Genomic DNA, 57540 nt, shown 5'->3' with positions numbered 1-57540 from the left:
ATGCTGCCCAGCGGCAGCATCGAACCGCCGCCGGCGTTCACGAACAGCACGTCCAGGCGCGCCTGTTCTTCCTTGATTTGCGCATACAGCGCGTCGAGTTCATCGAGCTTCGTGGAATCCGAACGCACGCCGGTCGCGTTGCCGCCGGCTGCGCGAATCCCTTCCACGGCGGCATCGAGCTCGGCCTGCCGGCGGCCCGTGAGATAGACGTGCGCACCGTCAGCCGCGAAGCGTTGGGCGGTGGCCAGGCCGATGCCGCTGGTTGCGCCGGTGACGAGTGCGATCTTGTTGTCGAGTTTGCGTGCCATGGTATTGCTCCTTTCGTTCGATCAATGTGTTTCGGTTGGGTGTGACGTGCTGCGATGTGAAGAGAATATCGACGGCCCAATCTTTTCGAAATAGAATCAATCGCAAACAAACGTTGCATAAATGCAAAGATGAGGAGAAATGGCGCAGCTACCTGATTTCGAAGGGCTCGCGATGTTCGCGAAGGTGGCGGAGCACGGATCGTTCGCCGCCGCGGCGCGCGCGACCGGCGTGTCGGTCGCCACTGTCTCGCGCGGTGTGGCGCGTCTGGAGGACCGGCTCGGTGCGCGGCTGTTCAACCGCACGTCGCGCCAGCTGTCGCTGACCGAGTTCGGCCGGACGATCAGCGAGCAAGCCGGCGAGATCTACCGCCAGGCGGAGGAGGCGGAAAGCTCGGCGCGCGAAATGTCGGTGCAGCCGCGCGGACTGGTGCGTCTGGCCGTGCCGATGTCGTTCGGGCTGCGCTGGGTCGCGCCGCTGCTGCCGGGCTTCTTTCGCGCGTATCCGGCGGTATCGATCGACCTGCATTTATCGGATGCGTCGGTCGATCTGATTGCCGATGGATTCGACGCCGCGTTGCGCATCGCCGCGCTGCCGGATTCGTCGCTGGTCGCGCGTCGGCTGTGCGCGGTCACGCAATTCGTGGTGGCGTCGCCGGAATATTTGCGGCGCGAAGGGCGCCCCACGCATCCGAGCGAGCTGGCGGATCGCCCGTGCCTGTCGTACGCGTATCGCGCGCGCAGTGCCGTATGGCGCTTCACGAACGACGCGGGCGACGAGGAATCGGTGATGCCGACGGGCCCGCTACGCGTGACCAACGCCGATGCGCTGTTGCCGACGCTGCTCGATGGTCTTGCTATCGCCGAGTTGCCGGAGTTCATTGCGTACGAATATCTGGCCGATGGCCGTCTCGAAGCGATCCTCACCGACTGGTCGCTGACGAAGGGCGGTCTTTATTTCGTTACGCCGTCGGCGCGAGCGCGACCCGCGAAGGTGACGGCGTTGTCCGACTACTTCGCCGAACATCTGGGCAATCCCGTGTGGCGATGGCCAAAGTGACGTGCTGGTGGGTGGTCGAGTCGAGCACCGCTGCCCCATCACTACCCTGTCACCTGATGCCGGGCACGTCCGACGCCCGAACGGCAACGCGCGGGCATGCCCTCTCGCGGCCGGGCGCCGACCTATCCTGCCTGCGAGACGGCCGGATCGATCTCGCGCGCCGTCAGCCCGAACCTCGCCATGCGAGCGCGATGGTCGGGCGAGCCGAGATAGCGACGAAGTTGCCGATCAAACGCGTCGAGAAGACCGCGGTTTTCCCGGCTGAACGAAAACGCGCCGAGCGGCGGCGTCCGCTGTCTGCCGTCGACATCCGGCTCGTGCGCGACGGCCTCGATCAGCGCGCTGCCTATCCGGCCCGCCACGATTCGATTCCCCAACGCGGTGCTCGCATAGGCGTCGATCACGCCGGAGAGCACGGCCGCGATCGCGTCGGCCTGCTGCTCGAAGACGACGATTTGCCGCCGGCTCACGCCCGACGCCATCGCGGAATCGTGCTGGACCTGCCCGGCAATGATGCCGAGGCGCGCATCGGGACGTTGGGCGATCGACGCATAACTCGTGAGCGCCTTCGGGTTGCCGGGCCGAACCAGAAAACCGTCTTCGATGCCCCACACCGGTGCGCTGAACGCAACGGTATCGGCCCGCTGCGGCGTCACGAAGAGCGGCACGTTCATGTCCCAGTGACCTGATGCGACGCCGGGCAGCAATTCGCTGAACGTCGTCGCGCAATACTCGATCCGGGTGACGCCAATCTGCCGGAGGATCATCGCCGCGAGTTCGAGATCGGCGCCGGTAGCGGTGCCCTCCGCTTCGGTCCAGCCGAATGGCGGTTCTTCGATGTACGCAATGCTCACCTTCATCGCTTTCTCTCGCAAGCCGAAGAATCGATCAGGAATTCATCAGCTTACCGTGGGAAGTCGACGTTCACTAAGCGTGGACAAAATTAATCCGGGTGTAAGCCAGTCGACGTCATCATTTGGGTGCAAGCGTCAGTGAAGTCGTCAATTTGAGCCCCGATATCCGGCACGAGACATGGATCGACGCGTGACGGCATGAATTGGCTCCGCGCTATTCGACGTTATCCGCAACATCCGTCATCCGGATCATGTGCGGCTTGATGCCGTCGTCTTCCGCCGTCGGGGCTTCCTTCGGATGAATCAGCGCTTCGAGCCGCGCCTTCGTCGCGATGAACGCGGGCGTATTGACCTGCGAATAATCGCGCGGCCGCGGCACCGGCACCTCGATCAGCTCCTGCACCCCGCCCGGATTCGCCTTCAGCACCAGGATCCGGTCAGCCAGAAAAATCGCCTCGTCGAGGTCGTGCGTGATGAACAGGATCGTCACGTCGATGTTGCGCCAGATGTCGAGCAGGTGCGTCTGCATCCTCGCACGCGTCTGTGCGTCCAGCGCGCCGAACGGTTCGTCCATCAGCAGGATGCGCGGACGGTTCGCGAGCGCGCGCGCAATCGCCACGCGCTGCTTCATGCCGCCCGACAGCTGGTGCGGATACACGTCGGCGAAACGCGTCAGCCCGACGAGATCGAGCCACTGCAACGCCTCGCGCTCGGCCACGCCGCTGCTGCTGCCGTTCATTCGCAGACCGAACATCACGTTCTTCTTCACCGTGAGCCACGGAAACAGCGTGTATCCCTGGAACACCATCCCGCGATCGGCGCCCGGCCCGTCGACCGGTTTGCCGTCCAGCAGCACCTCGCCGCTCGTCTGCGCGTCGAGCCCGGCGAGGATACGGATCAACGTCGACTTGCCGCAGCCGGACGGACCAATCACGCACACGAACTCGCGCCGGTGCGTACGGAAACTGATGTCGTCGAGCGCGACGCAGTCGCCCTGCGGCGTCGCGAAACGCTTGCCGACGTGTCGTACGTCGAGTATCACGTCGCGGGCCTTCAGCCGCGCGAAGCGCTCGCGCACCGCGTCGGATTGGACCAGGTAATCGGGAACGGCTTGCGGATTCTGCATGATGCCCTCTGCGGAAATCGGTCGATGGGTACGGGCGGGCAGCGCTCACGCTTTCAGCGTGCGGTCCCACGGAAAGAGCCGGCGGCCGAGCAACCCGAGCACGATGTCGGTGCCGAGGCCGATGATCCCGATCATCAGGATCGCCGCATACACGTTGTCGAAATGCTGGTAGCGCGCCTGCTGGCTGATGTACCACGTGATGCCCGAACTCGTGCCGACCAGCTCGGCGACGATCAGGTAAGTCCATGCCCAGCCGAGCAGGATCCGCTGATCGCGATACAGGTCCGGCAGCACGCCCGGAATCACGACGTGCGTGAGCAGCTTCAGCTTCTTCGTGCCGAGCGTCATCGCGGCCTCGAACAGCCCGTATTCGAGCTTGCGCGTGGTGTTCGCGACGATCAGCACCTGCTGGAATAGCGTGCCGATCACGATGATCGCGATCTTCGGTGCGTCGTAGATGCCGAGAATCGCGACCATCAGCGCGCCGAACGCGGGCGCCGGCAGATAGCGGAAGAACTCCAGGAACGGCTCCTGCAGCCGCGCGAGCGCGCTGAAGGTGCCGCAGACGATGCCGAGCGGCACGCCGATCGCGGACGAAATCACGAAGCCCCAGAAGATGATGCGGATGCTGTGCCACAGGCTTTCGTGCAGCCACACGCCGTCGCGCGACGCGGGCGGCGTCGTGAACGCCGTATAGAACGCGCGCAAGACCTGGTGCGGCGCCGGCAGGTAGACCGGATTCGCGCGCACGCCTTCGGGCACCGCCGCGTGCGTCGCGCGTGCATGCGCGAGCTCGTCGTCGAACACGTCGCGGTCGATCTGCATGCCGGTCTGGAAATAATCGACGCTGCCCGGGTTCGTGATGCGCATCTGCGGATGCCAGACGAACGGGACATAGCTGATCAGGCACCAGACGGCGAACGGCAGCAGGAAGGACGCCAGCCCGAGCGTCCATTTGCCGCGCGTGGTGAGCTCGCGGCGCACCGCGAGCCAGCCGGTCGTGTTGCGGGTCGTTGTCATCGGAATCTCCATCTCGTTTCGGGTGCCGGTCGCGCGGATGCCGCGGCATCGCGCGACCGTGCGTTCATTGCGGTGCGCCGCGCGCCGCCTGTGCGCGGTAAGCGCGCCAGCCGCCGAAGCGCGTGATGTCCTGCGCATCGTCGAGCGCCGCGCTTTCGCACAGGAAGCCCTGCACGCGCGCACCGTCGGCGAGTGTCAGCGTGCCGATGCCGAGCGGCGCCGCGATGCCGGCGACGAAACTGCCGTACGCGTCGACCGGCATCTCCCAGACCTCGACCGCGATCGGCGCGCCGCCGTCCGGCACGCGCACGAGGCCCGGTTTGGCGACACCGCCGCTTGCATCGGCGGACAGCGCATAGAGGCGATAGGCCGGCGCGGTCGTGGTCGCGGCGACGAAGCGCGCGCCACGCTGCGTGAGCTGCCCGTTCAACGGTTCGCCGCGAAGATGCGCGCCGACGACGGCCACCCGCACGACACCCGCGGCTGCGGCACGCGCCGACATCGCGGCCGCAGGCGGCCGAACGTCGTCGACGGCGGCAGCGCCATCGCCCCACGCGTGCGCGAGATCGAGCAGCCGCGCATCGTCGTGCGCACGCCCGACGAACGTGATCCCGAACGGCAAGCCCGCATGCGGCCCGGTCGCGCACGTGCCCGCCGGCACCGCGATCGCCGACAGGTCGAGCAGGTTCACGAAGTTCGTGTAGTAGCCGAAGCGCGAATTGATCGAGATCGGATCGGCTTCGAGCGCGTCGACGGTCGCGGTCGTCGCCGAGGTCGGCATCACGATCGCGTCGAGGCCGTCCCACGCGCGGGCCGCATCGACGCGCAGCGCCGCGAGCCGGTCGAATGCGGCGAACGCATCGGCGGCGCTGAAGCGCGCCGCGCCGCCAACGATTTCGCGGATCACCGGATGCAGCGCGTCGGGCTCGCGCGCGGCGAACGCGCCGATCGCGGCGAGCCGCTCGGCGACCCACGGGCCGTCGTACAGCAGCCGCGCGGCGGCCAGAAACGGTGCGAAGTCGATCTCGACGATCCACGCGCCGCTCGCGCGCAGCCGGTCGAGCGCCGCGCCCCACGCCGCGCGATACGATGCGTCGCCGAAGAATTCGAGCTGATCGGCGCGCGGCGTGCCGAACCGCAATTGTGCGAGCGGCCGCGCCGGGTCCGCGCGCAATCCGTCCCCGCCCAACAGCGGCTGCCATGCGCGCCCGTACGGGTCGCCTTCCGTCACGCCGTGCGCGGCGGCGAACACGGTGCGCGCGTCGTCCGCCGAACGCGCGAACACCGACACGCAATCGAGCGACCGGCAGGCCGGCACCACGCCGAGCGTGCTCAGCACGCCCCGTGTCGGCTTGAGCCCGACGAGCCCGTGGAAGGCGGCCGGCACGCGCCCGGAGCCGGCCGTGTCGGTGCCGAGCGAGAACGTCGCGACGCCGAGCGCGACCGCCACCGCCGACCCGGAACTCGAGCCGCCCGACGCATAGCGCGGATCGAGCGCATTGCGGCACGCGCCGTAAGGCGAGCGCTGCCCGGAGAGCCCGGTCGCGAACTGGTCGAGATTGGTCTTGCCGACGGGAATCGCGCCGGCCGCGATCAATCGCTCGACCACCGGTGCGCTGCGTGCCGGCGTGTACGCATAGGCCGGGCAACCGGCTGTCGTCGGTATGCCGGCGAGGTCGATGTTGTCCTTGATCGCGAACGGCACGCCGTACAACGGCAACGACGCGATGTCGCGCCCGGCCAGCGCGTCGGCATACGGCATCATCTCGTCGCGCGTCAGCGGCCGGATCCACGCATGGTGCGGGTCGCCCGCGTCGAAGTGCGCGGCGATCGCGTCGACGAGCGCATGCGGCGTCAGGCCGCCCGCCGCGTAGCGCGCGCGCAGCGCGGCAATCGAGTGCAGCCCGGGCAGGATCGAGCGTTCCGTCGTGCTCATGCGACCTCCTCGGCGGCGCCCGTCTTCATCACCATCAGCCGCTGGCCGGCCACCACTGCCGCGCCAGGCGCGCAATCGATCGTCTCGATCGTGCCGTCTTCCGTTGCCGTCACCGCCACCTCCATCTTCATCGACTCGACGATCGCGACGACCTGCCCTTCGGTCACGCGCTCGCCGGCTTCCACCAGCACTTTCCACACGCTGCCCGACACGTCCGCGGCGATCGCGCGCTGCGTGTCGTCGAGCGCGCCCGCTACGCGGTCCGCTTGCGCATCGCCCAGTTCCCCGTCGCCGACGTATTCCGCGTGGCCCGCCGCGCGCCACCGCTCGCGCTCCGCGTCGAACGCGGCCTGCTGCGTCGCCTTGAACGCGGCGATCGACTCCGCCTCGTCGTGCAGGAAACGGTTGTAGGCGCGCAGATCGAACACGGATTCCTCGATCTTCAGCGTCGCGCGGCCCGCGATGAAATCCGCGCGCAGCGCAGCCAGTTCGGCCTCGCTGACTTCGTAGAAGCGGATCTCGTCGAAGAAGCGCAGCAGCCACGGCTTGCCGGCCTCGAATTCACGCGTGGTGCGGTGGCGATTCCACATCTGCACGGTACGGCCGACGAACTGATAGCCGCCCGGCCCTTCCATTCCGTACACGCACAGATACGCGCCGCCGATGCCGACCGCGTTCTCCGGCGTCCAGGTGCGCGCGGGGTTGTACTTCGTCGTCACGAGCCGGTGCCGCGGATCGAGTGGCGTCGCGACGGGCGCACCGAGGTAGACGTCGCCGAGGCCCATCACCAAATAGCGCGCGTCGAACACGATCCGCTTCACGTCGTCGATGCTCGCCAGCCCGTTGATGCGCCGAATGAACTCGATATTGCTCGGGCACCACGGCGCATCGGGCCGCACCGACTGCATGTAGCGCTCGATCGCGACGCGCGTCGACGGGTCGTCCCACGACAGCGGCAGATGCACGATGCGGTTCGGCACGCGCAGGTCCGCCACGTCGGCCAGTTCGCGCTCGGCGGCCTGCAGATGCGCGAGCAGCGCGTCCAGCGGCAGCGTCCGTGAATCGAACTGCACCTGGAGCGAGCGGATACCCGGCGTCAGGTCGAGCATGCCGGGCAGCCGGTGCGCGTCGAGCCAGCCCATCAGCGCGTGCACGCGAAAGCGCAGGTTCAGGTCGAGCACGGGCGGCCCGTATTCAACCAGCACGTTGCGGTCGCCCGAGCGCCGGTAGACGACGCCGATACCGCCGCCGGCCGACGGGTCGCGGTGCAGCACGCAATCGTCGGATGAGGCGGATGCAGCAGCAACAGCAGCAACGTCATCCGTCGCATTCACGATCGCCGCAGCCGATATCCCGACCGACACGTTCGCCCGCACGAACTGCACGGTATCGCCCGGCCGCAACTGCCCAAGCTTCCACAGCTCGTCGCGCACGACCGTCACCGGACACACGAAGCCGCCGAGGCTCGGCCCGTCCGGGCCGAGAATCACCGGCATGTCGCCGGTGAAATCGACGGCGCCGATCGCATACGCGTTGTCGTGAATATTCGACGGATGCAGCCCCGCCTCGCCACCGTCCGCGCGCGCCCATTGCGGCTTCGGGCCGATCAGCCGCACGCCGGTGCGGCTGGAGTTGTAATGGACGGTCCACTGCGTGCCGTAGAGCATCGCGATGTCGTCCGGCGTAAAGAAATCCGGCGCGCCATGCGGACCGTCGAGCACGCCGAGCGTCCACGCATGCGTCAGCGCGGGAATATCGGCCGCGGCCAGCGTCGCACCGGCGTCACCGCGCCCGGCGTCCGCGTGCAGATGCAGCACGTCGCCCTTGCGCAGCGCTCGGCCCGCATGGCCGCCGAACTGGCCGAGCGTGAAGGTCGCCTTGCTGCCGAGATAGTCGGGCACCTGCAGCCCGCCCTTGACGGCGAGACACGCGCGCACGCCCGCGCCGGTCACACCGCCAAGCTTGAGCACCGCACCCGGTCGTGCGCGCACGACCTGCCAGAACGGCACCGCATCGCCGTCGAGCGTGGCCGCGAGCGGCGCGCCGCCGAGCACGAACAGCGTCGCGGTATTGAAGCGCAGCGTCGCGCCGACCATCGTGAATTCCAGCCCGGCCGCGTCGCGCGCGTTGCCGAGCAGCGCGTTCGCGAGGTCGAACGCGCGATCGTCCATCGGCCCCGACGGCGGCACGCCGACGCTCCAGTAGCCGACCCGCCCGGGCGCCTGCTGCACGGTGGTCTGCACGCCGCCGTCCAGCACGTCGATCGTGTGCGGCGCGAACGCGAAGCGCGACAGGAACGCGGTCGTCGGCGCGCCGCGCGCGAACGTGTCGGAGCCGACGACGGCGCGCAGGTAGTCGAGGTTGGTCTCGATCCCGTACAGCTCGGTCCGGCCGAGCGCGGCGCGCAGCGCGGCCAGCGCGTCGCGCCGCGTGTCGCCGTGCACGATCAGCTTCGCGAGCAGCGGATCGTAATGCGCGCTGATCTCCGTGCCTGCGTCGATCCAGCCGTCGACCCGCACGTCGTCGGGAAACGCGACGTGCGTGAGCAACCCGGCGCTCGGCTGAAACTGCTTGTTCGGATCCTCCGCATAGAGCCGCACCTGGATGCTCGCGCCGCGCGGCGCGACGGCGAGCGTGTCGAGCGGCGGCAGGCCGCCTTCGGCCTGCAGGATCATCCATTCGACGAGATCGACGCCCGTCACGGCCTCGGTCACGCAATGCTCGACCTGCAGCCGCGTGTTCACCTCGAGGAAATAGAACTGCCGCGTGCTCGCGTCGAACACGAATTCGACCGTGCCGGCCGATGCGTAGCCCACCGCGCGCGCGAGCCGCACCGCGCTCGCGTGCAGCGCGTCGCGCTCGGCGTCGGTCAGGTCGGGCGCGGGCGTTTCCTCGATCACCTTCTGGTTGCGGCGCTGCACCGAGCAATCGCGTTCGCCGAGCGCGATTGCACCGCCGCAGCCGTCGCCGAAGATCTGCACTTCGATGTGCCGCGCCTGTTCGACGAACTTCTCGAGATAGACGCCCGCATGCGCGAAGTTCGCGGCGCCGAGCCGCACGACCGATTCGAACGCCGCGCCGAGCTGCCCGGCATCGCGGCACAGCGACATGCCGATGCCTCCGCCGCCCGCGGTGCTTTTCAGCATCACCGGATAGCCGATCGCGTCGGCTTCGGCGAGCGCCGTCGTTACATCGTCAAGCAATCCGGTGCCGGGCAGCAGCGCGACGCCGTGCGCCGCCGCGAGTTCGCGCGCGGTGTGCTTGAGGCCGAACGCGCGCATGTGATCGCCGCGCGGCCCGATGAAGCGCAGGCCCGCCGCTTCGCAGGCATCGGCGAAGCCCGCGTGCTCGGACAGGAAGCCGTAGCCGGGGTGCACGGCCTGCGCGCCGGTCTCGCGTGCGGCGTCGAGGATCGCCGCGACATTCAGATAGCTGTCGGCCGCCGGTGCAGGCCCGACACGCACGGCTTCGTCGGCGAGCGCCACGTGGCGCGCGTCGCGATCGGCGTCCGAATAGATCGCGACCGATGTGATGCCGAGGCGCTTCAGCGTGCGGATCACGCGGCACGCAATTTCGCCGCGGTTCGCGACGAGGACTTTGGCGAATCTCATGTTGCCTCCTGCCGGGCCGCCCCAAATGAGGCAACCGCCCCCTTGGGGGGCAGCGAACGTGTCGGCCCGGAGTAGCGCTTCAGCGCGTACTCCGGCCCCATGCAAAGCAAGTGAGCGTGGGGGTAGTTCATTCCGCCTCCTGCCGGGCCGCCCCAAGGGGCGTAGCGGGGAATTCGCGGAGCGTCGCTCCGCGCCCGCGCAGCCGGCCGGCTTTGCAAAGCCGGCCGTGGACGGCAACCGCCCCCTTGGGGGGCAGCGAACGTGTCGGCCCGGAGTAGCGCTGCAGCGCGTACTCCGGCCCCATGCAAAGCAAGTGAGCGTGGGGGTAGTTCATTGCGCCTCCCAGATCATGAGGCGCACGGGCGTCGGGTTGTAACCGTTGCACGGATTGTTGAGTTGCGGGCAGTTCGAGATCAGCACCGTGACGTCCATCTCCGCGCGCATCTCGACGTACTTGCCGGGCGCGGAGATGCCGTCCTCGAACGTGAGGCCGCCGAGCGGCGTGACCGGCACGTTCATGAAGAAGTTGACGTTGCCGACCAGGTCGCGCTTGGTCAGCCGCGCGCCGGCGCCGCACGTGCAGTGCGCGATCGCGTTGAGGAAGCTGTCGCGGCAGTTGTGCATGTAACGCTTGTCGAGCGCATAGCGCACCGTGTTGCTCTCGGCCGCGCACGCGCCGCCGAGCGTATCGTGACGGCCGCACGTGTCCGCGACGATCGTCGCCATCGGGTTGCCGCGGCTCGACACGAGCACGCTGCCCGCGCTCAGGTACAGGTTGCGCTGCGCGCGGATCGTGTCCTGCGCGCTGTAGCGTTCCTCGGGATCGTCGGTGCTATAGAACAGCGTGTCGACGGCCTGGTTGCCGTCGAGATCGAGAATGCGGAAGGTCTGCCCGCGCTTCAGGTCGTGCAGCCACGGGTCGCCCGCGTTCAGCGTGGTGTCGTGGATCGCGTCGCGCGGGTCGAGTCGGCTTTCGATGATCGGCATGGTCTCGCTCCTCATGCGAACAGACGGTCGGTGTTGGCGAAGCCGCGCGTGTTCTCCGCGCATGCACGCCGGCAAGGGTCATCCTCGGGCGCCGCGCCATCAACCGGATACGCGCGGTACGCGATCAGCTTCACGGCTTTCGGCGCGTAGTCCGGACGCGGATCGAGCGGATGCGGCGCGGTCGAGAACGCCGCGAGCGTATTCATCTCGAAGCGCAGGTCGAACGCGCTGCCGGCCGGCGAATGGCCGGCGACGAAATCGAGTGCGCCGTCGTCGCGCGTATCCAGCTTGCTGAAGAAGTTGACGTTCGCGGCGAGGTCGCGCGCCGACAGCCCGTATTTCGCGAGCTCGAGCACGAGGCTGTCGCGGCCGTTGCGGATCATCGCGTTGCGATCGATCTGATACGACGACGTGCCGTACTTGTGCGCGAACAGCCGCGCATCGCCGACGCCGCCGAGCGGGTCGTGCCAGCCGAGCGTGTCGGCCGTGATCGATGCGATCACGCGCCCCATGTCCGTATACAGCGCATGGCCGCGCGTGAGATGCGCGGTGTGCTGCGCCTTCAGCGTATCGGCCATGTTGTAGCGTTCGAGCAGGTCTTCCTGACGATGGAAGACGGCGGACAGGTTCGCGCCGCCGTCGATATCGACGATGCGCAGCGCGAGACCGCGGCGGAGGATGCCGGACCAGTGGGTTCCGGCGGGAATCAGCGTTTCCCACGCGACGTGTGGCGGCGGGGCAAGAATGGCTTGGGGGCTCGGCGACATGGCGGCTCCGGGGTCGGTTGGACAAAAGGCGTGAGAGGGCGACCGAACGACATCGCGACCTCCCGGGCTTTTATCCCTCCGTGGAGCCTCGCCGTTTCCTCTCGTCGAGGCGAAGGCAAGACCGGATTGCTCTCGGACCAGACATCGCGCGGCGCACGCCGCACGACCGGAACCCTAGCGATCCTGAAGATGATGCAAATTGCTTCGCACCTCTCGGGCATCGAATAAGCGAGTTGCATGCCAGCCGCAGCCCGTTGGCCGTACGACGCGGCCCGGCGGCGCGATGGCGCGCGGCAAGCGAATGGCGCACGCATGAGCTTGCCCTCGCGGCGGGCGTGCGGCGCACCATGCGCACGCAACCGCGCACCGGTGCAGTGCGCGTCGCGTGCTCTCGCACCGTGCGATCCGCGATGGCATGGGCATTGCTGAATTCACGCACCGCCACCTCATCCCCTCTCCTTCATGAACAAGCTCGACCTGCTCCGACGCGCGCTGCACGCGCTGTTCGCCGCCCGCTTCATCGAACTTCAGCGCACCCTGCGCCGCCGTTGAATCGCATTGCCGCGCGCCGTTGGCACGCTTCTCGCTCGGCATGACGCCGAGAGGTGCGGAGGCGTCGCATCTTAGGGGTGCTAGGGTTCCGGTTCATCGAACGTCTGGTCCGAGAGCAGCCCGGCGCGGGTTCATCCGATCGCGAGACCGGATGCACGCGTGCTACACGGCGGGACAAAAGCCCGGGAGATCGGCGATGGCAACGGCCGTCGCGCCTCTCCGTGGCCGCTTCGTTCGTTCCGCATCCGCAGGAACCGGTCACGCAGCCGGAACGTGTGTTCGCGCACGATCCGTATCGACGATCCCGATCCCGGTCTCCTGGAGAACAACGATGACCCGTCCCGCCCCGGCGTTCCGCCGCCTGTCGTCCTTCCGTTTCATCCGTCATGCATTGGGCGCCGCCGCCACGGCCGCCGCGCTATGGGTGGCGCCTACCGCGCACGCGGCCGCACCGCTGAAGATCGGCTACAGCGACTGGCCCGGCTGGGTCGCGTTCCAGGTCGCGCTCGACAAGGGCTGGTTCAAGGAGGCCGGCGTCGACGTCGATTTCGAGTGGTTCGATTATTCGGCGTCGCTCGACGCGTTTTCCGCAGGCAAGCTGGACGCGGTCGCGGCGACCAACGGCGATGCGCTCGTGACGGGCGCATCCGGCGCGAAGAACGTGATGATCCTGCTGACCGACTATTCGGCCGGCAACGACATGATCGTCGCGAAGCCGCCGCTGCGCACCGTCGAGGCGCTGAAGGGCAAGAAGGTCGGCGTCGAGCTCGGCCTCGTCGACCACCTGCTGCTCGAAACCGCACTGCAGAAGCATGGGCTCAAGGACAGCGACGTCACGCTCGTGAATGCGAAAACCAACGAGCTGCCGCAGGTGCTCGGTTCGTCGGCCGACATCGCGGCGGTAGCGGCGTGGCAACCGAATGCCGGCGAGGCGTTGAAGCGCGCGCCGGGCGCACGCGCGATCTTCACGTCGGCGGATGCGCCGGGGCTGATCTACGATGCGATCACGGTCGCGCCGGCGAGCCTCGCCGCGCGCCGCGCCGATTGGGCGAAGGTGGTCAAGGTCTGGTATCGCTGCGTCGCGTACATCAACGATCCGAAGACGCAAGCCGATGCGGTCAAGATCATGTCGGCGCGCGTCGGGCTCGCACCGGCGCAATACCTTCCGTTGCTGAAGGGCACGCACCTGCTCGACGAAGCGGCCGCGAAGCGTGCGTTCCGCAAGGGAGACGGGCTCGATTCGATCTACGGCTCGACGCGAAATGCGAATGCATTCAACGTGCGTAACGCCGTGTACAAGCAGTCGCAGGACGTCGATGCGTATATCGATTCGCGGTTTATTGACGTGCATTGACGGCAGCATGCCCGCCGGCGCAGCGATGTACCGCGTCGCGTCGGTGGGCAACGCGCGTCGGCCGCATGCTTCGTACAGGAGTGACGTTCCGCCATGTGCCCGGTTGAATGGCTGCGACGCTGAATGACTATTGCGGCGAGGTGCGAACGGTAGCTTACGAGCCGTTGCCGACGCGGAAAGAAGGCGGCGTCGATGACCGCTGCCGACCCGAAGCGGACTTTCGCATTGCCGCTAGTGCAACGACTGCTTTCACGATGAAACTGCCGTCCGCACCATCAAGCGGGTAGGCGAGTCATCGATGCTTTTCGACCATTCGCTTTTAGCGAAACAGTCACTTAAAAACTCCCGATTCATCGGTTGACAATCCTGTTTGTCTACCTAATATGAATCGAGCGCGGCACGCTCGTGATCGCTGATTCGATAAAGACTCAGATTGTCGATTGGCCAACTGAGTCGTGTGAACCGAAGACTTCGATCGATTATCCGAAGTAGATTGCGAATTGCTCGGGATGCGCATTCAATGTGCGTATCGAGTGAAGCGACACGATGTGCATTGAAAGGACGGGGGCGTTTGAGTCGTTCGCAAACGCATAGTCAACGAAGCGTGGCCTACTGATGTCGGCGAAGAAAAATGAATACGCCTGGTCAGCCGTGGATGTTGGTGAAACACATTCTCGTTGGTGATCGAGAGCTCGGCGCCGCGCGTGCATATTGCCAGTCTCTGCTCGACGCGCCCGTGCATCGCCTGCCGCTGATCGCGTATCGGGAGGATAGTGCCCAAGGCCGGCGTCTCGTACGTATCGAGCGCTTTGTGGAAGATTTCGCCGAGCGGACCGGGATCGATCTGCATGCGCGCTGCAATGCGCTCGCGCGAGCGCTGTTCGAGCGTCCCTGCCTGCTATTCAAGGACAAGATCAATTTCCGCTACCCGGCCTCGCCAGGCTTTAGGGCGCATCAGGACGCCGCCGCGGGCTGGAATCGCTATGCGTCGCACTACGCGACCGTTGCTGTGCTGATTGAGGCGTCGCAGCCTGACAGCGGTGGCTTTGAATTCGCGACCGGGGCGTCGCCCGGCTTTCTTTATCCGAATCTGAACGGTCAACTCGACGACGCATTCTTCGCGTCGCTTTGCCCGCAATCACTCGATGTAGACGCAGGCGACGGACTGCTATTTGACGGCTATGCGGCGCATCGGACATATGCAAACCGAACGGGACATGTTGTCCCACATCTTTTTCTCACGTTCAATTGCGCCGACGAGGGCGATTTTCGCGACCGCTATTACGCGGAAAAGATCGCGGGCATGGCATCGCACGGCGACGGCTACGCGTTCCGACTGTTCGATTTCGGTCCCGAAGGAGCCATGCGATGACACGCTTCGTCGGCAACATCAGGGTCGAGTTTCTTGACCCCGCGCAACGGTCGGACGTTGTCTACCGGGGCCTCGAAACCGCGCTGTCGGCGAAGGATTCCCGACGTTTTCAGCGTGTGATGCTGGTGTCCCCCGGGGCGATCCTGTACCGTGGCGACCTGCCTCGCTGCACCTATCCATTGGGACTGGGCTATCTCGGTGCGATGCTCGAGCGCAATGGCTATGACGTACGGCTGCTAGACTGCCTGGTTGAGGGCTACGATCAGATTGAACCCGTCGACAACGCGGGCGAGTTCGTTCGCTACGGTCTCGGTGCCCGGTCGATCCGCGACGCGTTGCGCCGGTGGGAGCCGGACGTGATCGGCGTGTCCAGCATTTTCTCGAACCAGTCCGACATCATCGAGGAAATCTTCCGTATCGCGCGCGATACGGTTCCCGACGCGCTTCTGATCACGGGGGGTGCCCACGCACGGTATTTTCCGGAGCAGTATCTCGAGTCGCTTGACGCCGACGCGGTTTTTCTCGGCGAATCGGAAAACACGATCGTGGAATTCCTCGACTGGGCGAACGGCGCACGACCACTCGAGAGCCTGCAAGGCATCGTCGTGCGGCAGCGCAGCGTCAACCGGATCTTCTCGAACAAGTCGATGCCGCTCATCAAGGTTGCGCGAGCATGTTCGAGCGACCCGATCGCCGACCTCGACGTCATTCCCTATCCGGCCTGGCACCTATACAACATGGAGCGTTACTTCGAAATCGGCGCCTATCAGTCGCCCTATACGGTCGGATCGCGTGTGGCTCAGCTCTACACTAGCCGAGGATGTACCGCGAAATGCTCGTTCTGCACGACGACCAACTTCTGGGGCGGCAAGCTGCGCCGTCGCAGTCCGGAGAACGTGACGAATGAAATCCGTTCGCTCGTCGAGCACTACGGAATTGACGAATATCACATACAGGACGACAACATCACGAACGACAAAGAGCATGCGCGCATGTTGTTTCGTGCGCTGGCCGACATCAAGCTTCCGTGGTGCACGCCGCAAGGAACCGCGCTTTGGCGCATGGATGAAGGCCTGCTCGATCTGATGCGCGACGCGGGATGTTACCAAATCACGTTCGCGATCGAAAGCGGCGTGCAGCGCGTGCTGACCGAGCTGATCCGTAAGCCGCTCGATCTCGCGCGCACGCGTCATCTCGTGAGATACGCACGAGATATCGGGCTCGACGTACATGGCTTCTTCATCATCGGCATGCCGCCGATGTTCGGTTGCGATGGCGAAACGATCGACGAAATGCGCGAAACCTATCGCTTCGCATGCAACGCGGGCTTCACCAGCGCATCGTTTTTCACGGCAACGCCGATAGTCGGTTCGGAACTGCTGACGGAATGCTTGCGCCAAGGATTCGTTGCCCCGGACACACCGCTTTATAGAATGTCGTACAAGCAGGGGTTGATCGAAGTTCCCGGACTTTGGACCGGCACCGAGATCGCCGCACTCGCACACGAATTCAACACGTTGTTCAACAGAGGGAGTGTCAAGCATGGACGCCGATTCTGGAGCGAGCAGCAATACTGAATGTAATGGCGAAGGTACGCGGCCGCGGCCGGTCGTCTATGTCGCGATGTGCGCGGACGTGTTCCATGATGGTCACGTGAACGTGCTGCATCATGCGTCGACTTACGGCGACGTGATCGTGGGATTGATGACCGACGAGGCAATTGCGAGCTACAAGCGGATGCCGCTCTTCTCGTTCGAGCAGCGGCGTGCGGTCGTCGCGAGCAGTGTCTGGGTCAAGGATGTCGTGCCGCAGACGACACTCGACTTCCGCCCCAATCTACGCGAGCTTCGGCCCGAATTCGTTGTACATGGCGATGACTGGCGAGAAGGCGCACAGCGCGATACGCGTGCACAAGTTGTCGAGGTGTTGCGTGAGTGGAGCGGCACACTGATCGAAATACCCTATACGCACGGCGTATCGTCGACCTATGCCCAGCAACGCATCCGCCGAAACGGTATTGCACCGAGCGCGCGGCAAGCGCGTTTGCGCCACGCACTGCGCGTACGCCCGTTGATTCGCGTGCTCGAGGCCCATAGTCCGCTCGCTGCGCTGATCGTCGAGCGCGCGCAGGTTCGAGACGGTGGAGGCGTTCGCGAATTCGACGCGATCTGGTCGAGTAGCCTGACGGACTCGACAGTGCGCGGCAAGCCGGACATCGAAGTCGTGGATCTGTCGATGCGGTTGCAAACGATCAACGAAATGTTTGACGTGACGACGAAGCCACTCGTTTATGATGCGGACAGCGGAGGTCTGCCCGAGCATTTCGTGTTCACGGTGCGTGCGCTCGAGCGTGTCGGCGTGTCGGCCGTCGTGATCGAAGACAAGGTTGGCCTCAAGCGCAATTCCTTGTCGTCCGGCGTATCCGCCCAGAGCCAGAGCGACATCGCGGAATTTTGCGAGAAGATTGCCGCCGGCAAGGATGCGCAGGTTGACGACGCGTTCATGATCGTGGCACGGATCGAAAGCTTCATCCTGGGCGCGGGGATTGATGATGCACTTCAACGCGCGCATGCGTATGCGCAGGCGGGCGCCGACGCGGTATTGATCCACAGCCGCAACCACCAACCCGTCGAGGTACTGGACTTCTGTCGTGCGTTCCGGCTCGCCGATGCGCGGACGCCGATCTTTGCGATCCCGTCAACTTATGACATCGTCAGCGAGCACGACCTCGAGGTTGCCGGCGTAAACGGCGTGATTTACGCCAATCACCTGCTGCGCGCTGCGTATCCAGCAATGACGGCCGCCGCCGAGTCCATATTGCGCCATGGACGCGCGCACGAATGCGCGCGTGCGGGCGCGAGCCTGCACGACATTTTGTCCGTGGTGGCCGGCAATGTGGCCGATGCCGGCGCGCGGGCCGATGCGACGCCAAGAACCGGCGAAACCGTGTAAAGAGGTGGAACGACATGTCCGTACACCTGTCGCTCGTATTCCCGGGCGCCGCCGCGCACGTTCCGCAGCTTGTTCGCGAACTTGTCGCACGGCGGATCGCGGTGCTTCGCGGCCCTCGCTCGTTCGATCTGAGCGATGCGCAGGCATTGCTGCATCTCGGGGCCATGACGTGCGATCGCGTCGACTACGTCGTCGCCGACGCTTCCCCCACGCTGGAATCGATCGAGATGGCCGGCGCGTTCTTTGCGGCGAGCGGCGCGGACGCGATTCTTGCGATAGGCGGCGGGGCTGTCATCGATACGGCGAAAGGTGTCAGACGGATCGCCGCATGTCCGCACTTGTGCGCCGCCGATGCGCTACGTATGCGCGGCGGGTCTACCCGACGGCTTCCTGCTTGCATCGCGGTGCCAACCACGGCCGGGACGGGAAGCGAAGTCACGCCATTCGCGACGTTCTATGTCGGAGGCATCAAGCATTCGGTCGACCATCAGGACGCCATGCCGGACCGCGCCGTGGTCGATGCGCGATTGACGGGAAGCCTCGACGCACGCCAGACGGCCTGCTCCGGTGTCGACGCAATCTGCCACGGCATCGAGTCGATGTGGTCGAACGCGGCGACGGCGGAAAGCATCACGTATGCGAGCGATGCGCTGACGCTCTGTGGCAGGCATCTAGGCGACGCGATTCGCAAGGGAGACGCCAACGCACGTGCCGCCGTCATGTACGCTGCGCATCTGTCCGGCCGCGCGATCGCGATCACCCGCACAACCGCGGCACATGCGTTGTCGTACGCTCTGACGGCGCGGTTCGGTATCCCCCACGGTCATGCGGTCGGCCTGTTCATGGGGCCGGTGCTCGCCGAACACGCGCGTGCGGTTCATCGCGGCAAGGGCATTGCCGAATATCAGGAGACGATCCTGGCACGCCTCGCGTTGCCGAATGCACGCACGCCACGGCAGCGATGGGAGGCGCAGTTGCGTGAATGGGCGCTGCCCGCGACGCTCGCAGAGGCCGGCGTCCCGCGCTCGGCATACGCGGAACTCGTTGCGGAGGTGAATCTCGAACGGCTCGCCAATCATCCGGTACGCCTCGATCTGCAACATTTGCTCGATGCGTTGTAAGTACGGACCGCTGATCGATTTCAATCCAGATAATCGGCCCGCAACGCGGCATTTGCCCCCGACGCGTTGATCAGCGGACCACTTTACGGGGGCATGGAGAGCAAGTGATGAGCAAGCAACCCGAAGTGGTACATGCGAATTTCGATTTGTTCCAGAAGGAGGCGTCGACCCTGATCGGGTCGTTCTCGGAGGCGATCGCGCGCGTCGGCAGGGGGCCCGCGCCCAATCAGGCAGTGCTCAAGCAGGTGCTCGAGGCCTCGCTCGCGAACACACTGGCGTCACTCGCGGCGTCATTGGCGACGTCGATCTCCCACGTGTCGCGTGCCGATTCGTTCGCGAACAACGTAGGCCGTTTGCGTGAGCGTGTGCAGTCGCAAAGCAATTTGTTGATCAAGGCAAGCGAGATCAAGTGAAAGATGCGGCCTGGTTGAAACTAGGCCGCACTTGTGAGAGCACGCTCATCATGACCTCCGATTCGGGCACTTTTCAGGCGTTCTTGCGTCAGCAGATCGAACGGGAGCAGGCGCCCGTCTACAAGCCGATTCGCAGGCTGTCGACGCGCCTGTCGTGGCGCCTCGCGAAAGCGAACGTCCACCCCAACCTGCTGACGTTTCTCGGGGCGCTCGCGGCGCTCGCCGCCGCGACCCTGATGTCGTACGGGCAGCGTGGCGCGATGATGGCGGCAGCGGCGCTTATCGCGGTCGCGTATCTGTTCGACTGCATGGATGGTGAGGTTGCGCGAGCCGGCGGCCGGGCGTCCGCGTTCGGCGGACAGCTCGATCAGCTTTCGAATTGGGTGACGCTCGTCGCACTGCAGATCGGGCTGGCACTCGGCGCCTCCGTGCAGTCCGGCAACCCGTCGATGGCGACGTGGGGAATGTTTGCCTTGGCCGGCTGGTGCACGTTCTACTACCTGTACCTGCAACTCGCGAGCTGGGTGCCAGGCGACGGCCCGTTTGCGCTGCTGCGCAAGTTGTCGCGCATTCTCTTCGCGGCGATGCCGCTCGACGAGAATCTCGTGCTGCTTGCGGCGATCACGGGCCATGCGAAGATCGGTATCGTGGTATCGGCGATGCTGTCGCTGGCGCTGTCGGCGGTAGTTTGCGCGACTTACATCGCAGGCATGATCGCATCGATGCGCGAGACGCGCCAGGCGGATGCGGCATCAACGGCCCCCCCCTCCTGACGCGGCAATCCGGGCGACAGAAGGGATTTCCGGGATCGGCATCGACGTGGCAGGTTCACCGCACATGATTACCCGCATCTTGTGCCTACTACCCGTTCGCAACGGCGCGGAGCACCTGCAGGCATACTTCGATAACGTGCGGCGCTTCGCGTCCGGCATCGTCGCGCTGGACGATGGAAGTACGGACCAGACGCTCGACCTGCTGCGCCGGGAGGCACTTGTTCTTCAGGTGCTGCGCAATCCGCGACGATGGTCCTGTGCAGGATGGAACGACGCAGAGAACCGTCAAAGGTTGCTAGACGCTAGCGCCGTCCACGCACCCGACTGGATCGTCTGGCTCGACGCCGATGAACTCATCGCGGAACCCGACCTGCCTCTTCTGCGAACGCTGATCTCCGAAATCGCAAATCCGGGGCACGCTTATGCGTTCGAGGTTCTCAGAATGATCGGGGACTTGGCTCATTTCGACCAGCACCGACTTTGGGTGTATCGAATGTTCGGCTTCCGGGCCGGACAGCGTTTGCCTGCGGCGCGCCTGCACTTCCAGCCGATTCCGGACGACATCTCCCGGGAGCACATGCACCGGACCATCATTCGCATTCTGCACAAGGGCGGCATGACCCCGCAGGCAAGGCGCGCCAGATTTCTGAAATATCGAGAGGCCGATCCCGGGAAACTCTGGCAGGCGACGTATGCCAATCTCCTAGCAGGTCCGGGACATCTGTGGAGCCTGCGCGCGCATCCGAAAGACGCAGACATCGTCATCGAATGATCCCGCCTCTGGATTGCATCGATTTCCGTGACGGACCTAGCGAACGCTGCGGGACGCGACGATCGTTTCCGCGACCACATCCAGCGTATCCATCAACGGCTCCAGTTCTGCCGTCAACGCCGGGGTAATCATCAGTTGCTGTCCATCGGGTGAAAGCACAGCGAAGATACCTCGCTCGAGCAGTGACTGGATGATTTTTTTTGGTCGGGACGCGTGCGCAAATTCGGGATCGCCTCCCCCGAGGTTGACCGCCATCGATAGCCCTACGCCATGGATGTCGAAGTGCCCCCCCAATTTTCGGCCGTTGGATTCGAATATCGCGGTCACGGCACTCGCCAGTTCGAGCGCACGGCTACCCAGGTCGGCGGCCTGGTGGAATGCAAGGGTCGACAACGCCGCTGCACAGCCCGCCGGCGACCCACCGTAAGTGGAAGCGAAAGAAGCTTCGTCCAAAAAGGATCGCAAATCGTTTGCCACGAGCGCGAGAGATAACGGGTAGAGCCCGTTTGTGAGTGCCTTTCCGCAAGTAATGACGTGCGGGCGAATGGGGCGGCCTTGGAATGACCATGGATGCCCCGTTCTGTTCATACCCGTCCCGATTTCATCACAGACCAACAGAAAGCCAAATTCGTCCGAAAGGCGCTGAAGCAGATTCAGGAATGCGTCCGGTACGACACGGCACCCGGCGTTGGTGAGGACGGTTTCGAACACGACCGCTCCTATGCTGTCTTCTCGCGTGAGTAACGCTTCGATCGTTGCAAGGTCCGCGTCCGAAACAGGAGCGGGCAGCGCGAAACGTCGATTATCGAGCCCCAGCGCATCAATGTGGTCGACAGGATATCCCGCGGCGAGCGCCGCGCCGAGCGTGCTTCCGTGATAGGCGTCGCCGACGCACGCGACTCCCCCTCTGCCGGTTATGACGCGGGCGACCTTGAGCGCGTTGTCGATCGCCTCACTGCCGCTGCATGACAGGATCGGAATGTATCCGGGAAAGATGCTGCCGAGCTGTTCCTTGAACCGCTCCTGGTTCGGATCCGTGCACCACGAGGGTCTGAAAGGGAGGGCTCTGGCGGCCTCGATCCAGTCCGTGAAGATCGCTTCGTTGTTCCAGCCGGCATTGGTGACGTTCCAACCGGAAGTCAGGTCGTAGTAGACACGCCCGTCGATGCCGATCAGTCGATCGTTCTTCGCGCCATGGAGCGCCAGCAGTTGTTCTCGGCCCATCTTTCGTCCTCGCTCACCATCGCCATTAGTCGTCTATCGCGCCCTCGGTCTTGTAGCAGTTGCGGCAGTGCGGCACGACCCGGCGCCCTGACGAGACGAGACTGGACCGGAACGCCTGACCTCGGCGCAGGATGTCGTCGACCTCTTCGCTGAAAATGTTTCCAATGACGCCACTCCGATCGAACGAGAGCATGCAGACATGCACATCGCCGGTTACCGTGATGCACATCGCGTTGCCTGCCCAGAAACAGGCTCCTTGAGGAAGGACGTCGGCCGCAAAGGGTATTTCCCGTCCTTCTCTGTCAATAGGGCAGACTCTGGTCCATGCGTCGCACCTGCGGGACAGGACGACAAGCTCACGATCGTAGATCGCGCCGCGCAGATAGGTGATCTCGTAGATTCCGACGCTCAAATGCGGCTCGCCTGCGGCATCTCGCGCATCCAGCAGCCTTTCCAAGCCGCGCAGCGTTGGTAACCACGTGCCGGGCCCCCGGTTGGCTTCGTGCAGGACTCGTCCACCCCCGTCTATGGACACGTATGCGAGATCTCCTTCGCGTGTTTGCCGAACAATCTCGGCACACGTGTCGTGCGAAAGCAGGAGCCCGTTAGTGTGGAACTCGAGTGGAACGCCAGGAGCGGTCGTATTGCGGATGCGAAGAAATTCGCCAAATCGCTTGTTTGTCAGCGGTTCACCGCGCCAGTTCAGATGGAGTTTCTCGATCGTGACGCCGGCGGCATTCAATTTTTCGAGCACGAGCGCGAAGTGATCCGTCGAGAGCAGGCGCGATGTATGGACATGCTTGGTATAGCAGTCGCGGCACGCCAGATTGCATGCCGCGGACAGATCCATCCAGATCCATAGGGGAACGGATCCTCGTTCCATTATCGGATTGCCCCCAAGGCACGCCAGTCGACCATGCGCAGGGTACTTCGCCGCCCGTCCAGCGCCCCCTCAATTTCACGCCATTGACGGTCCCAAATCGAAGTCGATCGAGGATCGACCCGGATGACCTTGCCTGCCGACGTAGACGCCCAGATCCACGATCCGTCCGGCAGGCACGCCGCGGCATGTTCGTGGATTCCGTCTTCGTCCCAGTCGAAAAAAGCCAACAGGCAGCGCTGCGCCGATACCATCTCCGTGGCTTGTACAGTAACGCCTTGGCGGCCTCTCGCCATTTGATCCGCAGTCATCCATGGAAGCTGCGCAACCGTGAGCCGCAGGCTCTTGCGAATGGCACGCATCAACAGACTCGAACAATCGATGCCGGTCGGCCCGCGGCCGCCGAACTTGTACGGGGCGCCAACCGAAGCCGCCAACCAGTGAGCGAGTCGAATCTCGTACCTGGCAATCGAGGCGATCATTCGAACGGCTGAACGCCCGAAACAAGAATGATTTTGTGGGCGAGCCGTGGGCTTCTGAGCGACGACGACGCCCCCACGACCATCGTTCCTGTAATGAGATCGTGCTGGTATTTGACGCTCGGCCACCATGGCGGGATATAAAGGATGGCTTCCACGCCGTCCTGGACAAGCAACCCGTCAGCGCCGGCTTCGGTAATGCTGACGACAGCCGGACTGCCGGGCTTGATCTTGCCAGCAACCGCCAGGCTTTCGCCCCCGATGTGCAGCTCGCCGCCAATGCCGGTCCGATTAGCCGTTTGCACCACTAATTGTGCGTCGCCGACCCGTAGCGGCGTTGATTTGATGTCGTCGGTGTGAACCGACAATGACAGATACCACGTTCCCCGGATTCGGACTGCCGCCATCGTTGCCCCCTTATGCGATAAGTGTGGTGGCTACTCGATAGAAACACGCAAAGAGCGTATCCATGTAGCGTTGCGTTGTCTACTATTAGATGCACCATCAACTCCGACCTGAGCAGGTGATGCATGGCACCGCGACCCTGCGACTTGCGTCGACAGGAGTGCGTTCGATGAAATCCGTCTCATCTGGCCAGACCCCAAACGAGTTACATCGATTCACCGGGACGCCCTCCCACCCCCTCCTCTGGGCCGTTCGTTGCTCTGGCGAAGTCTTCCGTGTCACGGCGACGGGAAAAATCACCGAGTCGTCCCTTCCGAAGGGATGGCATGCCGAGGAGGTCACGGTTGCCGCGCAGGGTAGGACCTGGGTCATGGCACGAAACGAATGTCACGCGAGATGGGGAGTCTGGCTGCGCGTTGCTGGCGGGGCTTCCTGGAAGCTGGTGATCGAGTTGGAACAGCATGCTGCGATTGCTGCAGCAAGGTCAGGCGTATGGGTGCTGGCAGGACACCGGCTGGACTTGATTGGCGACGACGGTCGTATTCTGCAATCCAATGGTCTCGAATTCGACGCGGTTGGCGTCTGTGAAGGTCCCGATGAGTCGCTGTGGTTGTTGGGGGGCCTTGCACGCTTGGGGGGAAAGCCGATTCGGAGACGAGGCGCAGGGGCGACGTGTTGGCACGAGATGCCAGAACCCATCGCGGCGACACAAATTGCTTGCGCACCGGACGGATGCGCGTGGACGGTCAACTCGCGAGGAGACCTTTGGCGGCTTCACCCGGACGGCCCCGGTCACTTCGCCGAGTGCCGTCAATCGGCAAACTGCCGCAACTGCCTGAAATCGCCTCGCGCCGGCATGGTCATCCGCGTCTGTGTCGGAACCGACGGTCAGGTCTGGTGTTTGACCCCAAAAACGGTACCAGGAGGATATTGCATCGCCAGACTGGCGCCCGGAAGCCGCCGCATGACTGAACTTCCCGGCCAGGTTGGCGCGATCAGCATCGCCGCTGCCACCGGTTGGCCTGACGGCGAGTAAGTGTCCAAAGCAGCATATCGGCGTCGGGCCGATGTTCCGCACCAATGTCAGCCCGGAAGCAATTCAGCCGATGGCGCTCTAGTGAAGCGGACATGCGACCTGGTCGATTTTTGGCGGAGACGAGTTAATCCGCTTTGGGCGACCGCACGACGCGCATCATTGGTACGCGAGCGGCCGGTAAGTCCTTGAAAAGCCGACACCCGAATGTCAGATCCCCTTACGCGAAGAATGGCGCTTCCTCGCCGATAGCGGCCTCTCGCCACACCGCCAACCGCAAGCCCGGCGAATCATTCCCCTGCCCGCGCTCCCCGCCTCATATGCCCCTCGGCAACCGCACCGTAAAAACGGTTTCCGTCTGATCCGACCGCGCATCAATCCGGCCGCGATGCGCCTTGGCGATTTCGTTGGCGATAAACAACCCGAGCCCTAGACCGGCATCATCCCCCGTCCGTCGCGAACGATCAGCCTCCCCGCGCTCGAGCGGATCGAAAATACGGTCGAGCGTGCGCGGATCGATCGCCGGCCCGCTGTTGCCGACCTCGACGACCACGTCGGCGCCCGTCGTCGCGGCCACCACCCGCACCGGTGTATCGCGCGCACCGTACTTGACGGCATTGCTCACCAGATTGCTCAGCAACTGCTGCATGCGCTGGTCGTCCCACTCGCCCCGGAGATCCCCACGCATATCGACGGTGATTTCGCGATCCGGATGACCTGCCCGCAGCTCGTCCACCACATTGACGAGCACATGCGCGAGGTCGATAGGACGGGGAACGACGTTGATGCCCAGCCCGAGCTGGGTTCGATTGAAATCGCAGAGATCATCGAGAAGGCCCTGCATGCGACCACCGCTTCTGATCAGCCGAGCGGCGGCCTCCGATACCTCCTCACCCGCATTGAGCGCGGCAAGATACGACGCCGTGAGCTGGATCGTCTGCAGCGGCGTGCGCATGTCATGGCTCAGCATGCCGAGAAACAAGTTACGAGCCTGTTCGACCTGTTCGGTAAAAAACGAGACGGATTCCGCCAGCGCCTGATCGATCGCTTCGTTGAAGCGAATCATGTCGTCCATGTCGACCGGGCGCGGCTGACACGCGTCGATCCACAGGCGCAGCACGCTGGCACGCAGCGCCCGATACTCGGCCGCCAACTGGTTGATGTTGAAACCCCGCTGGGCGCGCAAAACGGCATGCGTCTGCGCGGCCGTCTCGCTGGCGTTCGCCGGCTCGGGTGCGCGCCCCAGCGATTTTTCGTGTTGCGCTTTCCTCGTCTGCGGGGTCGCGATGTCCTTGGCGACGGCGATCAGGATCTCGCGCGCGTGGTCGCGTAGTCCGTGCGAGGTCATGTGCCTCGCGGCCGGTAACAGCGTGGCAGCAAACGCTTCCCACTGCACCAGGATCGGTTCCATGTTCCGTACGATGAAATCGGAAAGACGCATGTCGCCCCTCACAACGGAATGAACGGTGGACGCTTCTGTCGAACCGCAAGATATCACGTGAATGACGGCGAGGCCCGAAGCGGGCTTCGATTCGCACGCCCGTCACGTCGGGCGGCCACTATCGTCGATAATCGATCCGCGTCATTCCGGTTCCGCAGGGCGCCACACCTTTCAATTGCCGCGACGCCGGCAGCACGAACCTTGCTTCGCGCCCGTTCGACCTCCATCCGACGGTGGGATCGGCCGCCGCTTCCTGTCACGGCCGGCCGCCGGCACGAGATTGCACATGCCCAGGAAAAAATCCAGCCTCTGGTTGCGGCATCTTGAACTGTTTTCCGCGGCGGCCGGTGGACGTCCGAAGAAGCGCGCCGGCAAGCCGCGGCCGGCCGCCAAAAAACCCGCCACCAAGCTCACTCAACGGCCCGCCAAGCCGGCGGCCCCCGCCCGCGCCGCCAAACGGACGGGCACCGCACGCGCCCCGTCGGCCCGGCCGCCCGGCACGTGGCTTCGCTCGTTTCATTCGGCCGGCCCGAGCGCCGGCCGGCTCGTGAACCATCTGGCGTACGCGCTGTATCTTCCCGCCGCACCGGCGGCAACCGCGGGCATGCCGGCCGTCGTCATGCTGCATGGCTGCAAGCAAACCGCCGAATCGTTCGCCGCGGGCACGCGCATCTGCCGTCTCGCGGAGCGCTCGGGGTTCGCCGTGCTGTTCCCCGAGCAGGCCAAGACGGCCCATGCGCACCGTTGCTGGCACTGGCATGGCGACGCGACCCAGTCGGAAGCCGCGTCCGTCGCGTCGCTGGTCGACGCCATCGCGCAGCGCCACGGCTTCGATCGCGACCGGATCTACGTGGCCGGCCTATCCGCCGGCGCCGGGCTCGCCGCGGCGCTGGCGCTCCGGTATCCCGACCGCTTCGCGGCCGTCGGCCTGCACTCCGGCCCGGCCATCGCGCCGCCGTCGTCGACGATGGCCGCGATGAGCCTGATGCGTCGCGGCCTCCGCGACGATCCGATCCACGCGCTCGACGCGTGCGCCGACGTCGCGGCCTATCCCGGCATGCCGGCCTTCATCGTCCATGGCCGGCTCGATACGGTCGTGACCGACCGGAACGCGACGCAGCTCGGCATCGCGTTCGCGCGGCTCAATCGGATCGTCGACGAACACGGTGCGATCCGCGTCGGCGAGCAACGCAGCTACGCGCAGGACGATGCGGACTACGTCGACTATCTGAAGGGTGGACGGCTGGTCGTCAGGGTGTGCATCGTCCGCGGGCTGCCGCATGCATGGAGCGGCGGCGATCCGGGCGAGCCGTTCCATTCCGCCACCGGCCCGGACGCGACCGCGATGTTCTGGCATTTCTTTCGTCGTCAGCGCCGCAAGCGACTGGCGTGACGCGCGACGCTCGCGCCCGTCGCCATCGCGTCGTCATGCCCGTTGCTCCAGCGCCGCCGCGTTCGCACGATCGCCGGCACGCCGAACCGGCAACCGTATCCGGAAGGTCGTGCCGCGTCCCGGCTCGCTGGTCACGTCGATGGTGCCGCGATGACGCTCGACGATGCCGTGCGATACCGACAGCCCGAGCCCCGTGCCCTGCCCGACCGGTTTCGTGGTGAAGAACGGATCGAAGATCCGCCGGACGACGTCGGGCGTCATGCCGGCGCCGGTGTCGCTGATCGCGATCGATACCTGGTCGCCATCGCTCGACGTGCGGATCGTGATCACGCCGCGCTCCGGAATCGCCTGCGCCGCGTTGACCAGCAGGTTCATGAAGACCTGGTTCAACTGCGACGGCAAGCATTCGACGTGCGGGACGTCGCCGTAATCGCGCACGATGTCGGCCTTGTACTTGAGCTCGTTGTGGACGACGTTGAGCGTGCTCTCGAGGCCCGCATGCAGATCGACCACGCTCCATTCGTCGCTGGCCGGGCGCGAGAAATCGCGCAAATCCTGCACGATGCGCCGCACGCGCAGCGCGCCGTCGATCGATTCGTCGATCAGCATCGCGATCTCGTCGCGGACGTAGTCGAGATCCGCGACACGGTGCACGGCCGTCAGCGCGTCACGGGTGGCCGGATCGAGCTGCGGCAGCGTGACCTCATGCGCCGCGACCACGTCGAGCAGGCTGCGCACCCACGTCTTCAGCGTATTGAGGTTCGCGCTGACGAAGCCGATCGGATTGTTGATCTCGTGCGCGACACCGGCCGCGAGCTGCCCGATCGACGCGAGCTTTTCCGACTGCAGCAATTGCTCGTGCGTTTCCTCGAGCGCATGCAGCAGGCGCCGCTGTTCGTCCTTCTCCTGTTCGAGCAGCGCGTGCGCGGCCTTGCGTTCGTCGATCTCGGTCGCCATGTTCTCGCGCGTACGTTGCAGCATCTGCGTCGTCTGCTCGTAGCGATGCAGTGCGCGTTCAAGTTCGCCGGTTCGCAACCGCACGAGTCGCTCCAGCGTGTCGGTCATCCCGCGCAGGAACGTTGTGCGCGCATCGAAACGGCACACCAGCAGCGTGACGACCAGCGTCGCCATCGTGAACAACGCGACCGTCGTCGCGAGCCACGGTGCGTCGACGTCGTTCGCGGCGCCGCACCGCGCATCCGGCGCGAAATGCGCGGCCGCCATCGCCGTGTAGTGCATGCCGGTAATCGCGATGCCCATGATGACGGCCGCGCCGATGCGCTGCGCGGTCGCGTAGCGTGCCTGCTGCATGCGCAACGCCTGCGCGATCCACAGCGCGGCCGTCGACGCGATCACCGCGATGCCGATCGACGCGGCGAACAGCAACGCATCGTAGCGAATGCCGGGCTCCATATGCATCGCGGCCATCCCCGTGTAGTGCATGCCGGCGATCCCGCCGCCCATCAGCACGCCGCCCGCGCACAGCCGCCGCCAGCCCAGCCGTGCGCGCGTGACGACGTTCAGCGCGAAATACGACACCAGCACCGCGATCGCCAGCGAGGCGCCGGTTTCCTGCCATGCATAGCCGAGCGGCACCGGCAACGAAAACGCGAGCATGCCGACGAAATGCATCGACCAGATGCCGGTGCCCATCGCCGCCGCGCCACCGCCCAGCCACGCGCGCTTGAGCTTCGGATTGTCGAGCAGCGAAATGAACGCGGCGAGGTCGAGCGTCGTATAGGAGGCCAGCGTCGCGATCGCGAGCGACAGCAGGACGAGCGGAACGTTGTAGATGCCATGCATGATCGGACGCCCGGAACGGGTTGATTGCATCGCCTCGGTGCGGGCGCTCGCGCGCACCGCGGCCATCAGGCCGCCGTTCGACGTCAGGCCGGCGGCGCGCCTGGGTGGGGGGCGTGCGCGTGCCCCGCCGGACGGGCCAGCACGAGAATGTCGAACGGCGTGCCCTCCCGCGTTTCGAAGCGGCGCACGAGTTCGATCTGGTGCGCGGACATCACGCTGCCCTTCGTCATCAACAACACGCCGCGATGCGTGCGCAGATCGTCGGCGAGTTCCATTCCTTCGCGCAGTTGAGCCGACCGGATTTCCGCGACGGACGCCGCGATGCCGAGGCTCGCCGGATCCCGCATCAACTCGACGAAGCGTGCGACCAGTTGCGGGTCGTAACGCACGCCTGCTTGCGAGTGCAACACGTCGATCGCCTGCTCGATCGAATGCGGCGCCCCGATTTCGCCGTGGCGCAGCCCTTCGAAATCGCGCGCGATCGCGACGATCCGCGACCCGACCGGGATCGCGTCGCCGACCAGCCCATCCGGCGTGCCGCGGCCGTTGAAGCGCTCGTACTGGTGCAGCACGATCGACGCGACCTTGTGCAACTGGGCGACCGGCGTCAGCACCATCTGCGCGCGCAGCGGATGCTCCTGGAACACCCGGTGCTCGTCCGTCGTCATCCGCGTGAGCGGCTTGTGCAGCAATTCGTCCGGCAGCGACAGCTTGCCGATGCCGTGCAACAGCCCCGCGAAATAGACGTCCTGCGCATGCAGCTCGCTCATCCCGTCGGCGAGCGCGAGCCGGCGCGCGATCTCGCCGACGCGCATCGCATGCCCGCTCGCGGCCCCGCAGCGCAGCTCGATCATGCTTGCGCACACCTGAACCATCGCCGTGAAGCTGCTTTTCAGGTCGCGCTGCGCCGCTTCGAGGAACATCACCGTCTGGCCGAGCTCCTCGGTGCGCGCGCGAACCTGCGTTTCGAGATCCGTGTTGAAACGGCGCAGCGCTTCGTTCTGCGCTTCCGTCAGCGCCGCCAGCCGGGCCGCTTCGCCGCGCAGACGGCGCTGCTCCAGCGCGTGCTCGATCGTCAGCAGCAGGTCGTGATCGTCCCACGGCTTGTTCAGGTAGCGATACACGCCGCCTTCGTTGACGGCCTGCATGACCGACGCGATCTCCGCATAGCCGGTGAGCAGAATGCGCATCGTGTCCGGGTACAGCGCCCGCGCGCGCGCCAGGAATTCCGCGCCGCTCATGTGCGGCATCCGCATGTCGGACACGATCAGGTCGATTTCCGTCGACGCCAAAATCCCGAGCGCGGCCTCGCCGCTGTCGGCGGTCACGATGTCGTAGCCGGTGGGCCGGAACACGCGCCTGAGCGCGGACAGCACGTTCGGTTCGTCGTCGACCAGCAGGATCGACGGTACGCGCGCCGCGTCGCCGGATGCCGCGGCGGTGTCGGACGTTTCGGGCGGCACGGCATTCACGCCGTTTGTTGCAGATGTCGTCATAATCGGCCTCGGATCAATTATTTACGCCCTCTCTGCAACATCGGCCGGTGCCGCGTTTTCCACATTGGTGAAAACGCTAATGCGTGCGTGTCGATTTCAACCGGAATGCATCACGCGAGTGCTACGTCGTTGCCGCGCCCGGTTCGCGGCGGTAGGTGATGTCCCATTCCGCTTCGTCGGTTCGCACGAAGCCGTGCCGTTCGTAGAAGCGGTTCGAATCGCTGCCGCGCAAAGCGCCGACGCGAACGGTCATTCGATGTTCGTCGGCGTCGGCCAGGATCGCGCGCAGCACGGCGGCGCCGATGCCTTTGCGCTGATGCGCGGGCACGGGCCACCGGGCATCGAGGACGCGTGATCGCTTCAGCGCGCCTCGATGCCTTGCGCTTGCATGAACTGACTCCGGACATCTTCGCTCAACACGGACTTCGGCGGCACACCTCTCGTCGATCGGCGAGCGCGAAGCAAGCGAGCGAGCCGATGCGATCGGCTCAAGGAATAAAAAACGCTGGCCAGTAAGCTGGCCAGCAAAAGGTTCTGGCGATCCGAGGTTGAGTGTGCCAGAACCGCATACATTGACCGGCGTACGTGTACAAACGGACGGAGACGACAAACGACCTGCCCCAAAGATCGGGACGCCCGGCTCGACCCCGCGCAACAATCTGTGATCGCAGTTTAGGCCAAGCTCACGGATGCTGCCACGCGAGCGTTCACGCCCGCAAGCTCCAACGCATCGTCGGCATTCGGCCCTTCCCATGTCGCGATCATCGCATCGGTCGGCAGATAGTCGGGATCGGCCGACGCGACGCCGGCCCACAGTCCTTGAGACACCTGTCTGCCATGGAGATAAAAGTGCAGTTCCCGGCCAGCGCGCTCGCAAGTACACCGGATTCTCTCCACCGATTGGCCCAGCCCTCTGATCTGTGCGACCTGGTTGCGATCCAGCTCGAACATGGCGCTCACCACCCCGTCGCAATCGACAATGCCGATCATGTTGCTGTCATCGGTGAATGTCCACGACGGATGCGGCGTGCCCAAACGCAGCATGAAAAAATCTGCGGATTCTGAACCAATCATCATGTTTCTCCTGCAACGATACGCCGTTCTACTAACTGTAACTCGATAAAGACACGCGCTCATCCAATGCCCTATCCTCGCCGTGCCTGGATGCGCGAGTGGCGGTACGCCAGCGCGTTGCAACAGGCGGGCGCAACATGGAAACGCGCACCGCCCGTCGCTTCCGGAGCCCCTACACGCTTGCCCGGCCCGCCACGGTTTCCGCGGCCGTACTCTCCGAACCGGAAAGCTTCACCGCCACGGCCGCGGCCGCCGTGCTCCCGTAGACGTTGAGCGCGGTTCTTCCCATGTCGAAAAACGCGTCGACGCCCAACAGCAGCAGCACCGCATCGGCCGGCAACCCGATCGACGTGAGAACGATGGTGATCGCGACGATCGCGCCGGACGGCACGTTGGCTGCTCCGTCGATGGTGACGATCGTCAAGATCAGAATCGTGATCACCAGCGGCCAGGACCAGACGAGGTGATAGGCGTCGGCCAGATACCCGACCGCGAGGGCCGTGTAGAGCACCGCGCCGTCGCGATTGAAAATATAGGCGAGCGGCAAGATCGTGGACGCCACGCCATAGGGCACGCCCAGTTCAACCAGCTTCTTCAGGTGCAACGGATAGGTAATTTCGGACGAACGCGTCGTGAACCCCAGGATCAGCGGCTCCTTCACCTTCCTGAGCACGGCGAGCGGCGACTGACCGGCGACGCGAATGACGATGGTCAGCACGACCGCCAGAATCGCCATGCCGAGATAGGCCACGCCCAGCAGCTCGATGAGCGAGTGCGCGCCCGTGAAGCCCTTGGCTGCCAACAACTGCGCGATCGCGGCGAAGATCGCGAGCGGCGACCATGCGATCACCCACTGGATCATCTTGAACAGCCCCGACAGCAGCGCCTCGAAAACGGCAATCGCAGGCTCGGCCCGCTCCGGGGCGGCCGACAATGCGGCGCCGAAAATGACGCCGAAAACGAGCACCGGGAGCGAATTCCCCGCAGCAAGCGCAGCGACGATGTTGGCGGGGATCAAATCGACGAGGAATTTCGTCCAGTCGATGCTGGAAGCAAGCGCGGCGGGCATCGATCCGGAGTGAGTCAGGCTCGCGCCGAGACCCGGTCGAAATGCAAAGTTGAGCAGCAGGCCGCACGATGCAGCCAGGCCCGTCATCAAAATGAAGAAGGCGATACTGGACAGGGCGACCTTGCCAAGCCGCTCGCGAAGCCGGCCCGCACGGAAGACCCCGACCGTGACCGACAGGAAGATCAACGGCATGACGACCATCTTGATCGCGTGGCCGAACATCGTGCCGAGAAAGCCCAGCTTCGCGGCGAAGCCCGGCGCAAACACGCCGCAAGCGACGCCCAGCACCAGTCCGCCAAACATTTGCATCGGGAGGGAAAGCCCTTTATTTTTCGTGTTCATGCCGTGCCTTTAGCAGTTTTATCCGTGCCGGCGTGCCGTCAACGATGTGATTCCACATATGCTGACGCGCAAGCTCGCCGTCGTTCGCTTCGATTGCGTGAAAGATGTGCAGGTGCTCGATCGTGCCGCGCCGAACGGTTTCCGCGTCGCCACGCGGGAGTTCGTTCAGGGCCAGGGTCTGGGCCCGCAATAAACCATACGCCGACGAGATCCGGACGTTCCGTGCGGCAGCAAACAACTCTTGATGAAACACCCAACCGATACGTTGCTCGAGCATGATGTCCGCGACGTCCCGGTCGATCAGTTCCCGCATTTTTGCCGCGGCCTCGCGAAGGCCTGCCGTTACGCCGGACTTCGCTGCGAGAAACGCTGCGGTACTCTCGAGGGCCAGCCGCATTTCAAAAATTTCGCGAAGATCGCTGGTCGTCGGCGACGCGACATAGGTGCCGCTCTTTTCGATCACGACGACCAGCCCTTCGGATTCGAGCAAATGCAATGCGCTGCGCACCGGCATCTGGCCGAAACCCAGTTCGTCCGACAGGCCTCGGTGAGATACTTTCTGCCCAGGCGCAAGACGGCCGTCAAAGATCCGCGATCGGATCTCGTCGTAGGCCAGTTCTGCATCTGTCGATACTTTCAACGTCATCTGTGATCGCAGTTAGCGTATGATTCAAAAAACAAAACAGGTAGGAAATTACCCTTACTCGCCATGCCCGGCAACTGCTAATTTTGCGAGTGGGTATGTCGAAAGAGAATTGGAAGAAAATCCGCGTTACGAAGAGAGCCGATAATTATATGATTTCACAAGATGTGCGCTTTACCATCTGTGCCGTCCGTGCGGAAGAAACCTATCCCCTCAGGGCCGCCATCCTGATGGCGGGAGATGAAGAGGGAAGCGCGCTACACGGAGATCACGCCCCAACGACGATGCACTTTGCCGTTCGTGACAACGACAGGATCGTTGCGGTGGCATCGGTGTGTAAAGAAGCACAATCCGGCGCTTTGAACACTGAAATGTGGCGCCTTCGCGGCATGGCCGTCGATCCGTCGGTACGCGGCCTGGGATTCGGACGCCTGCTGGTCAATCTGTCCATTCGCCATGTGCGCGAACAGCGCGGCGTGCTGCTCTGGTGCACGGCGCGCGAATCGGCATACCCGTTCTACGAAATGCTCGGCTTTGAGCGGGACCCGATACCGATTTCAATGCATGGCCGCGACGACATGAAATTCTATTTAATGCAACGCCGGATCGAATACTGAGTTTCGTCCGAGATTGACGTTCGATTGGAATCGGACGCCGAGGTCAGGCGCTGGCTGCCGACCCGGAAAACCGGTTCGTCCGGCGTCCGCATGAGCCGGTTCGCCCGCGTAAAACTATCCGCCGCTCAGCGACACGCGGAAAACCCGCTTGCGGCCAATCGCACCGACATTCAACAATCGCCTTCTCTGTTTCGATTATTGCAACCCGGGAATAAATAGAACGATTACAACCGGGACTGCATGATCGTTGCCCGTCGTGCCAGCCCTTCAAGCCGATTATTCCCTCCCCCACCCCACCTGAATTCGCTTGCCGTGGTCGAGATCGTCAGCGCGATGGCGCGGATCGCGATAACACGTCGCCTTCGTGCCGGTTCTTATAGGGGAAATCCCGTAAGGCGCCCGACGATCAGACGAGATTAACTTATATCAAACAAATTTTGACCGGCATTTATGTTCCTGATATGGTCCTTCCACTTGCAAAGTGCGGCCAGGCCGTATCGGCGCCCGTCGCCGGCGGCTGAACCGGACGCCTGGCCAGTCCGCAAGGACGACCGATGCGACAACCGAGCAAGGGAAATTGTAAGGATCACGAAGTGAGCCGATCCGGCATGACGATGTGGCGAACATGACGCCGGCCGTCGCGACCGAAACGACGCGCAGGCCATGCGCCGCCCGCTGCATCCGGATACGACGAAAGCCGTTTCACCCCATCCCGAAACTACTCCTGACAGTGAAATGCAGATGAAAAACAAAAAAATCAACATCAGCGTTATCGCTGTTGCCGCCTTCGCAGCATCGTCGGCAGCAATGGCACAGTCGTCGATCACCCTGTACGGCATGCTCGATGCAGGCATCGGTTACACGTCGAACATCAATGGCCACAGTCGGTACGGCCTCGATGGCGGCGCCTCGGGTTCGAACAAGTGGGGCCTCAGAGGCCAGGAGGATCTCGGCGGCGGCCTGCAGGCGGTATTCAAGATCGAGAATGGTTTCAACATCGGGACGGGCGGCATCGGCGGCCAGGGGCCGATCGGTAACACGCGTTCGCTGTTCAACCGCCAGGCGTACGTGGGCCTCGCGTCCAATCAGTACGGCGCGTTGCGCATGGGGCGCCAGCTCGACGCCGTGACGGAAATGGTTCAGGTCCTGACGGGCGACGCCATTTCGGCGTCGACCTTCTCGACGCCGGGCGACGTCGACAACAACGACAACACGACGAACCAGAACAACGCGGTGAAGTACATTTCGCCGATCATCCACGGCTTCCAGGCCGAAGCCGCGTACTCGTTCGGCGGCGTGGCCGGTGCAACGGGTTCGGGGCAATCGTGGTCGGCGGCCGCGACCTACGCTCAAGGTGGCCTGACGGTCGCCGGCGGCTACTTCCGTGCGGCCAACCAGGGCGAGAACGGATGGGTGAACGCAACCGCACAACCGAGTTTCGGCGGCGCGCTCGGCTATCCGAGTTCGGGCTACAACGGCGGCAATGCGTTCAAGAGCGCGGGCATCGCGCAAGTCGCCGCGCAATACGAGGTCGGTCCGTACACGGCCGGGTTGCGCTACTCGAACGCCCAGTACAAGGGCAACGATGGCCAGCCGTCAATCCACTTCAACGTGCTCGGTGCGCTGCTGCAGTACCGCGTCACGCCGGCGCTGTCGCTGGCGACCGGCTACACGTATGTCTACGGTTCCGCAGCCACGCCCACGCAAGCGGCCGAGGGTCGCACGATGGCCTCGATCAACCAGGTGTCGCTGGGTGCGACGTACTCGCTGTCGAAGAGTACCGCGCTGTATGCGATGGGCGCCTACGTGCATGCGAAGGGTGCGCAGGCTTCCGCTGCCGACTTCGGCAACACGTCGTCGGGCGGCAACCAGGTTCAGGTCAACATCGGCATGTTCCACGGCTTCTGATCGCCGACTCGCGACACCGGAGCAGTGGCGGCATGGCTCCGGTGTCGTACCTCGCCCGGCCTGATCGGCGAACCTAGCCGCCCTCCTGACTCGCCATGCCTTCCATCCACGCCTCGAACGCGGACACGGCCGCATCGTCGGCGCGATCGGCGTTCGTCACCAGCATGTAGTCGTCGGCGCGCCAGACGGGCGATGCGATGGGACACACGAGGCGCCCTTCGGCAAGATCGCGCCCGATCAGCGGCAGCGATGCCAACGCCACGCCGAGTCCCTCGATCGCCGCGCCCAGCTGAAGATTCACGTGATCGAATTCGACGTGGCGCGCGGCGCGCAGATCGGGCGCACCCGCTTCCTTCAACCAGTGCGACCACGCGGAACGCGTCGTGGCCGAATGCAGCAGCGTGTGATGACGCAGGTCGGTCACGCTCTGTATCGGATGCTGGCGCAGCAAGGCGGGATTGCAAGCCGGCACACGCGGGTCGGGCATCAACGAACGCGAGACGACGCCCGCGCCTTGCTCGGGACCGGAGCGAACGCCGATATCGAACGCATCGGCGACATAGCGCAGCTTACGCGACGTCGTCGACACCCTGACGTCGATGTCGGGGTACCGCGCATGGAAATCGGCGAGCCGCGGCAGCAGCCAGCACAGCGCAAAGCTCATCGGCACGTTCACCCGCACGACGCCTGATATCCGGTGCGCGAACGGATTGTGGCGCAGCCGCACCACCGCGGTGCCGAGGCGCTCGAACGCGTGGCTGACGTCGCTCAGCAACGCGGCCCCTTCGTCGGTGAGCACGACGCCACGCGGACGACGATCGAACAACGGCAGGCCGAACCAGTCCTCCAGCAACCGGATCTGTTTTCCGACAGCCCAATGGGTGACGTGCAGTTCCGCCGCGGCGCCGGCGAAGCTGCCGTGCCGCGCAACCGCATCGAAAGCGCGCAGCGCATTGAGCGGGGGGAGTTCGTCCCGGTGCGTCAAAGCACCTCGGCTTTCGTCCATGACGTGACTTTTTCTCTCTGTTGACGGGATTTTAGCTCAATTGAAATGCCTGACATCCCGGTCATAAAATTGCCACGTCGAGCCTGAAAACCACACCGCGAGCGCCTTCCATGCATCGCTCGTACGGAGAGAATGACAATGCGCTTGCCCGTTTTTTCCCCGCCCGTCGCGCGAGAGACTGCACCGTCGAGGCCGCGCGTGCTGTGGCTCTCCTGCGTTGCGCACGCCATACACGACGGCTATACGGACATGATCTACGCGCTGCTACCCGTGTGGCAGTCGGAATTCGGGCTCGACTTCGCGGCCCTGGCTATCCTGCGCGGCGTCTATGCGGGCACGATGGCAACGCTGCAGTTGTCCGCGGGGCGTGTCGCGCAACGTCTGGGCAGCGGCGCGACGCTCGCAATCGGTACGCTGCTCGCCGCGCTCGGCTATGCGATCGCGGGCATGTCCGGCGGCCTGCTCGGGCTGGGCGTCGCGCTCGCGATCTCGGGCGTCGGCTCCAGCACGCAGCATCCGATCGCGTCGGGCGCCGTCTCCCGCGTCTATGGGCGCGACGCGAGAGGTCCGCTGAGCATCTACAACTTTTCCGGCGATCTGGGGAAATCCGCGCTGCCGGCCGCCATTTCGCTGCTCGTCACCATGATGCCGTGGCGTCATGCGCTATGGATCGTCGCCGGGCTGGGCTGCGTCGTGGCCGCCGGCATCGCGCTGTGGTTTCCCGCCGTGCCGCGCGCCGCCGCGCAGACGACGGCAAAAGAGCAAGCGCACGCTCGACGCAGTGGCACAGGGAGAGGCGGATTCTCCGCGCTGTTTTCCATCGGCGTGCTCGATACGGCCGTACGCATGGGACTGCTTACCTTCCTGCCTTTCCTGCTGAAGGCAAAGGGCGTTTCGCCGCAACTGCTGGGAACGGCGCTTGCACTCGTTTTCATTGGCGGTGCGGCCGGCAAATTCATGTGCGGCTGGCTCGGTGCGCGGATGGGGACGGTGAGGACGGTGCTGCTCACCGAGGGCGGTACGGCCGCGTGCATCGTCGCGGTGATCTATCTTCCGTTGACGCTTACCATGGTGCTGCTGCCGATCCTGGGCATGATGCTCAACGGCACGTCGTCGGTGCTGTACGGAACCGTCCCGGAGATGTCCGCGCCCGAGCGCACCGAGCGCGCATTCGCGATTTTCTATACCGGGACGATCGCATCAGGCGCGTTATCGCCCGTCCTCTACGGTTTCCTCGGCGACCGGATCGGTGTGCACGGCGCCACGTATGCGACCGCGTTGACCGCGCTGGCGATTTTTCCGCTCGCTCTCGCACTGCGCTCGCATCTGACAGACCACTCACAGGATGAACGCCATGACGAAGCCTGACTATCCGCGCGTCGCTCTCGTCGGTCCCGGTGCAATCGGAACGACCGTCGCCGCGGCCCTTCACGAAGCCGGCCGCACGCCAGTGATCTGCGGCCGCTCGGCGCACGAGCAGTTGACGTTGCGCTTCGACGGCGGCGAGATCGTCGTGCCCGGGCCCGTGCTGACCGATCCGCAAGCCGTCAATCAAAGGTTCGACCTCGTATTCGTTGCGGTCAAGTCGACGCAGATACCGAGTGCGGCACCGTGGGTCTCCGCGCTATGCGATACGAATACCGTCGTCTGCGTGCTGCAAAACGGCGTCGAGCAGAAAGCCGCCTTCGCGCCGTATGCGGCCGGCGCCACGATCGTGCCGTCGATCGTCTGGTTTCCCGCGCAACGCGAATCGGGCACGTCGGTGTGGCTGCGCGGCAAGCCTCGGCTCACGCTGCCCGATACGCCCGCGAGCGACGTGGTGGTTTCGGCTTTGCGCGGCACGCGATGCTCGCCCGAGGTGGCGGAGGATTTCATCTCGCTCGCGTGGCGCAAGCTGTTGCAGAACGCGGTGGCGGGGCTGATGGTACTGACCGGTCGCCGCGCCGGCATGTTCGCGCGAAGCGACATCACCGACCTGTCGCTCGCGTACTTGCGGGAATGTCTCGAGGTCGCGCGTGCGGAGGGGGCGAAGCTCGGCGATGAAGTGCCGCAGGAGATCGTCGATGGATTCCACGGCTTTCCGCCCGATTTGGGAACGTCGATTCTTGCCGACCGGCAAGGCAACCGTCCGCTCGAATGGGACTGCCGGAATGGCGTCGTGCAGCGATACGGACGCACGCACGGCATTCCGACGCCGATCAGCGATCTGGTCGTGCCGCTTCTCGCGGCCGCGAGCGATGGTCCGGGCTAATGCCTCGCCCATAGCGGGGAACGGGCGATCCAGCCGAGCCGCCCGAATCCGCGCTGGACACGACGTCGATGGCACATGCCACCGCGGCGCTGCTAACGTCTGACAAAAGAGCCGGCTCCCGCCTCCGCAGGAAGCAATCGCCCCTCGCCACCCCCGGCGCGCGCCGCTGCGACATCAATCCCGGAAAAAACTGACCGACCTAACAAATACTTACCGTTCGTTTCAAATATGCCCAGATAGTGAGCTACGGCCGGGCTATTCTTCCGTCACCCACAATAACGATCCCACTGGGGGTGACATATGAACAACATGATCAAGAGCGCCCTGTGCGCTGCCTTCGTACCATTCATTCTCGCCGGTTGCGGCGGCGGCGACGACGGTGGCGGCACGCAAACCGGTACGCTGCACGTCGCGATGACGGATGCGCCATCGTGCGGCTTCGACCACGTGTACGTCACCGTCTCGCAAGTCCGCGTCAACGCCAACGCGAACGCCAATGACAACGACGCCGGCTGGTCGACCGTGTCCCTCGCGACGCCGCAGAAGATCGACCTGCTGTCGCTGACCAACGGCGTGCTCGCCGATCTCGGCCAGACCGCGCTGCCGGCCGGCCAGTATCAGCAAGTCCGGCTGGTGCTCGCGCAGAACCAGGGCAATACCCTCGCCAACTCGGTCGTCCCGACGGGCGGCACGGAACAGGCGCTCGCCACGCCGAGCGCGACGCAAAGCGGCTACAAGATCATCCAGCCGTTCACGGTCCAGCCCAACACCCTCGTCGATCTCGTGCTCGACTTCAACGCATGCAAGTCGATCGTCCAGCGCGGCAACGGCTCGTACGCGCTGAAACCCGTCGTCACCGCGATCCCGACCGTCGTGAGCGGCGCGATCTCCGGTTACGTCGCCTCCGCCGAAGCCGGCGCGACCGTCTATGCCGAACAAGGCGGCAAGGTCGTCCGCGGCACGGTGGCCGACAGCTCCGGGAAGTTCGTGCTGTCGCCGCTGATCCAGAGCTCGACGCAGGGCAACTACGATGTCGTGATCGTGCAGAACAACTTCGCGTCGGGCATCGTCCGCTCGGTTCCGGTGGTCGTGAACGCGACCACGGCGGTGTCGGCGTCCGCCGCACCGATCACGCTGCCGGCCTCGACGACGAGCACCGTCAGCGGTACGGTCACCGCAAGCGCGAACGCCTTCGTGCGCGCGCTGCAGACGATCGACGCGCACGCCTACGAGATCACGTCGATCAACGCGAACATGGACACCGGCGCCTATGCGCTGTCCGTGCCTGTGGCTGCACCGATCGTCGGCACCTACTCGGGCTCGCTGCCGGTCACGCTGGCCGCGGCGCCGGCCGCCGCAGGCCAATACACGATCGAGGCCGACGCGACATCGGGCGCGACCCAGTCGGCCAACGTGAACGCAACGACCAGTCAGTCCAACGTCAACTTCAGTTTCTGACGCGCTGACCGCATCATCGAAAGGGCCGAACGGCCCTTTCCTACCAACGGGAGAACGAAGTGAAAAAATGGGTGATCGCAGTGCTCGCAGCGGCGAGCATGGTGGGCGCGCTCAGCGGGTGCGTCGCCTATGTTCCGGGCCCACCGGTCGTGGTCGCGCCGCAAGGCGGGCCGGGGAATGGATTCTGTCCGCCGGGACAGGCCAAGAAAGGCAACTGTTGACGAAATGCCCGCGCATCGCGGGCATTTTTTCATCCGTCGAATCCGCCATTCCCCGCGTCGTCACTCCGCCATCTTCGGCGGCCATGCATGGCCTTCGGCCTGACAATGCCTACACCACGCGTAAAGCGCGTCGTACATGACCAGACCATGCTCGAGCATGTCGTGATCGTCGGCAAACATGTCCGACAGTCCGAGCGAAATCGCATAAAGGCCGCTCGACTGCGGCGTCAGGTCGAGCCGCGACGTATCCGCGCCGCGAATGATGCGGGCCATGTGCTGCAATGCCCGATCGTCAGCCAGACCATACTTGTCGAGAAACGCGTCGAAGCTGCATTGCTCGCCGACGTGCGTCAACTCCACGCCCGGAATGTCGTACGGAATCGCCCCGGTCTCGTCGGCGATCCGCAGCACGTCGCCCGGCGGGACGTACAGAAATTCGGGCGTCTCGTCGATAAAACGGGCAATGAGCCAGGGGCACGCCACCCGGTCGATTTTCGGACGTTGTCGCGTAATCCATTGCATGGCGGCCTCCACGATCAGTGATGCAACAGCGGGTACACGATCAGGCCGATCACGGCGGCCCCGCCTACGACCATGGGCTCCGACAGCTTCCTGAACCTGACCAGCAGCACGATCGTCGCGAGCGCCATCAACGCGGTGGGCACGTCGACGATCGAACGCCGGGCCAGCACGATCACCGATCCCGTGATCGCGCCGACGGCCGCGGCCGTCACGCCGTCGACGAATGCCAGGATCGCCGGCAGCCTGCCGTACTTCTTGAAGTACGGCGCCGGCAACACCGTGAACAGATAGCACGGCAGGAACGTGCCGGCTGCCGCCACGCACGCGCCCGGCAGCCCCGCCACCAGATAGCCGATGAAGCCGACCGTGATGACGACCGGGCCCGGCGTGATCATCGCGACCGCCACGGCGTCGACGAACTGCTTCTCGTTGAGCCAATGGTGCTCGGTGACCACGCCGCCATAGAGGAACGGCACGATCGCGAGCCCCGAGCCGAACACGAACGCGCCCGCCTTCGCGAAGAAGACGGCGAGTTGCGCGAGCTGCGGCCAGTCGACGATACCGAGCCATGCGCCGGTGGCGGACACGGGCAACGCCACGGCCGCATTGACGCGCCGCTGGCGCAACCACCTCGGCGGCGCGCGCGTGAACCAGACGAGCACGCCGGCCGCGAGAAACAGCCACGCCACTTCGGATTCCGTGATCACCGTCACGGCGACCAGCACGAGATAGATCGCCCAAAGGAGCTTGTCGCGACCGACGCTTTTCGCGGTCAGCTTGCGCGCGCTGATCGCGATGATGCCGATCACCGCCGCGCCGACGCCGTAGAACACCGACTGCATCCACGTCAGGCCGCCGAATCGCGTGTATGCGTAGCCGAGCAGCACCACCATCAGAAACGACGGCAGCACGAACGCGATCCCGACCATCGTGGCGCCGACGATCCGGTAGTGCACGTAGCCGAGATAGATCGCCAGTTGCGCGGCAAGCGGGCCGGGAGCCAGCTGCGCGAGCGCCAGGCCTTCCTTGTAGTCCGCGTCCGCGATCCAGCGGCGCGTGTCCACGAGGTCCCGATGCATGTAGCCGGCCAGCGCGACGGGCCCGCCGAAACCCGTCGCGCCGAGCCACGCGAAGTACAGGATCAGTTGCCCCAGCGTATAGGCCGGACGGTCGCGATGTGTATTCATGTCGAGGCGGGCAGCGAGGTCAGGGTTTGCGGTTGCCGCGCAAATGCACGTACAACGAATCGAGTACCGCGCCGATCTCCATCAGCAACGCATCGTCGTCGGCCAGACGCTTGCGGGCGCCCGCGAGAATGGCCTCGAATCCGGCGGCTTCCGGCACGGTGGCGCCGCCCACGTCCAGCGCATGCACCATGGCCCCCAGCCGGACGAGTCCGTCGTTGTCGCCAAGCCCGAAGCTCGCGACCAGGACCTCGAACGACACGCGATCGCCCACATGCGTGAACGGCGCGCCGTCGAAATCGAAGCCGAGCGCGTCAGCCGGACAATCGGCAAGGTTGTCCAGCCACACGAAGCGCGCATGCGGATCGATGAAACGCCGAATCAGCCACGCGCTGGCGACGCGATCGACCCACAGGTGACGGCGCGTCGCCCACACCCTGCCCTGATACTGCGCGGGGTCGCGACGGGGAATGCCGCGTTGGGCGGCATGCGGCTCGCCGGGAGAGCGCCGCGCTTCGATCGCGGCGGTGAAATCCCGCCATTGCGCCTGCGCGCGCAGCGACGTTTCGCCGGGAAAGAAATCGATGCTTCGAATGGCGTCGTACGTGCGCGCGTGGCGGCGTTGCAGGCGATTGAGATCGGCTGCCGCCAGATCGGACAGCGCCTTGCGCGCCTCCGAAAGCTCGGCAAGCCAGTCTGCGTAATCGCCCGCGCGATCGAACAGCGACTTGTATGCTTGTTCGTCCGCGGGATCGTCCGCATGGACATCCAGCAGCCACGCGTGGCCGTCGCCGTTACGCGCGTCGTCGGCCAGCTCGCGCAACTGCGCCGCCTGCTCGGCATGCGCGGGCAACAGGTAGGCACCGTCGCGCAACGCGCCGCAGCCGAGCGCCTTGACGGTACGCCAGATGCGCATGCGCGCAGTCGCGCCGGAAGTCGGCAGACTGACGATCAGCAGGAGCCACGACGTCGGCGCAGGATTCATGACGGCAGCATAATGGGCCGTCACGAGCACTGCAATTCAGTAGATATCGCTACAACACTTCGGTGGCAGGCAGTTCCGCTCGACGCGCGGAGCGAGCGCTCGGCCTGACGGCCGGATCGCGTCGTCGCCGGACCGACGCCGCGGGACATCGTTGCGATATCCTGCGAATCGAGCGGTTCAACGCATAAACTGAAAGCACGCCACGGCGAACGCCCCTCGCTCCATCGCACGCTTTCGCCGACACCGCTCCGAATGCAGCCGGACGGCAAACGCAGGCCCACACATGAAACGGCCCCAATGACCATCGATCCCGGCTCCATTCCTTACTATCTCGTCCTTCGGGCCGGCTGGCCACCTTATGTGTTGAATGCGGATCGTCAAGTGCTGCGCCGCCAGGCGAGTCCGCTATTGCTGGCATTCGCGCGCACGCGCGGCGCGATCGCCCATGTCGACGACAGCGCGTGGAACGTCTTCTCCGACAGCGAGGGGCTCACGGTCGTCGAACGTCGCGAGACCGGGTTCTTTTCGCTGGTCGCGGGAAACGAGACCGAACGTCAGTTGCAGTTGCTGACGACGCTCTGACGTCGCCGCCGGGCGTGCCCGTGCGTGCGCCAACCCCGGAATAAATCGACCGCTCGGCAAACGATGCGCGTATGATGAGTTCATCCGCGCGATCAGCCGTCCTTTGACCGTTCGCCCCTCCACCCGCCCGCTTGCTGCATCGCCCCCCCCCTTCGCGCTGCAACGTTGTCCCCTTCACCCATCGGCCCGCCCCATAACGGGAATACCGGCCGGATGTGTTCGCCCATGCGACTCGTCGTGGCCGAACGCCAGGAGTTCGTCATGAGCATGCACGTCTATCGTGGATTCGAGATTTATCCACTCATTTATCCTCACGTTGCCGCGCTGAACGGCAGCCCGCATAACTACGATGCCGGGTTCGACGCGGCCGTCAAGATTTGCCTGCGCGGCACCACCGATACGCTGACGCAGAGCCAGACCTTCAGATTGCGCGACACGTCCCCGTTCGATAACGCCGGTGACGCGCGTCGAGCGTCGGTGCGCTATGCCGAGAACATCATCGACGACAATCGTGGCAAACAGGGATTCTTCGCCAGCGCGTGCTGACGCGGCTCGTCAACGCCACATAGTGTGTTGGTATTTTGGAGGTCGAAATGATCATCGACGAACTGCTCGGCTTGATCAGCCGGCGTGAAGTCACCCGGATCGACACCGCCGTGCCTGCCGGCCTCGCCGATTCGGCGATGTGCCATCAACCCGAGCTGCACATGTTCATGGCGGTACGTGCGCTATCGATCGGCGCAGGCTATTCGGAATTCGAATCCGACGAGATAGCCAGCGCCGTCATGACGCGGCTCGGCTAGCTTTCCGTTCCCACCTCTTTCCAGACAGAATCTACATGACGACAATCACGCCGAAGCTGAACGAACCGATCGATGTCACGCTGCGGCGATTCCGGCGCGACATCGAGAAAACCGGACTGATTCGCGAGCTGCGCAGTCGCACGAGCTACGAGAAGCCGACGACGGAGCGCAAGCGGAAAAAAGCCAGCGCCGTTGCCCGACAGCGCTTGCAGGCGAAGCGCCTGTTGCCGCCCCGAAAAATGTACTAGGCGCGCATCGTGGACGACATGCCGGCCGAGGCGCCTCCGTTCTTCCCGCTGACGAGATGCGAAGTCGATTTCGATCCGAAGAACGACAGCGTGACACTGCTCCCGAGCTTCTATGCGTTCGGGTGCGAGTACACCAGCCGCGGGTTTCTGATCGCGCGCAGCGATGCGTTCAAGCTGATTGCCGCGATCGAGAAGGCGCTCAGCATTCAGGGGTGAGCCGACACCGGCGCAATCGCAAGTATCGCCCCTCACAAGACGGACCAGGCACGGCCGGACGAACCAGATAGACGCCCGCGGCGTCACCCAGCTGCCACTCCCCGGAAGCGGCCGGCGGCCGTATTGACATATCGGTAAATGTCGATATGATCACGCCATGGAATTGCTCGATATCTTCAAAGCCCTCTCGAACCGGACACGCCTTGAAATCCTGCGGGGTTTGAAGGATCCCGGGAAGCACTTCCCGCCGCAGGACGAAGGGGACGTTCACACGGTGGGCGTCTGCGTCAGCAGCATTCAGGAAGGCGTCGGGCTGTCGCAGTCGACGGTGTCCGATTATCTGGCGACGCTGCAACGTGCCGGCCTGGTCGAAGTCCGGCGCATCGGCCAGTGGACGTACTACAAGCGAAACGAAGCGGCGATCCGTGCGCTTGCCGAGCGCATCGGCACGGAGCTGTAATTTTTTACCCGAATATATCGATAATTCCCGATATCCCTTTTTATCGAAACGAGGACGTGCGATGCAAGCAATGCGACTCAAATCATTTGGCGGTCCGGATGCGTTCGAACCGTGCGATGTGCCCACGCCCGTACCGCATGCGGGACAAGTCCTGGTCCGGGTACATGCCACCTCGATCAATCCGCTGGATTACCAGGTCCGGCGGGGCGATTATCCCGACCTGGTGCCGCTGCCCGCCATCACCGGGCATGACGTGTCCGGCGTGGTCGAAGCGGTCGGGCCGGGCGTGACGAATTTCTCGCCGGGAGACGCAGTCTGGTATACCCCGCAGATCTTCGACGGACCCGGCAGTTATGCCGAGTTCCACGTCGCGGCCGAAAGCATCGTCGGGAAGAAGCCCTCGTCACTGAGCCATCTCGAGGCGGCCAGCCTGACGCTGGTGGGCGGAACGGCGTGGGAAGCCCTGGTCGTGCGGGCGGCGCTCAGGGTGGGCGAAAGCATTCTGGTGCACGGCGGCGCGGGCGGCGTCGGCCACGTGGCGATCCAGCTCGCCAAAGCGATCGGAGCCCGGGTGTTCACGACCGTGCGCGAAGCCAACTTCGCGTTCGCACGAAGCCTGGGCGCCGATGAGGTCATCGACTACCGGCACGAGGACTACGTCGACGCGATCATGCGGGAAACGGGCGGCCGCGGCGTCGATGTCGTGTTCGACACCGTCGGCGGCAACACGTTGTCGCGCAGCCCCGACGCGCTCGCCCAGCTTGGCCGCGTCGTCACGATCGTCGACATCGCACAGCCACAAAACCTGCTTCAGGCGTGGGGCAAGAACGCGAGTTATCACTTCGTCTTCACGCGGCAAAACCGCGGCAAGCTCGACGAGTTGAGGGCGTTGGTCGAGCGCGGCCAGTTGCGGCCGCACATCGGCGCCGTCTATTCGCTTGCCGACATTCCGCTCGCCCATGCGCGGCTGGAGCGCCCCGACAACGGCATTCGCGGAAAAATCGCGATTGCGGTCGAACCGTCCGCGCACCTCGCTGCCGACCGGAGCCGGAACGCATAGCGGGGTGGTCGTGCGCCCGGGACACTGTGTGGCGAGCGACCGCGAAGCGGTCGCGCCAGCTCGAGGTTTCGACGCCGGAACGCCCCGCGACACGCTCCCCCCGACGTCCGGTGATAAGCTCGGCGTCGACGCGCTGTCGCGCATCCCGTCACCCGACCGACCCTACGCCTCCCGCGAGTCCGCCCATGCCCATCGCTCCAGCTGTCGTCTCCGCCTTCACCCCCACCGGCAAGCTCCGCGCCTCGATCAACCTCGGCAACCCGATCCTCGCGAACCGCGACCCGGCAACGGGCGAACCGTTCGGCGTATCGATCGACCTCGCCCGTGCATTCGCCGAGCGCCTGTCGGTCGACCTCGAACTCGTCGTGTTCGACGCCGCCGGCAAGTCGGTGCAGGCGCTGACCGACGAGCGCGCCGATTTCGGCTTCTTCGCGGTCGATCCGTTGCGCGGCGAAACGGTCGCGTTCACCGCGCCGTACGTGCTGATCGAAGGCTTCTATCTCGTGCCGGACGCATCGCCGATCCGCACCAACGCGGACGTCGACCAGCCGCACAACCGCGTGGCCGTCGGCAAGGGCAGCGCGTACGACCTATTCCTCACCCGCGAACTGAAGGCCGCGACGATCGTGCGCGCACCGACGTCGCAGGCCGTCGTGGCGACGTTCGTCGAGCAGAAGCTGGAAGTGGCGGCCGGCGTGAAGCAGCAGCTCGAAACCGATGCCGCGAAAACGCCCGGCCTGCGCCTGCTCGACGAACGCTTCATGGTGATCCGGCAGGCGATGGGCGTGCCGAAGAGCCGTGGCGACGCGGCCGCCGCGGCACTGGCCGCATTCGTCGAGGAAATGAAGGCGTCGGGCTTCGTCGCCGATTCGCTGCGCCGGCACGGCATCACGGGCGCATCGCTCGCGCCGGCGGCCTGATCGAAAACCGCGTGCCGTCGCGCTGGCCGCCGAGATCGTCCGGCTCGCGGCGCAGGCGTGCGATTTCAGCACGCGCCTGCCCGATCCTCGCGCGCATGACGAGTGCAACGTCGCGGCAACGCAGCATCGCCCGCCTATAGGCACAGCACAGGCGCAAATGGCGCAGCGGCGCAGGTCGTCCCGATCCGGCGACCGCCGAACAGGCGACGTGCTGCTCCGCACAAACCGGTAGCCGGTTGCGCCGGCTTCGGTCGCGGAGCGCCACCGGCGCAGCCGCCGTCGCCCGATCGGCCGTTACCCGGCGCTAGCGCAAACCCGAACCCGGTTGCACTGTTCATCGCCATTCTGGTCCTGTATCGTCCTCCCATCCCCGATTGCGAAACCGCTGCATGGGAGGCTTACGATGCGAAAAAAGAATGCTGCAGCCGTCTGGATCCTGATCGCGATGGTGGCAGGCATCGCGATCGGCTACATGGTCTTCACGAGCTTTCCGGACAAGAAGGCCGCCGCTGAAATCGCCGGGTACATCTCGCTCGTCTCCGACGTGTTCCTGCGCCTGATCAAGATGGTGATCGGCCCGCTCGTCTTCTCCACACTGGTGGTCGGCATCGCGCACATGGGCGACGCGGCCTCGGTCGGACGCGTGTTCGCGAAAGCGTTCGGCTGGTTCGTCACCGCGTCGCTGGTCTCGCTGCTGCTCGGGCTGCTGATGGCGAACCTGCTGCGGCCCGGCGACAATCTCGGCTTGCCGCTGCCGGACATCGGCGCATCGGCGAACCTCGCGACGTCCAAGTTCACGTTGAAGGATTTCGTCGGCCACATGGTGCCGAAGTCGTTCGCCGAGGCGATGGCGAACAACGAAATCCTGCAGATCGTCGTGTTCTCGATGTTCTTCGGCGTCGCGCTCGCCGCGCTCGGCGAGCGCGGGAAGATCCTCATCGCCGCGATCGACCAGTTGTCGCACGTGATGCTCAAGATCACCGGCTACGTGATGAAGCTCGCGCCGCTCGCGGTGATGGCCGCGATGGCCGCGACCGTCGCAGTCAACGGGCTGTCGGTGCTGCTGAAGTTTGCGGTGTTCATGGGCGACTTCTACGTCAGCCTGTTCCTGCTCTGGGCATTGCTCGTGTGTGCCGGGCTGTTGTTCCTCGGCCGTCGCGTGTTCAAGCTGCTGCTGCTGATCAAGGAAGCATTCATGCTGTCGTTCGCGACGGCCAGCTCCGAAGCCGCGTATCCGAAGATCCTCGACGCGCTCGACCGCTTCGGCGTGAAGCGCAAGATTTCGAGCTTCGTGATGCCGATGGGGTACTCGTTCAATCTCGACGGCTCGATGATGTACTGCACGTTCGCGTCGCTGTTCATCGCACAGGCGTACAACATCCACCTGTCGCTCGGCACGCAGATCACGATGCTGCTGGTGCTGATGCTCACGTCGAAGGGGATGGCCGGCGTGCCGCGCGCGTCGCTCGTCGTGATCGCGGCCACGCTGCACCAGTTCGGGCTGCCGGAGGCCGGGCTGCTGCTGATTCTCGGCGTCGACACGTTCCTCGACATGGGCCGCTCGGCCACGAACGCGGTCGGCAACTCGATCGCGAGCGCGGTGGTCGCGAAATGGGAAGGCCAGCTGCTGTCGGAAGCGGAAGCCGAAGCCAACGCGGCGCGCATCGAAGCGGAACAGGAAGCGACGATCGCACATCCGACCGAAGTCTGACGGAGGCCCGGCGATGAAGATGCAGCGATTCTGGCGTGCGCTCGCGCTCGCGGGCCTGCTTGCCGCGGGCGCGACCACGCACGCGGAAGATGCACCCTCGACGCTGCCGCGCGTCGAACCGTTCGCGCCGGCCCAACTGACCGGCACGCTCGCGAAGGTGCGCGGCAGCGGCACGATCGCGCTCGGTTATCGCGAAGCGTCGATACCGTTCTCGTACCTGAACGCGCGCAACCAGCCGATCGGCTATTCGATCGAGCTGTGCAAGGCGCTCGTGTCGTCGATCGAGGATGCGATCAACAAGAGCCTGACGATCCGCTGGGTGCCGGTCACGTCCGACAACCGCATCGACGCGGTGGTCAGCGGCAAGGTCGATCTGGAATGCGGCTCCACGACCAGCAACCTCGAGCGCCAGAAGCGCGTGGCGTTCTCGCCGATCTTCTTCGTGGCCGGCACGAAGGTGATGGTGAAACGCGGCGCGCCGATCCGCTCGTTCCGCGATCTCGCAGGCAAGAAGGTCGCGGTGACGGCCGGTACGACCAACGAGAAGGCGCTGCGCGACCTGAACGAGCGGTTCAGGCTCGGGATCCAGCTCCAGGTGGTGCCCGATCATGCGCAGGGCTTCGCGCTCGTCGCGAACGGCGGCGCCGACGCGTTCGCGACGGACGACGTGCTGCTGTACGGCCTGATCGCCGAGAACGCGAGCAAGGGCGGCCAGTACGACGTGGTGGGCGATTTTCTGTCCTACGACCCGTACGGCATCATGTTCCGCAAGGACGATCCGCAGCTCGCGCAGGTCGTGAAAACCACGTTCCAGGAACTGGCCGCCGACGGCGAGATCGCGCGGCAGTACAAGCGCTGGTTCCTGCGTCCGCTTCCGTCGGGCTTGAGTCTCAACCTGCCGATGAGCCCGCAACTGGAGACGATCATCGAGGCGATCGGCGTCAACGGGAATTGAGCGCCGCGCCATCGTCGACATGAATGACGAAACGAGAGCGGCCCCGATGCCTCACCCGGCACCGGGGCCGCTTGCCGGGTGCAGCGTGTTCAGCCGACCCGCGCCGCGCCCTGCTGCGCCGCTTCCGCACCTTCGCTGGCCGTTCGCGCCAGCACCGGCTTCAGCGCCTGCCCGGTATGGCTCGCGCTCACCTTCGCGAGCGCTTCCGGCGGCGCCGCCGCGACGATCGTGCCGCCGCCCACGCCGCCCTCCGGGCCGAGATCGATGATCCAGTCGGCTTCCGCGATCACGTCGAGGTCGTGCTCGATCACGACGACGCTATGCCCCGCATCGACCAGCCGGTGCAGCACGCGAATCAGCTTCGCGACGTCGGCCATGTGCAGGCCGACCGTCGGCTCGTCGAGCACGTACAGCGTGTGCGGCGCCTTCTGGCCGCGGCGCGTGATGTCGTCGCGCACCTTCGTCAGTTCGGTGACGAGCTTGATGCGCTGCGCCTCGCCGCCGGACAGCGTCGGCGACGGCTGGCCGAGCGTCAGGTAGCCGAGCCCGACATCCTTCATCAGTTGCAGCGGATGCGCGATGTTCGAGATCGGCGCGAAAAATTCCACCGCCTCGTCGATCTCCATCGTCAGCACGTCGCCGATGTTCCGGCCGCGCCACGTGACGGCGAGCGTTTCCGGATTGAAACGCTGCCCGTGGCACACGTCGCACGGCACCTTCACGTCGGGCAGGAAGCTCATGCCGATCGTGCGCACGCCTTGCCCTTCGCACGCGGGGCAACGCCCGTCGCCGGTATTGAAAGAGAAACGCGACGCCGTATAGCCGCGGGCGCGCGCTTCGAGCGTATCCGCGAACAGCTTGCGGATCGTGTCCCACACGCCGATGTAGGTGGCCGGGCACGAACGCGGCGTCTTGCCGATCGGCGTCTGGTCGACTTCGAGCACGCGATCGATCTGCTCCCAGCCGCTCAGCGACTCGCAGCCCTGCCACGCATGCGTGACGTTCAGCGACGGCCGCGGTGCGCTGCGCGCGAGCACGCTCGAACGGCGGTTCGTGGCCGTCGCATCCTGCTGCGCGGCCTTGCGCGCACGCCGCGTGGCCGGCGACGACAGTACCGAGCGGCCGACCGCGTCGAGCAGGTTCGTCATCAGCACGTCGCGCGCGAGCGTCGACTTGCCCGAGCCGCTGACGCCCGTCACCGCGACGAGCCGCGCGAGCGGAATGCCGACGGTGACGTCGCGCAGGTTGTGCAGTCTCGCGCCATGCACGGTCAGCCACGCTTCCGGCACGGCTTCACCGCCCTTCTTGCCCGGCAGGCTCACGCTGCGGCGTGGTTGCAGCGGGTGCAGCATCGGCTGCGCGAGCAGGCGCCCCGTGACCGAATCCGGCTGCGCGGCCAGATCGCCCACCGCGCCTTCGGCGACCAGCTTGCCGCCGCGCTTGCCTGCGCCCGGGCCGATATCGATGATGTGATCGGCACGGCGGATCGTGTCCTCGTCATGCTCGACGACGACGAGCGTGTTGCCCTTGTCGCCGAGCTTGCGCAATGCGTCGAGCAGGATCTGGTTGTCGCGCGGATGCAGGCCGATCGTCGGCTCGTCGAGTACGTAGCACACGCCCTGCAGGTTGCTGCCGAGCTGCGCGGCCAGCCGGATCCGCTGCGCTTCGCCGCCCGACAGGCTCGGCGCCGCGCGGTCGAGGCTCAGGTAGCCGAGCCCGACTTCCTCGAGAAACGCGAGGCGGCTGCCGATCTCGCTGACGATGTCGCGCGCGATCTGCGCGTCGCGCCCGGTGAGTTCGAGCGCGTCGATCCAGCGGCGCGTGTCCGACACCGTCCACTGCGCGACCTCGACGATCGGATGCGCGTCGAACGTGACCGCGCGCGCGGACGGGTTCAGCCGCGTGCCCTGGCAATCCGGACAGGGCTCGTTGCCGACGCCTTCCGGCTCCTGCTCGTCCGACGGCAAGGTTTGCTCGCGGCCGCGATCGTCGCCGGCGAGCACCGTGTCGTCGTATGCGGCGCGCTGTTCGCGCGTGAGCGTGACGCCGGTGCCGACGCAGGTCGTGCACCAGCCGTGCTTGCTGTTGTACGAGAACATCCGCGGGTCGAGCTCCGGATAGCTCGTGCCGCACACCGGGCACGCGCGCTTGACCGACAGCACCTTGACCGCGCCGACCTGCGCGGTCGAATGATCGTTCTGCATCGCATGGTGCAACCCGTCGAGCGGCGCCAGCAGATGCATCACGCCCTTGCCGAGCTCGAGCGTCTCGTCGAGCCTGCGCCGCAACTCGGCCTCGTTGTCCGGCGACACGACGAGATCGGCCACCGGCAATTCGATCGTGTGCTCGCGGAAGCGGTCGAGCTTCGGCCACGGGTCGACCGTGACGAATTCGCCGTCGACGCGCAGATGCGTGCTGCCGCGCGCCTTCGCCCACTTCGCGAGATCCGTATATACGCCCTTGCGGTTGACGACGAGCGGCGCGAGCAGCCCCACGTGTTCGCCGCGATGATCGCGCAGCAGTTGCGCGGCGATCGATTCGACGGACTGCGACGTGACCGGCGTGCCGTCGTGGATGCAGTGCTGCAGGCCGAGCTTCACATACAGCAGCCGCAGGAAGTGCCACACTTCGGACGTGGTCGCGACCGTGCTCTTGCGGCCGCCGCGCGACAGCCGCTGCTCGATCGCGACGGTCGGCGGAATGCCGTACACCGCGTCGACCTCGGGGCGGCCGGCCGGCTGCACGATCGAGCGCGCATACGCGTTCAGCGATTCGAGATAGCGGCGCTGGCCTTCGTGGAACAGGATGTCGAACGCGAGCGTCGACTTGCCGGACCCCGACACGCCGGTGATCACGTTGAACTTGCCGTGCGGAATGTCGACGTCGAGCGCCTTCAGATTGTGCTCGCGCGCGTTGACGATGCGCACGACGTCCTCGCCTTCGATCGCCCGGCGCGCGCGCGCCGCGTTCAGCACGGCCTGCAGCGGTACACCTTCGTCGGCGCGCACTGCGTCGCCATCCATCTCGCGGTCGTACTGCAACAGCGCCACGCCGGTATGCGATTCGGCGCACGCCTTCACGTCGTCGGGCGTGCCCGCGCACAGCACGAGGCCGCCGCCGTCGCCGCCTTCCGGGCCGAGATCGATCAGCCAGTCGGCCGCGCGGATCACGTCGAGGTTGTGCTCGATCACGATCAGCGAATGGCCGGCCGCGAGCAGCTTGCCGAACGCCTGCATCAGCTTCGCGATGTCGTCGAAGTGCAGGCCGGTGGTCGGCTCGTCGAACATGAACAGCTTCGCGCGTGCGATGCGCGCCTCTTCCGTCGCGACCCGGCGCCCGTTGGCCGCCGCCGCCGATTCGGCGAGGAAGCCGGCGAGCTTCAGGCGCTGCGCTTCGCCGCCCGACAGCGTCGGCACCGGCTGGCCGAGCTTCACGTATTCGAGGCCGACGTCGACGATCGGCTGCAGCACGCGCAGCACCTCGGCATCGGTCGCGAAGAACGCGGCCGCTTCGCTGACGGTGAGATCGAGCACGTCGGCGATGTTCAGCGCGCGGCCGTCGCGCTCGATGCGCACTTCGAGGATCTCGGCGCGATAGCGGCTGCCGTCGCAATCCGGGCAGCGCAGGTAGACGTCGCTCAGGAACTGCATTTCGATATGTTCGAAGCCCGAGCCGCCGCAAGTCGGGCAACGGCCGTCGCCCGAGTTGAAGCTGAACGTGCCCGCACCGTAGCCGCGTTGCAACGCGAGCGGCGCCTTCGCGAACAGCTTGCGGATTTCGTCGAACGCGCCGACGTAGCTCGCCGGGTTCGAGCGCGTGGTCTTGCCGATCGGCGACTGGTCGACGAACACGACGTCGCCGACCTGGTCGGCGCCCGTGAGGCTGCGGAACGCGCCCGGCGATTCGGTTGCCTTGCCGTGGTGCCGCGCCATCGCCGGATACAGCACGTCCTGCAGCAGCGTGGATTTGCCGGAGCCGGACACGCCCGTCACGCAGACGAGCCGCTGCAGCGGAATCTCGACCGTCACGTCGCGCAGGTTGTGCTCGGTCGCGCCTTCGAGCACGACGCGCGGCGTATTCGCGTCGACCGGGCGACGCGCCCAGTTCGACGCATGCGCGACCTGCTTGCGGCCGCCGAGATACTCGCCCGTCAGCGTGTGCGCGGAACGAATGTCGCCCGGCGTGCCGTCGTACACGATCGTGCCACCGCGCTCGCCCGGGCCGGGCCCCATGTCGATCAATCGATCGGCCGCGAGCATCACCGACGGATCGTGCTCGACCACGACCAACGTATTGCCCGCGTCGCGCAGCCGCTGCATCGCCTCGACGATCCGCGTGAGATCGCGCGGATGCAGCCCGATGCTCGGCTCGTCGAGCACGAACAGGGTTTTCGTGAGCGACGTGCCGAGCGCGGTCGTCAGGTTGATCCGCTGCACCTCGCCGCCCGACAGCGTGCGGCTCTGGCGATCGAGCGTCAGGTAGCCGAGCCCGACGTCGCACAGGTATTTCAGGCGCGTGCGCACTTCGGCGAGCAGCAGCTTCAGCGCATCGTCGAGCAGCGCGCTCGGCAGAACGATATCGTCGAAGAAGCGGCGGATGCGCTCGATCGGCAGCAGCATCAGGTCGTGCACGGTCAGGCCCGGCAGCGCTTCGAGCTGCGCGCGGCTCCAGTCGACGCCGCGCGGCATGAAGCGATCGGCCGGCGCGAGCACGCCGTCGGCATTCTCTTTCGAGCCGAGCCGCCATTGCAGCGATTCCGTCTTCAGGCGCGCGCCGCCGCACACGTCGCACGGCGTGTAGCTGCGGTATTTCGACAGCAGCACGCGGATGTGCATCTTGTACGCTTTCGATTCGAGGTAACCGAAGAAGCGCTTCACGCCGTACCACTGGCTCTGCCACTTGCCGTTCCAGTCCGGCGAGCCGTTGACGACCCAGTCGCGCTCGGCGTCCGTCAGTTCGGACCACGCGACGTCGCGCCGGATGCCGGCCTTCGCCGCGTAGCGCATCAGGTCGTCCTGGCACTCTTTCCACGCAGGCGTCTGCATCGGCTTGACCGCGCCGCCGCGCAGCGTCTTGCGCGCGTCGGGAATCACGAGGCCGAGATCGACGCCGATCACGCGGCCGAAGCCGCGGCACGTTTCGCACGCGCCGTATGCGGAGTTGAACGAGAACAGCGCGGCTTGCGGCTCCGCGTAGCGCAAGTCGCTGTCGGGATCGTGCAGCCCGGTGGAGAAACGCCAGATCACCGGCTCCGCCACTGCGTTTTCCGCTTCGGGCGCGAGCACATACACGTTCACGCGGCCACCGCCGCGCTTCAGCGACGCCTCGATCGCCTCGACCACGCGCACCTTGTCGGCCTGCTGCACGCGGAAGCGGTCGGCCACCACGTCGAGCAGCTTGCGCGGCCCGGTGGGGGACGCTACCTCGCGCTGCGCCTGCACGCGCGTGTAGCCGCTCGCCGACAGCCACTGCGCGATTTCCTCGTCGGACACCGCTTCCGGCAATTCGACCGGGAATGTGACGACGACGCGCGGATCGTCCGCCTGCGTGCGCGCGACGAGTTCCGCGTAGATCGTTTCGGGCGTGTCGTGCCGCACCCGCCGCGCGGTCTTGCGGTCGAACAGCTCCGCCGCGCGCGCGTACAGCAGTTTCAGGTGATCGTTCAGCTCGGTCATCGTGCCGACGGTCGAGCGCGAACTGCGCACCGGGTTGGTCTGGTCGATCGCGATCGCGGGCGGCACGCCGTCGACGCGCTCGACCTGCGGGCGATCCATCCGGTCGAGGAACTGCCGCGCATACGCGCTGAAGGTTTCGACGTAGCGCCGCTGGCCTTCCGCGTACAGCGTGTCGAACACGAGACTCGACTTGCCGGAGCCCGACGGGCCGGTGACGACCGTCATTTCGCCGGTGCGCAGGTCGAGATCGAGATTCTTGAGGTTGTGCTGACGTGCTCCGCGAATGCGGATCAGAGTGCTGGATGACAATTTGCCTGCCCGTCTGAATGAGTTAGCCGGAAGTCACGGTGCCGGAACGCTGCGGCGGATGCCGCACAGGTGATGCCCGCGCCGATCGAGTTCGACGGATACTATACTGTACATTCATACAGGTGCGACCTGAAAGTCGCTATCACAACTGTCTTGCCAATAGCAACCGGACAAGACCTGCTGTTCTGCCAG

Annotated in this window: 49 protein-coding genes, 1 pseudogene and 2 riboswitches (1 of these 52 only partly in view); of the genes and pseudogenes, 26 read left to right on the top strand and 24 right to left on the bottom strand. The window is 65.2% G+C overall.

Going from position 1 to position 57540, the window contains the following annotated elements:
- On the bottom strand, positions 1-308 hold the 5' end (the start) of the coding sequence (locus J8I33_RS11680) for an SDR family oxidoreductase (protein ID WP_209935707.1). Its footprint begins 457 nt before the window's first position; the window shows 308 of its 765 coding nt (coding positions 1-308); it begins with the start codon at positions 306-308; its stop codon lies beyond the left edge, outside the window.
- A 139-nt stretch (positions 309-447) separates the two neighbouring features.
- On the opposite strand from J8I33_RS11680, the gene J8I33_RS11675 reads away from it, so the two are divergent.
- The gene (locus J8I33_RS11675; protein ID WP_089490058.1) at positions 448-1365 is read left to right on the top strand and encodes a LysR family transcriptional regulator; all 918 of its coding nucleotides are present in this window, start codon (positions 448-450) and stop codon (positions 1363-1365) included.
- A gap of 122 nt (positions 1366-1487) precedes the next feature.
- On the opposite strand, the gene J8I33_RS11670 is transcribed toward J8I33_RS11675, so the two are convergent.
- The 7 genes from J8I33_RS11670 to J8I33_RS11640 form a co-directional block, all read right to left on the bottom strand.
- Entirely contained in the window at positions 1488-2225 is a 738-nt protein-coding gene (locus tag J8I33_RS11670; RefSeq protein WP_089490059.1) for a transporter substrate-binding domain-containing protein, read from the bottom strand.
- A 208-nt stretch (positions 2226-2433) separates the two neighbouring features.
- The gene (locus tag J8I33_RS11665; protein WP_209924260.1) at positions 2434-3345 is read right to left on the bottom strand and encodes an ABC transporter ATP-binding protein; all 912 of its coding nucleotides are present in this window, start codon (positions 3343-3345) and stop codon (positions 2434-2436) included.
- A gap of 45 nt (positions 3346-3390) precedes the next feature.
- A complete protein-coding gene (locus J8I33_RS11660; RefSeq protein ID WP_050015417.1) occupies positions 3391-4365 on the bottom strand; it encodes an ABC transporter permease in 975 nt (324 codons plus the stop codon).
- A gap of 64 nt (positions 4366-4429) precedes the next feature.
- The gene (atzF, locus tag J8I33_RS11655) at positions 4430-6301 is read right to left on the bottom strand and encodes an allophanate hydrolase (protein ID WP_209924259.1); all 1872 of its coding nucleotides are present in this window, start codon (positions 6299-6301) and stop codon (positions 4430-4432) included.
- Positions 6298-9912: an urea carboxylase gene (uca, locus tag J8I33_RS11650; protein WP_209935701.1), complete on the bottom strand. Its 3615-nt coding sequence runs from the start codon at positions 9910-9912 to the stop codon at positions 6298-6300. The genes atzF and uca overlap by 4 nt, the downstream gene beginning before the upstream one ends.
- A gap of 330 nt (positions 9913-10242) precedes the next feature.
- Positions 10243-10899, bottom strand: coding sequence for an urea amidolyase associated protein UAAP2 (locus tag J8I33_RS11645; RefSeq protein ID WP_209935695.1), 657 nt, complete (start codon positions 10897-10899; stop codon positions 10243-10245).
- 11 nt (positions 10900-10910) lie between these two features.
- Positions 10911-11666 carry an urea amidolyase associated protein UAAP1 gene (locus tag J8I33_RS11640; protein ID WP_209935689.1) on the bottom strand — a complete coding sequence of 252 codons (756 nt, stop codon included), beginning with the start codon at positions 11664-11666 and terminating at the stop codon, positions 10911-10913.
- Between the two features lie 57 nt (positions 11667-11723).
- Positions 11724-11855: riboswitch (guanidine-I (ykkC/yxkD leader) on the bottom strand.
- Positions 11856-12287: 432 nt separating this feature from the next.
- Positions 12288-12409: riboswitch (guanidine-I (ykkC/yxkD leader) on the top strand.
- Between the two features lie 140 nt (positions 12410-12549).
- Between J8I33_RS11640 and J8I33_RS11635 the strand changes: the two genes are divergently transcribed.
- From J8I33_RS11635 to J8I33_RS11600, 8 genes are all read left to right on the top strand, one after another.
- Positions 12550-13572 (top strand): ABC transporter substrate-binding protein, encoded by a 1023-nt coding sequence (locus tag J8I33_RS11635; protein WP_209935686.1) that lies wholly within the window; start codon positions 12550-12552, stop codon positions 13570-13572.
- A gap of 631 nt (positions 13573-14203) precedes the next feature.
- The gene (locus J8I33_RS11630) at positions 14204-14944 is read left to right on the top strand and encodes a phytanoyl-CoA dioxygenase family protein (protein ID WP_209924255.1); all 741 of its coding nucleotides are present in this window, start codon (positions 14204-14206) and stop codon (positions 14942-14944) included.
- On the top strand, positions 14941-16521 hold the full coding sequence (locus J8I33_RS11625) for a cobalamin-dependent protein (RefSeq protein WP_209924254.1): 1581 nt from the start codon (positions 14941-14943) through the stop codon (positions 16519-16521). Before J8I33_RS11630 ends, J8I33_RS11625 begins: the two co-directional genes overlap by 4 nt.
- Positions 16487-17896 (top strand): phosphoenolpyruvate mutase, encoded by a 1410-nt coding sequence (gene aepX, locus J8I33_RS11620; RefSeq protein ID WP_124630106.1) that lies wholly within the window; start codon positions 16487-16489, stop codon positions 17894-17896. Before J8I33_RS11625 ends, aepX begins: the two co-directional genes overlap by 35 nt.
- Positions 17897-17910: 14 nt before the next feature.
- Positions 17911-19017, top strand: a complete 1107-nt coding sequence (locus tag J8I33_RS11615) for a phosphonoacetaldehyde reductase (protein ID WP_185722562.1) — start codon at positions 17911-17913, stop codon at positions 19015-19017.
- Between the two features lie 107 nt (positions 19018-19124).
- Complete coding sequence (locus J8I33_RS11610) at positions 19125-19430, top strand: hypothetical protein (RefSeq protein ID WP_124630104.1); 306 nt, start codon at positions 19125-19127, stop codon at positions 19428-19430.
- Positions 19431-19480: 50 nt separating this feature from the next.
- Complete coding sequence (locus tag J8I33_RS11605; protein ID WP_124630103.1) at positions 19481-20203, top strand: CDP-alcohol phosphatidyltransferase family protein; 723 nt, start codon at positions 19481-19483, stop codon at positions 20201-20203.
- Between the two features lie 64 nt (positions 20204-20267).
- Positions 20268-20975 carry a glycosyltransferase family 2 protein gene (locus J8I33_RS11600; RefSeq protein ID WP_185722560.1) on the top strand — a complete coding sequence of 236 codons (708 nt, stop codon included), beginning with the start codon at positions 20268-20270 and terminating at the stop codon, positions 20973-20975.
- Between the two features lie 36 nt (positions 20976-21011).
- On the opposite strand, the gene J8I33_RS11595 is transcribed toward J8I33_RS11600, so the two are convergent.
- Genes J8I33_RS11595 through J8I33_RS11580 form a run of 4 tightly spaced genes read right to left on the bottom strand, consistent with a single transcriptional unit; the run spans position 21012 to position 23926 of the window.
- Entirely contained in the window at positions 21012-22199 is a 1188-nt protein-coding gene (locus J8I33_RS11595; protein WP_209935683.1) for an aminotransferase class III-fold pyridoxal phosphate-dependent enzyme, read from the bottom strand.
- A gap of 25 nt (positions 22200-22224) precedes the next feature.
- A complete protein-coding gene (locus tag J8I33_RS11590; protein ID WP_185722558.1) occupies positions 22225-23049 on the bottom strand; it encodes a radical SAM protein in 825 nt (274 codons plus the stop codon).
- Positions 23050-23081: 32 nt separating this feature from the next.
- On the bottom strand, positions 23082-23561 hold the full coding sequence (locus tag J8I33_RS11585; protein WP_185722556.1) for an NlpC/P60 family protein: 480 nt from the start codon (positions 23559-23561) through the stop codon (positions 23082-23084).
- Positions 23558-23926, bottom strand: a complete 369-nt coding sequence (locus J8I33_RS11580) for a hypothetical protein (protein ID WP_204384782.1) — start codon at positions 23924-23926, stop codon at positions 23558-23560. The genes J8I33_RS11585 and J8I33_RS11580 overlap by 4 nt, the downstream gene beginning before the upstream one ends.
- Before the next feature lie 407 nt (positions 23927-24333).
- Here J8I33_RS11580 and J8I33_RS11575 point away from each other — a divergent pair, with 407 nt between their 5' ends.
- Positions 24334-24999 carry a hypothetical protein gene (locus J8I33_RS11575; RefSeq protein WP_124637496.1) on the top strand — a complete coding sequence of 222 codons (666 nt, stop codon included), beginning with the start codon at positions 24334-24336 and terminating at the stop codon, positions 24997-24999.
- Between the two features lie 313 nt (positions 25000-25312).
- Here J8I33_RS11575 and J8I33_RS11570 read toward each other — a convergent pair whose 3' ends face one another.
- Complete coding sequence (locus J8I33_RS11570) at positions 25313-26437, bottom strand: sensor histidine kinase (protein WP_209935680.1); 1125 nt, start codon at positions 26435-26437, stop codon at positions 25313-25315.
- Between the two features lie 286 nt (positions 26438-26723).
- Here J8I33_RS11570 and J8I33_RS11565 point away from each other — a divergent pair, with 286 nt between their 5' ends.
- On the top strand, positions 26724-27830 hold the full coding sequence (locus tag J8I33_RS11565) for a PHB depolymerase family esterase (RefSeq protein ID WP_209935677.1): 1107 nt from the start codon (positions 26724-26726) through the stop codon (positions 27828-27830).
- A gap of 33 nt (positions 27831-27863) precedes the next feature.
- Here the strand turns inward: J8I33_RS11565 and J8I33_RS11560 are convergent, their stop codons facing one another.
- From J8I33_RS11560 to J8I33_RS11535, 6 genes and pseudogenes are all read right to left on the bottom strand, one after another.
- Entirely contained in the window at positions 27864-29633 is a 1770-nt protein-coding gene (locus J8I33_RS11560; RefSeq protein ID WP_209935674.1) for a histidine kinase, read from the bottom strand.
- An 83-nt stretch (positions 29634-29716) separates the two neighbouring features.
- Entirely contained in the window at positions 29717-31129 is a 1413-nt protein-coding gene (locus J8I33_RS11555; RefSeq protein WP_209935671.1) for an HD domain-containing phosphohydrolase, read from the bottom strand.
- Between the two features lie 121 nt (positions 31130-31250).
- Positions 31251-31478: pseudogene (locus J8I33_RS11550) on the bottom strand (GNAT family N-acetyltransferase); the annotation flags it as partial.
- Between the two features lie 323 nt (positions 31479-31801).
- Positions 31802-32206, bottom strand: coding sequence for a hypothetical protein (locus J8I33_RS11545; protein ID WP_124555055.1), 405 nt, complete (start codon positions 32204-32206; stop codon positions 31802-31804).
- A 169-nt stretch (positions 32207-32375) separates the two neighbouring features.
- The gene (locus J8I33_RS11540) at positions 32376-33614 is read right to left on the bottom strand and encodes a dicarboxylate/amino acid:cation symporter (protein WP_185733166.1); all 1239 of its coding nucleotides are present in this window, start codon (positions 33612-33614) and stop codon (positions 32376-32378) included.
- Positions 33598-34260: a GntR family transcriptional regulator gene (locus J8I33_RS11535; RefSeq protein ID WP_050013504.1), complete on the bottom strand. Its 663-nt coding sequence runs from the start codon at positions 34258-34260 to the stop codon at positions 33598-33600. Before J8I33_RS11535 ends, J8I33_RS11540 begins: the two co-directional genes overlap by 17 nt.
- Positions 34261-34409: 149 nt before the next feature.
- Here J8I33_RS11535 and J8I33_RS11530 point away from each other — a divergent pair, with 149 nt between their 5' ends.
- On the top strand, positions 34410-34874 hold the full coding sequence (locus J8I33_RS11530) for a GNAT family N-acetyltransferase (protein WP_209924486.1): 465 nt from the start codon (positions 34410-34412) through the stop codon (positions 34872-34874).
- Positions 34875-35615: 741 nt separating this feature from the next.
- Positions 35616-36782 (top strand): porin, encoded by a 1167-nt coding sequence (locus J8I33_RS11525; protein WP_050013642.1) that lies wholly within the window; start codon positions 35616-35618, stop codon positions 36780-36782.
- A 73-nt stretch (positions 36783-36855) separates the two neighbouring features.
- On the opposite strand, the gene gcvA is transcribed toward J8I33_RS11525, so the two are convergent.
- A complete protein-coding gene (gene gcvA / locus J8I33_RS11520) occupies positions 36856-37788 on the bottom strand; it encodes a transcriptional regulator GcvA (protein ID WP_209935668.1) in 933 nt (310 codons plus the stop codon).
- Positions 37789-37926: 138 nt separating this feature from the next.
- On the opposite strand from gcvA, the gene J8I33_RS11515 reads away from it, so the two are divergent.
- From J8I33_RS11515 to J8I33_RS11505, 3 genes are all read left to right on the top strand, one after another.
- Positions 37927-39156 carry an MFS transporter gene (locus J8I33_RS11515; RefSeq protein WP_209924246.1) on the top strand — a complete coding sequence of 410 codons (1230 nt, stop codon included), beginning with the start codon at positions 37927-37929 and terminating at the stop codon, positions 39154-39156.
- On the top strand, positions 39143-40039 hold the full coding sequence (locus tag J8I33_RS11510; RefSeq protein WP_124630091.1) for an oxidoreductase: 897 nt from the start codon (positions 39143-39145) through the stop codon (positions 40037-40039). Before J8I33_RS11515 ends, J8I33_RS11510 begins: the two co-directional genes overlap by 14 nt.
- Before the next feature lie 300 nt (positions 40040-40339).
- Complete coding sequence (locus J8I33_RS11505; protein ID WP_209935665.1) at positions 40340-41497, top strand: DUF4382 domain-containing protein; 1158 nt, start codon at positions 40340-40342, stop codon at positions 41495-41497.
- Between the two features lie 281 nt (positions 41498-41778).
- On the opposite strand, the gene J8I33_RS11500 is transcribed toward J8I33_RS11505, so the two are convergent.
- The 3 genes from J8I33_RS11500 to J8I33_RS11490 are packed head-to-tail and all read right to left on the bottom strand — an operon-like array spanning position 41779 to position 44409.
- Positions 41779-42240, bottom strand: coding sequence for a chromate resistance protein ChrB domain-containing protein (locus J8I33_RS11500; RefSeq protein ID WP_124630201.1), 462 nt, complete (start codon positions 42238-42240; stop codon positions 41779-41781).
- A 14-nt stretch (positions 42241-42254) separates the two neighbouring features.
- Positions 42255-43427: a chromate transporter gene (locus tag J8I33_RS11495; protein ID WP_209935662.1), complete on the bottom strand. Its 1173-nt coding sequence runs from the start codon at positions 43425-43427 to the stop codon at positions 42255-42257.
- Positions 43428-43446: 19 nt separating this feature from the next.
- Positions 43447-44409, bottom strand: a complete 963-nt coding sequence (locus J8I33_RS11490; protein WP_089490070.1) for a chromate resistance protein ChrB domain-containing protein — start codon at positions 44407-44409, stop codon at positions 43447-43449.
- A gap of 297 nt (positions 44410-44706) precedes the next feature.
- Between J8I33_RS11490 and J8I33_RS11485 the strand changes: the two genes are divergently transcribed.
- The 10 genes from J8I33_RS11485 (at position 44707) to J8I33_RS11440 (ending at position 51364) form a co-directional block, all read left to right on the top strand.
- Positions 44707-44991, top strand: coding sequence for a hypothetical protein (locus J8I33_RS11485; RefSeq protein ID WP_050013512.1), 285 nt, complete (start codon positions 44707-44709; stop codon positions 44989-44991).
- A gap of 261 nt (positions 44992-45252) precedes the next feature.
- Complete coding sequence (locus tag J8I33_RS11480; RefSeq protein ID WP_050013644.1) at positions 45253-45537, top strand: hypothetical protein; 285 nt, start codon at positions 45253-45255, stop codon at positions 45535-45537.
- 47 nt (positions 45538-45584) lie between these two features.
- Positions 45585-45794 (top strand): hypothetical protein, encoded by a 210-nt coding sequence (locus tag J8I33_RS11475; RefSeq protein ID WP_050013513.1) that lies wholly within the window; start codon positions 45585-45587, stop codon positions 45792-45794.
- Positions 45795-45829: 35 nt separating this feature from the next.
- Positions 45830-46042 carry a 30S ribosomal protein S21 gene (gene rpsU / locus J8I33_RS11470; RefSeq protein ID WP_050013514.1) on the top strand — a complete coding sequence of 71 codons (213 nt, stop codon included), beginning with the start codon at positions 45830-45832 and terminating at the stop codon, positions 46040-46042.
- Between the two features lie 9 nt (positions 46043-46051).
- Positions 46052-46258, top strand: coding sequence for a hypothetical protein (locus tag J8I33_RS11465; protein ID WP_124652351.1), 207 nt, complete (start codon positions 46052-46054; stop codon positions 46256-46258).
- A gap of 157 nt (positions 46259-46415) precedes the next feature.
- Positions 46416-46718, top strand: coding sequence for a metalloregulator ArsR/SmtB family transcription factor (locus tag J8I33_RS11460; protein WP_124652349.1), 303 nt, complete (start codon positions 46416-46418; stop codon positions 46716-46718).
- 61 nt (positions 46719-46779) lie between these two features.
- A complete protein-coding gene (locus J8I33_RS11455; RefSeq protein ID WP_124652346.1) occupies positions 46780-47778 on the top strand; it encodes a zinc-dependent alcohol dehydrogenase family protein in 999 nt (332 codons plus the stop codon).
- Positions 47779-47963: 185 nt separating this feature from the next.
- Positions 47964-48698, top strand: coding sequence for an ABC transporter substrate-binding protein (locus J8I33_RS11450; RefSeq protein ID WP_209935659.1), 735 nt, complete (start codon positions 47964-47966; stop codon positions 48696-48698).
- A 403-nt stretch (positions 48699-49101) separates the two neighbouring features.
- A complete protein-coding gene (locus J8I33_RS11445) occupies positions 49102-50409 on the top strand; it encodes a dicarboxylate/amino acid:cation symporter (RefSeq protein WP_050013516.1) in 1308 nt (435 codons plus the stop codon).
- Positions 50410-50422: 13 nt separating this feature from the next.
- Positions 50423-51364 (top strand): amino acid ABC transporter substrate-binding protein, encoded by a 942-nt coding sequence (locus J8I33_RS11440; protein WP_209935657.1) that lies wholly within the window; start codon positions 50423-50425, stop codon positions 51362-51364.
- 89 nt (positions 51365-51453) lie between these two features.
- Here J8I33_RS11440 and uvrA read toward each other — a convergent pair whose 3' ends face one another.
- Positions 51454-57348 (bottom strand): excinuclease ABC subunit UvrA, encoded by a 5895-nt coding sequence (gene uvrA, locus J8I33_RS11435; RefSeq protein ID WP_209935654.1) that lies wholly within the window; start codon positions 57346-57348, stop codon positions 51454-51456.
- Positions 57349-57540: the final 192 nt, after the last annotated feature.

The organism is Burkholderia sp. AcTa6-5 (assembly GCF_017815075.1).
GTDB classification, from domain to species: Bacteria; Pseudomonadota; Gammaproteobacteria; order Burkholderiales; family Burkholderiaceae; genus Burkholderia; species Burkholderia sola.
The sequence above is the reverse complement of the archived record's forward strand: the minus strand, read 5'-3'. Positions and strand labels throughout refer to the sequence as shown.

Excerpts from the sequence above, each read along its gene's own strand:
- J8I33_RS11675 (WP_089490058.1), top strand. The coding sequence starts at position 448 with ATGGCGCAGCTACCTGATTTCGAAGGGCTCGCGATGTTCGCGAAGGTG.
- J8I33_RS11670 (WP_089490059.1), bottom strand. The coding sequence starts at position 2,225 with ATGAAGGTGAGCATTGCGTACATCGAAGAACCGCCATTCGGCTGGACC.
- J8I33_RS11665 (WP_209924260.1), bottom strand. The coding sequence starts at position 3,345 with ATGCAGAATCCGCAAGCCGTTCCCGATTACCTGGTCCAATCCGACGCG.
- J8I33_RS11660 (WP_050015417.1), bottom strand. The coding sequence starts at position 4,365 with ATGACAACGACCCGCAACACGACCGGCTGGCTCGCGGTGCGCCGCGAG.
- atzF (WP_209924259.1), bottom strand. The coding sequence starts at position 6,301 with ATGAGCACGACGGAACGCTCGATCCTGCCCGGGCTGCACTCGATTGCC.
- uca (WP_209935701.1), bottom strand. The coding sequence starts at position 9,912 with ATGAGATTCGCCAAAGTCCTCGTCGCGAACCGCGGCGAAATTGCGTGC.
- J8I33_RS11645 (WP_209935695.1), bottom strand. The coding sequence starts at position 10,899 with ATGCCGATCATCGAAAGCCGACTCGACCCGCGCGACGCGATCCACGAC.
- J8I33_RS11640 (WP_209935689.1), bottom strand. The coding sequence starts at position 11,666 with ATGTCGCCGAGCCCCCAAGCCATTCTTGCCCCGCCGCCACACGTCGCG.
- J8I33_RS11635 (WP_209935686.1), top strand. The coding sequence starts at position 12,550 with ATGACCCGTCCCGCCCCGGCGTTCCGCCGCCTGTCGTCCTTCCGTTTC.
- J8I33_RS11630 (WP_209924255.1), top strand. The coding sequence starts at position 14,204 with ATGAATACGCCTGGTCAGCCGTGGATGTTGGTGAAACACATTCTCGTT.
- J8I33_RS11625 (WP_209924254.1), top strand. The coding sequence starts at position 14,941 with ATGACACGCTTCGTCGGCAACATCAGGGTCGAGTTTCTTGACCCCGCG.
- aepX (WP_124630106.1), top strand. The coding sequence starts at position 16,487 with ATGGACGCCGATTCTGGAGCGAGCAGCAATACTGAATGTAATGGCGAA.
- J8I33_RS11615 (WP_185722562.1), top strand. The coding sequence starts at position 17,911 with ATGTCCGTACACCTGTCGCTCGTATTCCCGGGCGCCGCCGCGCACGTT.
- J8I33_RS11610 (WP_124630104.1), top strand. The coding sequence starts at position 19,125 with ATGAGCAAGCAACCCGAAGTGGTACATGCGAATTTCGATTTGTTCCAG.
- J8I33_RS11605 (WP_124630103.1), top strand. The coding sequence starts at position 19,481 with ATGACCTCCGATTCGGGCACTTTTCAGGCGTTCTTGCGTCAGCAGATC.
- J8I33_RS11600 (WP_185722560.1), top strand. The coding sequence starts at position 20,268 with ATGATTACCCGCATCTTGTGCCTACTACCCGTTCGCAACGGCGCGGAG.
- J8I33_RS11595 (WP_209935683.1), bottom strand. The coding sequence starts at position 22,199 with ATGGGCCGAGAACAACTGCTGGCGCTCCATGGCGCGAAGAACGATCGA.
- J8I33_RS11590 (WP_185722558.1), bottom strand. The coding sequence starts at position 23,049 with ATGGATCTGTCCGCGGCATGCAATCTGGCGTGCCGCGACTGCTATACC.
- J8I33_RS11585 (WP_185722556.1), bottom strand. The coding sequence starts at position 23,561 with ATGATCGCCTCGATTGCCAGGTACGAGATTCGACTCGCTCACTGGTTG.
- J8I33_RS11575 (WP_124637496.1), top strand. The coding sequence starts at position 24,334 with ATGGCACGAAACGAATGTCACGCGAGATGGGGAGTCTGGCTGCGCGTT.
- J8I33_RS11570 (WP_209935680.1), bottom strand. The coding sequence starts at position 26,437 with ATGCGTCTTTCCGATTTCATCGTACGGAACATGGAACCGATCCTGGTG.
- J8I33_RS11565 (WP_209935677.1), top strand. The coding sequence starts at position 26,724 with ATGCCCAGGAAAAAATCCAGCCTCTGGTTGCGGCATCTTGAACTGTTT.
- J8I33_RS11560 (WP_209935674.1), bottom strand. The coding sequence starts at position 29,633 with ATGCATGGCATCTACAACGTTCCGCTCGTCCTGCTGTCGCTCGCGATC.
- J8I33_RS11555 (WP_209935671.1), bottom strand. The coding sequence starts at position 31,129 with ATGACGACATCTGCAACAAACGGCGTGAATGCCGTGCCGCCCGAAACG.
- J8I33_RS11545 (WP_124555055.1), bottom strand. The coding sequence starts at position 32,206 with ATGATGATTGGTTCAGAATCCGCAGATTTTTTCATGCTGCGTTTGGGC.
- J8I33_RS11540 (WP_185733166.1), bottom strand. The coding sequence starts at position 33,614 with ATGAACACGAAAAATAAAGGGCTTTCCCTCCCGATGCAAATGTTTGGC.
- J8I33_RS11535 (WP_050013504.1), bottom strand. The coding sequence starts at position 34,260 with ATGACGTTGAAAGTATCGACAGATGCAGAACTGGCCTACGACGAGATC.
- J8I33_RS11530 (WP_209924486.1), top strand. The coding sequence starts at position 34,410 with ATGATTTCACAAGATGTGCGCTTTACCATCTGTGCCGTCCGTGCGGAA.
- J8I33_RS11525 (WP_050013642.1), top strand. The coding sequence starts at position 35,616 with ATGAAAAACAAAAAAATCAACATCAGCGTTATCGCTGTTGCCGCCTTC.
- gcvA (WP_209935668.1), bottom strand. The coding sequence starts at position 37,788 with ATGGACGAAAGCCGAGGTGCTTTGACGCACCGGGACGAACTCCCCCCG.
- J8I33_RS11515 (WP_209924246.1), top strand. The coding sequence starts at position 37,927 with ATGCGCTTGCCCGTTTTTTCCCCGCCCGTCGCGCGAGAGACTGCACCG.
- J8I33_RS11510 (WP_124630091.1), top strand. The coding sequence starts at position 39,143 with ATGACGAAGCCTGACTATCCGCGCGTCGCTCTCGTCGGTCCCGGTGCA.
- J8I33_RS11505 (WP_209935665.1), top strand. The coding sequence starts at position 40,340 with ATGAACAACATGATCAAGAGCGCCCTGTGCGCTGCCTTCGTACCATTC.
- J8I33_RS11500 (WP_124630201.1), bottom strand. The coding sequence starts at position 42,240 with ATGCAATGGATTACGCGACAACGTCCGAAAATCGACCGGGTGGCGTGC.
- J8I33_RS11495 (WP_209935662.1), bottom strand. The coding sequence starts at position 43,427 with ATGAATACACATCGCGACCGTCCGGCCTATACGCTGGGGCAACTGATC.
- J8I33_RS11490 (WP_089490070.1), bottom strand. The coding sequence starts at position 44,409 with ATGAATCCTGCGCCGACGTCGTGGCTCCTGCTGATCGTCAGTCTGCCG.
- J8I33_RS11485 (WP_050013512.1), top strand. The coding sequence starts at position 44,707 with ATGACCATCGATCCCGGCTCCATTCCTTACTATCTCGTCCTTCGGGCC.
- J8I33_RS11480 (WP_050013644.1), top strand. The coding sequence starts at position 45,253 with ATGAGCATGCACGTCTATCGTGGATTCGAGATTTATCCACTCATTTAT.
- J8I33_RS11475 (WP_050013513.1), top strand. The coding sequence starts at position 45,585 with ATGATCATCGACGAACTGCTCGGCTTGATCAGCCGGCGTGAAGTCACC.
- rpsU (WP_050013514.1), top strand. The coding sequence starts at position 45,830 with ATGACGACAATCACGCCGAAGCTGAACGAACCGATCGATGTCACGCTG.
- J8I33_RS11460 (WP_124652349.1), top strand. The coding sequence starts at position 46,416 with ATGGAATTGCTCGATATCTTCAAAGCCCTCTCGAACCGGACACGCCTT.
- J8I33_RS11455 (WP_124652346.1), top strand. The coding sequence starts at position 46,780 with ATGCAAGCAATGCGACTCAAATCATTTGGCGGTCCGGATGCGTTCGAA.
- J8I33_RS11450 (WP_209935659.1), top strand. The coding sequence starts at position 47,964 with ATGCCCATCGCTCCAGCTGTCGTCTCCGCCTTCACCCCCACCGGCAAG.
- J8I33_RS11445 (WP_050013516.1), top strand. The coding sequence starts at position 49,102 with ATGCGAAAAAAGAATGCTGCAGCCGTCTGGATCCTGATCGCGATGGTG.
- J8I33_RS11440 (WP_209935657.1), top strand. The coding sequence starts at position 50,423 with ATGAAGATGCAGCGATTCTGGCGTGCGCTCGCGCTCGCGGGCCTGCTT.